Origin of the sequence: Acholeplasma laidlawii (assembly GCF_015709225.1) — a bacterium.
Taxonomy (GTDB): Bacteria; Bacillota_I; Bacilli_A; order Acholeplasmatales; family Acholeplasmataceae; genus Acholeplasma; species Acholeplasma laidlawii_A.
The window spans coordinates 1-45,248 of sequence record NZ_JADNRS010000019.1; the positions used below are offsets into that span (position 1 = coordinate 1).

The window sequence follows — 45,248 nt, forward strand, 5'->3', positions numbered from 1 at the left end:
CAATCCCCTTTTTATTTTTAAGCTATATATCGTAAGAACTTATAATTTGTGCAGGTGTTTTTCTAAGTAAGAGTCCCATTGGAAGTAGACCTATCAGTAGATTTGTTGCATATACAAAGATTACACCAAATAAGATAATGAAAAAATCAATTCTAAAACCTATAAATGTTCTTAGCGGTGAATTAGAAAATGCACCTAGTATAAATGACATCAGTCCAAATCCGATTAAAGAGGATACAGTTGTTAAAAGTATAATTTCAACAGCAAATGAACTATAAATTTCTAGTTTTCTTACACCTAAGGCTCTATATACAGATATTTCATAAATGCGAGATATCATACTAGAACGCATCACAAAGTAAAATGCTAATAAGCCACCACCAATTAAAAAGATTGTAATAAGTAAATTTGCAGCAGTTTGTTGTGCAATTGCTATATTATTTTGGTCAATGACAGCTTGACTGCTTAATTTCACCATGTAACCTGCATCTTCTAGTGCTTGTTTAAGTTCTAAATAGTTTGGTGTAAAGATATAGGCATCTAAACTAGCACCTGAGGATGCTAATATAGATTCTTCGAACTCTCTAGTTGTTGTATAACTTGGACTATTGATAGAATCAAAGTTTGTCAAAGTAAATGCTGTATTATAATCATATGCATAAATAGCAATATACTTAGCTTTAGATATACCTACAACTGTATAACGCTTTTGTGGGTCACTTAATGCACCACTAAATGCTAGTACTTCGCCAATGAAATCCTCTGGACGCCAAATACCTATATCTTGGTAGTTTTGATCACTTAATACATCTTTTGAATAAACACCATAACTTAAAACAATTTCATTAGCATTTAAAGGTAATCTGCCTGCATATATATCATTTTGTTTAAGTTGTTTACTATATTCTATTTTAATATTAGATGCTAAAGATTTAAATGCCCCATTACCTAAATTGATTCTTAACTGGTTACTAGCTGCGAGTCTTTGCATATAAATGACATAATCCCCATTGGTTTCATCGTTTACCTTGTCAAGTAAAGCTGATGCACCACCGTTTCCTTGATAAAACGAGTTCTTATTTACCTGGATATAACGTTCATCCATCGTAAGTGCATCTTTATAGTCTTTTGTAAGAATACTGTACATATTAATGGTTGCAAATGCTACTAACATACCGCTAATCATAAAGATTGCTAACATGAGTTTACCTTTGCGACCAAAGTTTATGAGTTTTCTAAAAGCAATCCAAAAACTGTTTTTGAAAGAAATTGTAAACTTCTTATGCTTATCTAAGTTTGTATGATCTAAGACACTATCATCAAATGTTGTAACTAACATTTCTTCTCTTGTCTTTTTAGTGAAATGTTCATCTTTGACAATCATATGAGATTCTTCATTTAGCAACTTAATCTTTTGAATATCTGATTGAATATCTAAATAAAGTGTCTTATTTTTAATGATTAAACGTACTTGAGTAGGTAATACATCATCACTATCTGAATAAAAGGATGCTTTTAAGTGTTTTGAATCTAAACTAGATACTTCCACTAAGTCCTTCAAGTAAATCGTATTATCATTGGAAAATGCATGGTCTAGTAACGTGGTATTTTGATCATCATTGATGATTTTACCATCTTTAATTTCAATGATTCGGTCCCCATAAAAGTTTGCAAGTTCTTTTTCATGTGTTACTAATACAACTAATTTGTTAGCAGAAATTGATTTAATGATATTCATGATTTCTAGTGTATTTTTACTGTCTAAATTACCAGTAGGTTCATCAGCAATAATCACTTTAGGGTTTTTAACAAGTGCTCTAGCTATCGCTACCCTTTGTTGTTGTCCACCAGATAATTGCGTACTACGTTTTTTTCTAAAACGGTACATACCTACCTGTTTTAAGATGTAGTTCACTCTAGTTTCTATCTCGTTTTTATCTTGAATACCGATCATCTTAAGAACAAACGCCACATTATCAAACACACTTAAATTTGGCATTAAGTAATAATTTTGGAAAATATAGCCTACTTCTTCAGTACGAATTTTATCCCATATTGCAGATTTATAATGTGATATATGATGATCAAAGAAATCAATTTGACCCTTTTGAACTTTATCAAGTCCACCAATCACATTAAGTAGTGTTGTCTTACCAGATCCAGATGGTCCTAGTAAAACAACAAGGCCCTTATTAGGGAAATCTAAAGATACATCATTTAATACATGAATACTATTTTTCTTACCACGATTAAAGTGTTTATCTAAATGTTTAACGCTTATCATAATGTATCTTCTCTACTTTCTGTAAGATTTTCAATGACTGATATTTTAAAGGTCTTCTTATTGAATCTTCTAGCTAACCATATAGATAGATAAGTAAATGTTAGGAATAAAATAACATAATCAAACGGAAGTAAACGTTGTAGGATTAAGTTCATACTGTAATTTGAGTAACTTAAGATATTTATGACAATCATAGATACAATAAATGAAATGACCATCATATATACTTGTTCAAATATAACTAATAAACCAAGTTTAGACTCATTGGTACCAATCGATCTAAAGATTGCAAAATCTTTCTTTCTAGAACTCATTACATTCTTCATGACTGAATATAGAATAAAGTATAAGAATAATGCAAATGCGTAGATTAAAGTGTAAAAGAATAGTGAAATCAGAAAGTTGATTGGTGCAAATAATGCTTGAATCGCATTTTGTTCAAGTGCTGGATAAATCACTCTATATGTTGTTTTATCAATTGCTTTAAAGAGCCTTTCAGCTGTAATTTCACTACTTGCAGAAAGTGATAAGGTTTGATTACCACTGGCATTAAGTAATTCATCATGTGAAAAGTAAAGGGCACCACGATTGGAGTCATCAAATATACCTACAACTGTATAATTAATTTCATTATATTCATAGAACTCAACTAAGACAGAAACATTTGTTACGTAATCTTTTCTAACAGGGTCTAATTGTTCTAAATCAAGTAGGTCCCAGCCATAATATGAGATTGTTTCAATATGATCATAAGTGATTAACCAAGTGATATTGTTAATATTCTTATCCGGAAAATCTTCAAATGGGAATCGATATATATAAGTATCTAGTTGTATAGGGGTTACTTCTTCTGAAGTAACAACATCTTCTCTACTATAAAGAATTGCACCAATATTCACTCTTAAAGCATTGGATACAACAACTTCAGTAGCACTAAGGTTTGTCATTTTCCCTTCAATTAGAAATTGCGGTTGTTTAGAGATGAAGTACGTTGTGTCGTATTTATAAGTTTGCGGAATATACTCTGTATATCCTTGAGGATGTGTATAATACATATAGTTCGTTTCTATTTCATCAATGAACAAGACACCTTCGTAAACAAAGTGATTTGAACCGCTTAGACTAGATAAATATTCAACATCATCTGAAGATATTGTCTGACCATCTTTTCTAACAACATTCATACGATTATCCGACATATTTGAAGTGTGAAAATCAAATATTTGAATATCAGGACCCATATCTAAATTTAAATTAAATAAATCTTGCCTTGCTGTATTCATTACATTACTATACGTCATTGTAAAGACTAAAATGATCATTACTTGTAGTGCAATAAAAAACAGTAGTAATCTAGGTCTGGATAATAGATTTCTTAAAGCAAAACGAGCAACTGATCCCACAGTCATTGGCTTAATGTACGGCTCTATTTTGGCATCATCATGTGTATTTTTCTTTAATGTCTTATCTTCTACCACTTCACCATCATGCATCTTTATATGGCGTGTAGCTATCTCTTTGACTTGATCATAGTCATGTGTAACAATGATGATTAACTTATCTTTTGATAATGCTTGAAGTAACGAAATAACTTGTTTACTGGATTCAGAGTCTAAGTTCCCTGTTGGTTCATCTGCAACAATGATTGGTGTATCTTTAGCCAAAGCACGTGCAATTACTGCACGTTGTTTTTGACCACCACTAAGTTTAGATGCTTTATGATGTTTATGACTTGTTAATCCAACTTTATCAATCAGTTCTAGTGCACGTTTTTTACGTTCTTTTCTAGGATAGTTTTGAACTTCTAGTGCTAAAAGAACGTTCTCGTAGACTGTAAATGAATCAATAATATTATAATTTTGGAAGACAAATCCTACAAATTTAGAACGGTAATTTTCCCAGTCTTTGACTAAAAAATGAGATGTTTCTTCATCTTGAATATAAAGTTCACCATCTTCATAGCTGTCAAGACCCGAAATGACGTTTAAAAGTGTAGATTTACCACTTCCTGATTCCCCTGTGACTGCAATAAATTCACCAATATTAAACTCAAGTGAGATCTTTTGCATCCCTACGGATACACCCTCACCGGACTTATAATATTTAGAAATGTTTTCTAGTTTTATAAGTGACATAAATTATTCCCCTTGTATAATTTTTTGTATTTGATCGACCTTAAGTATTAAATAATCTGGTTTTTCATGTTTTAATTCTGTGTAATCTCTAAATCCCCAACTCACTCCAACGACTTTGACATCTGCATGTTTCGCTGTTTGAATATCTACTTCTGAATCTCCTATAAATAGCACCTCATGTTTATTTAATCGAAGCTCTTTAATGGCTAGATTTAAAGGTGCAGGATCTGGTTTTTTAGGTATACCAGGACGCTCTCCGATTACCACATCAAACATACCTTTAAAATAGTAATCTATAATTTCACTTACTGCCTCTTGATGTTTATTGGATACCACTGCTAATTGATATGTTTTTTTTAATTGATGAAGTAGTTCATTCATACCTTCATAAGGCTTAGTACGTATTTTTGAATGTGTTTCTAGATAGGGTAAATAAATAGAAAGTGCTTCATCTAAATAGTTTATATTATGCTTTAATATATGCATCCATAAGGCTTTAGCCCCATTACCTAAATAGCGTCTGACATCTTCTTTTTTTACATGTGATAGTTTAAGTTGATTCAAAGTATAGTTACAACTATTTGTTATATCATCTAGTGTATCTAGTAATGTACCATCTAGATCAAATATAATTGCTTTTAAATTATTCATTTCTACCTCGTTTCTTCATCTCATTATATCACATAGTATATGTGGTCCAATAAAATATATAAATGATGGATTTAAGATAAAAATAAAGCAACTATCACCACATTTGGTCATAGTTACTTTATATTAACTCTAATAATTATTGTCTATCCATGGCGAGTAACCTTGATTTCATAAATTATATTACTAGATTTATTGAATTTAATGGACAGGATTTGAGGTCCTTCTTCTGCAAGTATAATAGCTCTGGCTTGAACTTTATTTCCGTTTGTACCATGTATTGTAACAGTAGTCTTATATGTATTGTCTAAATAAAGTGAAAACGGGATTTGAGCAAGGTTACTAGAATCACTTGATATTGTAAAGTCGATTAAATACTTACCAGCCTTATCAAGCGAAACAGGAAAACTTAATATTGCATCTTTTTTTATAATATGAAGTTCGTTATTTAAATATTCAATATCTTGAACACTATAAATTGCTTGATTAAAATCTAGTTTTAAAGAATCCCAAGCCTTATTTCCAAAAACAGGATAATCTAAGATGTTTAGTGTATCTATATTGATAATGTTTGCATCATTATTTACTGTATTTAGTGTATTAAGGTGGTATATATTCGTATCACTTTGATTATGTATTGTAAGAATACCTGAGGTTTTTTCCTTATTTAAGTATGATTTAGACGACTTTTGTCTAATATGACTTAAATTGTCTAACTTTTGGTTAAATATCAGTGGATTGATATACGACTTTTCATCACTTAACTTAAAACTATCTAGTGTAGGTATATTTAAAGGTTTTTGATTTGTTTTAAACCAATAATTTCTTTTTATCATGTTTGGTTTTGGTTTCAAATGATGCATACGATTGAATGCCGGTGTAGTCATAAGATATGTTAAGATATTCTTGGCTACTTTTTGTAGGTGCGCTAATTTTAATGAGCCATTTAAATAACTTTCTTTTGTATTATCTTGATTAGAATTGGCTTTAGCATCACTTACTACCATGTAAAGGTCATTTTGGCTTATAATCATAGCCTTCGTATTTTTAGCATCACCAGGACCATTAAAATCATTCATTTTAGCCCACCAGTCGGTGACTAAAATACCTTTTAATCCCCATTCTTTTCTTAATAGTAAGTTATTGATCTCAAAATTGGATGCTGTCCATAAGCTATTTACTGGGTTATAAGATGTCATAATTGCACGCGCTTTACCGACCTTTATAGCAATCTCAAATGCTTTTAAGTAGATTTCTCGTTGTGCACGCTCTGATATGATGGCATCCACGTTTAATCTATCAGTTTCTTGATTATTACCGTATAAATGCTTAAGTGTTCCACTCACACCTTCTTTATGTAATCCAATAATTGCACTTGATGCCATAAGACCAGTTAATAGTGGATCTTCTGAATAGTATTCAAAGTTTCTACCGTTTAATGGATGTCTTATGATATTCATGCCTGGACCTAAAATTAAATCCACTTGATAGGCCTTCATTTCAAACGCTAATAATTGGTAGAGATCTTCAACTAATTTTACATCAAATGTCGAGGCTAAGGATATACCATTAGGTAAACTAGATGCATAAAATCCCGAATCCATACGTATACCACTTGGACCATCCGCAGCACAGGCAATTGGAATACCTTTACCTAGTAATTCTTCGGTAACACCACCAAAAGCTGCCGCAGTACCTGCTGTAACTTTTGGTGAACTCATACCCTCACCTCTAGTCAACTCCACCAAATTATCAACACTAAGAGATCCAACAAATGCATCCATTGTGTATTTATTATTGTACACATCCATCAAATTCATAGGTTTAGTATGAGTTGGTAGTGTTTTAGGTATATTTTTTTGAATCAATTCATTATAGTTTGTAGTTCTTAAAGGTACATCTTCAAAGGTTATATTAAAGTTAGCGTCTGGTTTTATACGTTTAAAAGCCTTAATTGGTGCAGAAAGTTCTCTTGATAGTTTAGTGATGATATCATCTTCTAATTTGATATCTCCAAAATGTTCATGATGTCTTGATGAGTTGCCAATATAAAATTTATAGTTTCCTTTTTCAAGTACATATGTGGATTTATAAATATAACCTACATCATCATAGCTTGATAGATTATAAAAATCTATTTTAATTTCGATAATCATAGATTCTTTTGGTTCTAACTCTTTTGTTTTGCTAAAAGCTGCGAGTACTAGTTTTGGTTTACCTAGAAGTCCTTGTGGTTGTGAAACATAGACTTGTACTACTTCTTTTGCTCTAACTTTACCCGTATTAGTGACTTTAACCTTAAATAATATATGCTTATCTACCATATCAAAGCTTAATGGTTCAATTTTAAACTTTGAATAGGTTAAACCATAACCAAATGGATACCTTACTGCTTCTTTATCAAAAGTTTCAAAGTATCTATACCCAACATAGATATCTTCCTCATAAATAACCTGTCCCTTATGACCAAAATTATGGTGTGCCGGTTCTTTTTCTATACTTTTTACTAGAGAAATCGGTAGTTTGCCTGATGGAGATTTATAACCAAGTAAAATATCTTTTATTGCAAGTGCACCATATTGACCACCATGCCATGCAAACACTAAGCCATCAATGGTATATCTATCCATAAATGATAAATCAATAGCACTACCAACATTAAGTACGACTACAGTCTTTTTAAACTGATTAGTGACAAGCTTTAATAGATTATCTTCTTCATCTGTTAGGTAATAACTACCTTTAGTAGCCTTATTATCTTTATCTTCCCCTGCGGTTCTACCAATTACAACTAATGCTACATCACTTTCTTTTGAGGCATCTTGTATGATGTTAGGATGCATGGACATCTCTTCTTGATTCCAAGGTTCAGATGCCCATTGCCCATTACCAGAATCGAAAGGAAACTCACTAACCCATGATTTATAGGTTTCATAGACTAATTTATTCACCTTTACATTTGGATCACTTAAGAAGGATTCTATTAATGATGGGACATATTTGACATTAACCAGACCACCTGATCCGGTACCGGATTTATAATAATTAAATTGAATGCGTCCAAAGATAGCTATTTTTTTGTTTAATAAAGGTAATACATGGTCATTTTTAAGTAAAACCATACCTTCACCTGCAGTATACTTTGAAAAACTTGCAAGTTCTGGAAGTGGCATCATTGCTTGTGGTTCTATATGTTTGAAGCGTTTTTTCATATATGAGTACCTCATAGATTATATTTAAGAAATCGTTTTCTCGTAAGTATATTGTATGTCAAATACGCCATTTTACAAGTATATTTAACGAAAACGCATTTTCGTTTAGAAAATGCGTTCATCATTTAATTTAATCATTAAATTGCACAACCATCCGGACCACATAGATCATCATCTGATCCGATAGTTTGGAAAGGATTTGCTTCTTTATAGGCTTGTTCAATCGCTTGATTAAACATTTCTATGGGTTGTGCACCACTTACTGCATATTTTCTATCTAATACAAAGAATGGTACACCGCGTACGCCAATGCTCTGTGCTTCCTCAATTTCTTTATCAACTTCTTCCTGGAATTGATTTGATCCAAGTACTGCTTTTGCGTCATTGACATTAAGATCAAGTAATTTAACAATATCTAATAAGACTGCATCATCATGAATACTTAAGCCTTTTGTAAAATAAGCCTCAAATAGTTTTGTTGAAATCTCCGATTCTTTACCAAGAGTTCTAGCCCATTTTGCTAGTCTGTGTGCCTTGTAAGTATTAGTCATTTTCATATTGTCATAATCATAAACCAGACCTACTTGTTTTGCACGCTCTACAGTTTGCATAAACATTTGTTTTGTTTGATTTAAACTAACACCTTTCATTCTAGAAAAAATAGTATAACTATCTTCTGTTGTTTCAAAAGGTGCATCTGGACTTAACTGATAAGCTTTATAAATGACTTCAATTTTATCTTTATCTTTAAAATTATTTAGTGCTTGTTCAAATATTGTTTTTCCGATATAGCAAAACGGACATGAAAAGTCACTCCATACTTCAATTTTCATCTTCATACCTCTACTTTCTTATAGTAATCATTTTAACATACCCTATATAATAAAAAGTTGCCTAAGCCTAGGCAACTTTGATTATGTGATTTTACTTTCCTTCTAAGGCAATTAAACTCACAATTAGTAATAATAATGGTTGATAGACGGTGTTCCAAATAACTGCAACAACTGCTTGTACTTGTGTCCATAAGTCACTACTTGATTCCCATGCGTCCAAGTATGCTTGGAAGGAACCTAAAAATAATGATGCAAAAACAACACCTGCTACTACCAATCCTACTAATCCAATAAGTCTTCTCATTTATTAAACACCTCCATGTTTATTTAATTTTACAATAATATAAACTGGTTGTTCTAAAAATTACTTTATTTTTTATCAAAGGCAATGATTTCATCAATTGTATGACTAATAAACTTGATTGCTTCCTTAAGTGGCTTACTTGTTTTTAAATCTACATCAACCATAAGTGCTAGATCTAATGGCTTTTTAGTAGCTCCAGCTTTTAAGACTTCAATCCAATCTTTTGGATCTAATGTTTTTTCAAAGATTCTTTGTGAAACAACTGTTCCTAGTGTTAAACCTGCTGAGTAGGTATAAGGATATAGTCCCATAAAGTAGTGTGGTTGACGCATCCAGGTTAAACCTGCATAATCTGGAATTACGACTGCATCACCCCAGAATTGTCTTAATATATCTAATTTTACGTTATTTAAGACACTTGCAGAAATCGGTTCATAATTATCGATTTTTTCATATACTTTTCGTTGGAATGCAGCTTCTAGTAAGTGTGTAACAAAGTTATGATAATAAGTTCTAGAAATCATTACTGATTGGATCCAACGTTTTGTACGTGCATCTGTTGCTTGTTCCATTAAATGACGCGCCATGATAAGTTCATTTGTTGTAGATGGTGCCTCTATAAAATATAGTGAAGGTCTCGTATTAAAAATATTTTGATATTTATTTGCATATTGGAAATGTCCAGCATGTCCAATTTCATGAGCAAGGACCATTACTTCATCCATTTGGCCATTCCAATTAATTAATATAAATGAATTTTGACCATAAGGTGATGAACAAAAACCACCTGTAGATTTACCAATATTTTGAGGAAAATCAATCCATCTTTCATCAAAAGAACGTCTTACAATCTCTAAATAATCTTCACCTAATATAGATAGTCCATCCATTAGTAATTCCTTAGATGATTCAATTGTTACTTTAGGCTCAAAAGAATCATCTACTGCAATCTTTAAATCAGCATAGGTTACTTGGTCAAGACCATGCAATTTACCTAAGTGTTTAGCATATTTACGCATTGCAGGTGCTAAATCTTTCATAATGACATCAATTTGACGATCCATAAATGATTTGGGTACTTTTTGACTGTATAAAAGATAGTCAAAAACTGATTTAAAGCCTCTTGCATCAGCAAGTGCTTTTTCTTTTTGAAGTTGAGCATAATACTGACTAGCAAAACCGTGTTGGTATTCACTTAACTTACTATAGAATGTTTCATAAGCTTTTCTACGTACCTTAGTGTTGCCATCATATTCATATTCATTCTCAAATAATGTAAATGAATTTGGGTATTTTTGACCATCTACGTCAAAGTCACTAAACTTCATATCAACTAACTTGAAGCGGTTATAACTTCCATAAGGTGCATTCAATACAGGAGATAGTGCATTGAGTAGTTTTTCAGCATCGGGTTTTAGTGTGTGCTTTTTATAGTCTAAAACATCTTCTAAATATAATTTATTAGACGGATCTAACTTCATAGCATCCATCAACACTTTCTTAGTGACTTTATTCAGTTCACTATAAAAGAAATTGAGTTGTTTAGATACTTTTTGAAGTCTTATAGAGGTCTTACCACTTCTCATCTGATTTGCTTCATCCACACCATCAACAGAGGATTGTAGGGAAGCATAAGCACTTAAACTAGTAATCATTTCATTGATGATTTTTAAATCATTTAAACTTGTTGTAATAATATGAGCATCTGTTAATCTCTTTTCATATTTAACAACGAATTCTTTAACCAAACCTTCTAATGTATCGAATGCTGAATTAAACGCCTGGTCATCTTTATAAATTGAGTATATATCCCATGTATGTTGGATATTAATCTCAGATCTTTTAGGTAATTGTTTTTTCATATATAGCCTGCTTTCTTAACGTTTTCTTTTGTAAATTATATAAAACATAAATATTATAAACAAGTAAATTGGTAACATGATGATATATACCCAATAGTTGTATAAATCACCAATCATGAGCGTAATACTTAAAGCCATAGACCAATGACACAATGTAAAGTATAAAAATATGTACTTGACCTGTCTCCAAAAGAAGAAAAACCAAAGTAATACTAGACTAGATACTGGTATAGCATATATAAGCACATGCCAAGCAGGGTAATTTACATTTAAAATAGATAGTATACCAAAAGTTGTACCTGCAATTAACCATGCAATCGATGCATAAAAATAAGCTAAAAGGTAACGATGTTTAAATAAAGAAAAACGATGTTTTCTTTTGGATATTAACTGATCTACTGTGATACCAAAAAATACAGATAATTCTTTTATGACAAAGATATCAGGGACTCCTTCTCCTCTTTCCCATTTAGATATAGATTTATCTGAGTAGTTTAGTTTATCGGCTAACTCTAATTGAGTAAGTGCCATCTTTTTTCTGTAGTATACAATGTTATCCGCTAAATATTTAGTTATCATGTCTTTATTATTATTTTCCATACCTATATTGTAACATAAAATAGCATTCTACTCACAGTAGAATCTAGACAATTTACTCTATTATGTGAAAATAATTAGTAGGTTTACCTATTAATAAAGCGGAATTATAATATTTAGTAGTAAATAGACACTATAAAGGAGTAAACTAACATGATAAAAATAATTGTAGATTCAACTTGTGACTTAAGTGAAGCATTTATCAAAAAGTATCAGATTGATACCATACCACTTCAAGTCATCATCAATGACAAAAACTATAAAGATAAATTTGAACTAGACATCAATCAACTATATGAACACATTAGACAAAAAGATGACATCAAAACTTCACTTCCAAGTTATGAAGACATCTTTCCAATCTTTGAAAAATATGCTAAAGCTGGAGAGTCTTTCATATTCTTCTCATTTTCAAAGGCACTTTCAGGTACATTTAACTTTGCTAATTTATTAATTAAAGATTTAAATGACACCTACAAAACACAAATGCGTGTTGTAGACTTTAAAAATGGTGGACTTGCAAGTGCTTTATTGATGGAAGAAATCGTAGCATTCATGGAATTAAATGATAATATAGATGATGTAGTTAAGTTTAGTGAAAATTTAGTGAATCGCATGCATCACGCAGTCATGCTCGAAGACTTATCTCAACTAAGAAAAGGTGGTAGAATATCTGCTGTTAAATCTATCATATCAACTGCATTATCAATAAAGCCTATCTTAGAGCTTGTTGATGGTCATATTGCATCTTATAAAAATGCAATTGGATCTAAGCGAGCATTAAATGACTTGATGCATTATGTCACTTCAAAAGCACCATCCAAAGAGACTAAAATCGGTGTACTTTATTCAGCAAACGAAGACTTATTAAATCAAATGCTTACAAGACTTGATAAACATGGTTTCAAAAACATCGTTGTTGGTAGAATAGCAAGTGTAATGACAGCACACATTGGATTAGATGCCGTATCAGTATGTTTCCTAACTAATTAATTTAAATCACTTTGGCCCGCTAATTAGGGTTGAAGTGATTTTTTTTACAATTTTATCACGTCTTTTTGTATTGGAATTCATATTATTATATTAATTTAATGTATAATATTAATATATTAAGTATTTTTTGATGAAATTAGAGGGTAAGTACATATGACACATACAAATGATTCAGATTATATGAGTCTTCATCAACCATTAGATAGTTATAAAAATATCTATAAAGATTTACACAATAAACATGTCAATGATATGTTAGACAGTTTGGTCTTAGATTCGAAAATTGATATCCAAGCAAACAAATCTACTGTTAAAGATATAAGACTCAATGAAAAAAATAGAGATAACGTGGCTAAAACTATTCGTAATAACCGAAGTTTACGTTCCTTTTTAATTTTCTTAATTGTCGTATTGATTGGTCTTGTAATCTATGCTATCTATCAGCTTACTTTAGAATCTAATATACTAAGTAATATTTTGATACCAACTTCTCTTCTACTTTCAATACTGTTTATATATTTGATATCTAAAAAGATTAATCCGAAAATTAAAATACTTGTTAAAGATAAAGAAGCAATAATTAAAAAGTTAGAAGGATTATTTAAAGAAGCTTGGACACAAATGCAACCATTAAATGACTTATTTTATGAAGGCATGAGTCAAGAATTATTTCAAAAGACTGTTCCATTAATTAAGATGGATCAAATGTTTGATTCTAAGCGTTTAGATTATCTAGTCAATAAATTTGGTTTGGATGATCTTAATGTTATAGATAGGTCAACACTTTATGTTCAATCCGGTGAAATTAAAGGTAATCCTTTTTATATCGCAGAGGATTTGGTTCATAAAATGGGCACTAAAACCTATTCTGGATCAATAACTATCACCTATACTTCTACTTCTAGAGTGAATGGTCGTACAGTGACTACAACCCATACACAAGTACTTACCGCAACAGTTGAAAAACCTTACCCATTTTATATAGATCAATCTTATTTAGTTTATGGAAATGAAGCAGCACCAGATTTAATGTTTTCTAGAGTAGACTCAGATGCTGAGCATATGAGTGAAAAACAAATAGATAAACATGTTGATAAGACAATTAAAAAGTTAGAAAAGAAATCTAGAAAAAGCGTAAATCAAGGTACAAATTATACCGTATTTGGTAACTCAGAGTTTGAAGTACTCTTTGGTGCAACCAATAGAAATCACGAAGTGCAATTTAGACTGTTATTTACACCACTTGCACAAACAGAACTCCTAAAACTAATGAAGGAAAAAACTCTTGGATTTGGTGATGATTTTGACTTTATTAAACATAAAAAAATCAATATTATAGTTCCAGAACATCTAGCAACTATAAAACTTGATATGTCCCCAAGTTACTATACAAGTTATGACTTTGAGGATATTAAGAAAAAGTTTGTAGATTATCAAAATGCATATTTTAGACACATATACTTTGCTTTTTCACCAGTACTAGCAATTCCTCTTTACCAACAAACGGTTACTCAAGAATACCTTTACAAAGATTTATATACAAGTTATGTCTCCTTCTTCGAACATGAACATGTTGTAAATAGTATGGATGTAAACAAATTTAGACATGAAGAATCTGCAACAAGGAATATCTTAAAAACAAAAGTTGTTCGAAGCAATGACCATAAAGATGTCATTCAAGTCACAGCATATGGATATAAGAGTGTCCCACGCGTTGACTATGTTTCTAGATTAGGTAGAGATGGTAGAATGCATGTCATACCTATTCCATGGAATGAATATATCCCGGTAGATAAACAATCAAATGTTGAGATCAATGTAATACCCGAAGACAAACCATTAACTCCTAGACAACGTGTTGAAGAAATGGTTGAACGTCTAAGAACTAATAATATGACATCAAAAGATATGTTTATTATTAAAAACTTTGCTGCTCGTGTATTAAACCCAGAAAAAAATGATAAAATAAAGACAAACGAAAGGAAATAAGTCAATGGGAAATGAATTAAATGAATTAAATGGTCCGGTTAATCCAGACGGTCGTGACATCAATGTCATCGAAAAACAGTTACAAGTTAAAGTGGGTGTGGGTTCATTAATATTTGAAATCGCACTATGGGTATTGGGGATTATTCCAGGGTTGATTTTCTTGTTTATGAAGATTAATGCTAAAAAATATTTCAATCAACTTCAACAACGTATTCAAAGAGATGCATCCCAAATTGATAATTATCTAGAACAACGTGTTCAAGTACTACAAAACGTAGTTGGTATTGTAAAACAATCTGTTGATTTAGATAAAGATGTAATGAAATCTGTTGCAGCACTTCGTTCTGGTATTCATCCAAATGAAGAAAACAGAAATGAGATTCAAGGTACAGTAGATAGCGCAATGCGTTCAATTAATGTAGCATTTGAAGCTTATCCTGATCTAAAGGCTCATAGAGCATTAGCTGATGCTATGCAACAAAACTCATATCTACAAAAAGAGATTACCGCTGCTAGAGAGTTATATAACGACACCGTATTAAGATGGAACTCTGATATCTTTGCATGGCCAACAAAAATGATTGTTGCTGCACGTTCAAACTATACAACACGTATTCCATTCTCTGCTTCTCAAGAAACTAAAGCTCAAGCTAGATCAACATTCTTCTAATAGCTATTCATAATAAAAACCACATCCTAAAATGTGGTTTTTATTTGCTTAACTAATGGATTTACATGAACCATGCAGTGAATTACATCATAGTTCGCTTCAATATAATGGTGAACATCTTCTGCTATTTTATGTGCTGCCTCAAGTGAAAGTTTATTATCTACTGATATTTCAACATCCACATAAAATTGTGACATATGCTTTCTAACTTTCAAATCATCTACTTTTAATACACCTTGACAAACCAATATACTCTTCTTTATCGACTTAATGATTTCATGATCAGGTGCTTCATCAACTAAGAAAGAAATAGCCTCTAAAATCATTTTTAACCCAGAATAGAATATAAATATAGCAATTAATATAGATGCAACTGGTTCAAAGTATACAAATCCTATAAGCGCAAATGTAATGCTAATCAAACTAATCGATGTAGAAAATATGTCAAACATATGATTTTTACTGTCACCATATAAGGCAACAGATTGGTATTTTTTAGCTGTTTTATAATTTAGGATAAATAATCCTATTTTGATGACGAGTGAAATCATTGAAACAATCACAGTGAAAAATATAGGTTGTTCTATAAGTGTTGGGTTATTGAGTGTAGTGATTAAACTTCTTATACTGCTATAGCCTAGAACGCTTGCTAATGCCATAATAAATAGACTTAAGAATAAGTATAGTATACCCTCAAATTTTTCATGACCGTACGGATGATTTTCATCTGGTTCTTTTGCTGTAACTCTAATAACCATAAGTAGCATCAAACTTATAAAGATGTCTACAAACGAGTTTACCCCATCACTGAATAAACTTTCTGATGATCCCAAATAACCAAATATTAACTTAATAAGTGTCAACACGATATTACCTATTAAACTTATAAGTACTACGCGTCTTAAAATATTTATTCTCATATTGTCCTTTGAAAAATACTGTGAGTAAAAAACTACTCACAGTATGATTATTGATTTAACATATGATATTCTATCACAGATTTAGTTAAATGGTTCTTACAAAATATTAAGGGTATCCTTATAACTTTCAACGTCTAAAAACATATTATCAAGGACTTCTTTAACTGTTTTAACCTCTTTAACTAGCCCAGCGATTTGGCCTGCCATAAATGATCCGTTTTCAACATCACCTTCCATAACTGCTTTTCTTAAGGAGCCTAGAGTAAGGTGTTCTAACTCTTCAAAACTTGTACCTGATTTTTCTAAATCAATGTATTTAACAGCCATTTGGTTTTTAATCACTCGAACAGGTGCTTTTTCTGATCCGGTGATGACTGTGGATGTATCTGTTGCATCAACGACAAGTTGTTTGAAGTTTTCGTGTATTGGGCACTCTTTTGTAGCAAGAAGTACTGTACCAATTTGTACACCCTTCGCACCTAATGCAAATGCTGCTAATACGCCTCTTTTATCTGCTATACCACCAGCTGCAATCACCGGTATTTTTACTGCATCTACAATTTGAGGTACCATGGCCATAGTTGTCAGTTTTCCAACATGTCCACCAGCTTCCATACCTTCGGCAATAACAGCATCAGCACCTGCTTGTTCAACACGCATTGCAAGTTTAGCGGTTGGAATTACTGGTATCACAATCATGCCTGCTTTTTTCCATGCTTCCATGTAAGGAACTGGATTTCCAGCACCTGTTGTAACTACTTTAACACCCTCATCAATAAGTAATTGAGCAATATCTTTTGCATGAGGGCTCATTAACATGATGTTTACACCAAATGGATTTTTAGTTAATTGTCTGATTTTATGGATTTCTTCTTTAACCCAGGCTGCATCATTACCACCGGCACCAATCAAACCTAATCCACCTGCATTAGATACTGCAGCAGCAAGTTGAGCAGTAGCAATATTTGCCATACCACCTTGTATAACAGGATATTTAGTACCTAATAATTGATTAATGTTGTTCATGTTCATTCTCCTTTTTTGGTGGCATGACAATAGCCTCACCAATTACAACTTCTTGACCATGTTGATTGGTTGCAGTTGTCTTTAAATTAACTCTATTTCGTTTTTCATCAATACTTGCTACTTCTACTTTTATAGATACTGTATCCCCGATAAATACGGGTTTCACAAATTTAGAATCTTGTCTTAAATATATAGTTCCTAAACCCGGTAAAATTGTTCCTAAAACAGTTGAAAATAATCCTGCGATAAATCCACCATGTGCTATTCTTTGTTGAAAAATTGAACAGCTGGCATACAAATCATCTAAATGTACTGGATTCATGTCTCCAGTAACGCCTGCAAATATATGAACATCTGCATCGGTAATTGTCTTGTTGAGTAAAGCAAACTGACCAACATACATTTGATCTATTGTTTTTCCATGCATATTTGTTTCCTTCTTTCTTTATTAAATTATAATCTGAATGGTTTTTACACACTTATATTAAACCTTAAAAACCCTATTGTCAAGCAATGTTATAACAATATATGAATATTTATTCATACAACATAATTTTATATATTTAAACACAATTAAAAAATAAAAAGAGCTCGAAAGCTCTTTTACAGTTTTGCATGAATATTAGCCAAGTGCTACGTCTAGAATCATCATAATTACAAATCCTAGCATAAATCCAAAAACTGCAAAGTGTGTACCTGAAGTTGCATTTTCTTGCGCTTCAGGTATTAACTCTTCTACGACAACATAAATCATTGCACCTGCAGCAAATGCTAAAGCATAAGGTAAAATGACAGACATTGAAGTTACTAAGACAGCACCTAAAACTGCAAATACTGGTTCAACTAGTGCCGAGGCTTGACCCCACATAAATGCCTTTGTTTTACCCATTTTTTCTTGTGACAGTGGAATAGATACTGCAGCACCTTCTGGAAAGTTTTGAATACCAATACCTAAGGCAAGCACCATAGCAGCGACTGTTGCCGCTTCAATAGATCCAGTTGTGGCACCAATCGCGCCAAATGCTACACCAATAGCTAGTCCTTCAGGAATGTTGTGTAGTGTAATAGAAAAGACTAATAAGATAGATCTTTTCATTTTAGTAGTAATACCCTCTGTTACTTTTTCCTTACCAAAATGCATATGCGGTATTATTTTATCTGCAGCAAATAAGAAAATACCACCTAAACTAAACCCAATTGCTGCAACCAACCAAGCAATATTGCCTTGTTCTTCAGCTATTTCAATACCAGGTGCTAGTAAGGACCAAAAACTAGCAGAAACCATCACACCTGCTGCAACACCATACATCATGCCTAACACATTCTTACTAATATTTTTAAAAAAGAATACAAGTGCAGCACCAAGTGCTGTAACAAACCAAGTAAAAGTACCGCCAAGTAGTGCTTGTACCCAAAGTTCTAAACTCATGAACCATTCAAACATAAAATCCACCTCTTAATTTGTTGTTATATGTATATTTTATCACAACTTTATGGACATTTTAAGTATATGCATAAAATTAATTTAACCAAATGGTTAATAAAATAAAAAAAGAGTTTTCACTCTTAATTTAAAGGACAGTTCCATAAATTTTATCAGTTATGATTTCTGTTAAATCTAAATTTTTATCATCATAGTGTATGGTATAAAGTTTAGTAAATTCGTCATGTTTAATAATGGATAATTCTATTCCAAGATTGATATGATGCTTATCTAAGAATTCTAGTAAACGTCTTTGGTCAACTACTCTTTTCACTAAGAATTTATCACCAACTTTAGATTGAGATAAAGGAATTAAAGTATCATATTCTAGTGGTTGTTTCACTCCTGGTATTGGATTTCCATGGGCACATACAACAGGTTGACCTAATGAATCATATATACGACTCATCAAATCATCTGAGGATGCGTGTTCTAATCTTTCAGCTTCATCATGAACTTTAGACCATGGATAATTCAGTTTTTCCACTAAATATTTTTCCCATAGACGGTGATTCCTTACTAATCTAATTGCTTCTTTTAATCCTTTGGGTGTAAGTTTCACGCCCTTATAAGGTATAAAGGTAATTAATTTTTTAGTGGCTAATCTACGAACCATTTCATTCACAGTTTGATCCGTACTTTCCATGATGTAGGCTATTTCAATATTTTTAACAAGTTCCTTGTTTTGTTCAACAGTTAACTTATAAATGTTTTTGATATAATCTTCTTCTGCTCTGTACATAAATTTACCTCAATTCTTATATTTACTATGTTGTTATCATACATCTTTTAGAGTATATATGCAACAAATGAACTATTCAATACGCTTAACTAAATAATCCAATCCATAATCCCATGCTTTATTAAAGTATGTGTAAGCAAGTTCCCATGTTTTCGGCTCATCTTTGAACTCTTTGTTCTATATATCGGTAATAGTTATTAATCTATTTGAGTAGTTTTTTATTAAGTCTAAGCCCGATGTGTGCATAAAAATCAGTATGAAGATGAGACTAGATAGCATAAATAAACTGCCATCAAAAAATGGCAGTACATTTACTTATTATAATAAATTACTGGACTTGGTTCATAATTTTTTAAATCAACTTCAATAGTTTCTATTACTACTTTGGATAATGGTTCATCATTGTAATTTGTATTTAGTCTCTCGAGTTGGTTTAAGACACTAAAACCGCTTATGATCCCACCAAATGATGCGTATGCACCATCTAAGTGCGGTGAAGTGGATGTCATCATGAAAAATTGTGATGTAGCACTATTTTTATCACTGGTTCTAGCCATTGATAGCACACCATAAGTATGTTTTAAATTATTCGTAAACCCATTTGAACCGAATTCACCACGAATTGGTGACTTTGTATCCTTGACCATTCCACCTTGAACCATAAAATCTTTGATAATTCTATGAAAGCTACTATCACTAAACTGATCATCTAATATATAATCAATAAAATTATTGACTGTATTTGGTGCAACACTAGGAAATAATTGTGCCTTAATCACTCCAAAATCTTTAACTTTAATAGTAATGACAGGATTTTCTTCATGAATATAAGTAAAATACCCTAAATCCTCTAATTTAACATCTGTTTCTTCAATATTATCTGTTTCATCAGTTGCTTTATTTTCACAACCTATCAACATAAAAACACTAAATAATATAAGAATTGATAATACTAACTTATTCATCTATACTTTACCTCTACCAAATTTCTCTAAGAAAGATTATAACACGCACTAGTTATATTACCAAGTATAAATATTTAATAGTTTATTGATACATCACATGATGGATCATAGAAAAAATAGCGAATCCAGATATATTAAGTAATTTGTATTATACTTACCATTCAAACCATGTATTCTATGTTAATCTTTATCTGAATCGATAACAGGTGTAATTATAAATTTACAAGACCTACAATAAAAGGATACAGCCTTTTTTCTGGTCAAAAATGGAGTTTTTGTAATCATAATGCTGTCTTGAGGTCTACCAAAAATTGTAAGCGGCATCATTTTATTCTTAGGAAGCCACATGATAGGCATTCTATCAGTAAATATGTAGCCTTCTTTCATAGTACTTAAGCATTTAGGACATTCCATAGTTCATCCTCCTTTTATTATGTATTGGATTGTTTTTATGATAACGTTGTACTTTAATCTCATTATATCATGAACATTGGTTCAAATACTTCATAGTTCTAAGTAAAAGATATTATAATTAAAACATAATTAAAAAGAGGTGTAGTTATGGATAAAGAACTAAAGTATATGATAATAACTGTTGAAACTTATCCCTTTGGTTTCGATATTAAGCATTTTTATTTACCAGTCATGAGCCATGTTCAAATTGGTGATGTGATAAAAAGTGTACATGGTCATAGATATAAAATCATTGACGGTAAAACTCAATTATCTATGACAGATATTGATACAAATTTATATATACCATTTGAATAATCTATTATACATGGAGGACCCAATATGAAAAAAACGTTAATTGATATGATACCTCTAAAGTAGACACAGGAAATAATATAAATTAAAAACATTGGACTTCGCATTACTCTTCTCAGGGTTTATGTTAGGTGGGTTTGTAAGTACTATTTATTTTATACGCGCTTCAAAGCCTACTTTTAAACCTATCAAGTGGAATCAAGTAATCTTTATACTAGGTACTATCATCACAGCTATTACAATTCTAAGTGGACTAACATTTAGTAGTATAACAACTAATATTGAACTATTTAAAAATGATACCTTTATACATATTATGACTCTTGATTTTATCTTTATGACGTTAATTAGCCCGTTATTGTTAAAACCCATTTCAAAATACTATGTATTAGGATTAATACCCATTATAGGTATATTTACAACATTGATTTTAGAACAAAATAAAAAGTCTGTAAAGAATTAATATTCTTCAGAGATTTTATCGATCTTTGGGTGTTTTTTGATTTCCAATAGACTAAATACCTGCTTAAAATGGTCTTACTTAACGATCTAATGGTACTTTTATATCTATAGATAGTGGTAATTTAAACTGTTTTTAAGGTCCTATAATATTGGTCTCATTCTTTACTAAACATATTGTAATCGTGCCAAAAAAGCACCCTGGCATTCCAGAGTGCTTTTAAATTTTTTAAGACTGTATTAATTTATTTCTTTACTTTTCCTTTTTTTTAAGTATTTCTTTACCTAATTTTTCAGCTTTTGTGTGTATTGCTAAATCAGGATATGTTTCAAATAAACTCTTATTCAATATATGTTTCAACTTAATTAAATATATATCATGATGTATATGTTCAGAAACAATACTAATCATCAAATGATTTTGAGTTGAAGTTGCTTGCCATTCCTCTCTAAAGGGGTCATAATTGGCCACTAAAACACTTTTTAAATCACTTACGAGCATTAAGCGGTTGGACTCTTTATTCTCATTTTGGTGACTATATATAAACACATTAGGTTTACTGTAATTTGTTTTAGCAAAACTAAATACATGCACATCCACACCTTTTCTATTTAGAAAGTCAAATGCATCATCGAATAAATCTAAATTTAGATCCGTATTCATGTAGACTTCTTGTCTTGATTCGTAAAGTAACGTCCTTGCTTTTCCAATAATTGCATCAAATCCATTCATATTAAAATAAGGCGTCTTTATTGGCTGAATCTTTATCTGATTAAGCTGTCTTCTTAATTGATGCATATGTTCTTGATGTTTAAACTCTAAGATGCTTAAAAGCTCATTAGGATCTTGACTATAATAAAGTTCTTTACTCCCACTTTCAAGCAAGAGTACGCCTTCTTTATGCATTTTATCAATGATGCCATAAATGGAAGATCTGGATAAACGAATGTTTTTAGCAATTTCATATACAGTTTGTCCCGGATTTTCTAGTAAAAAAATATAAATCATAGACTCATTTTCAGTGAAATATACAGACTTTAGTAATTCAATGGTATCTTTCATGTAAATATCTCCTAATCGTAATAAACGTTGTCTATATTATACAACGTTTATTTTACAACCGACTTAAAAACACTAAAATATAAAAAAACTTAAGGTGTTTAGCCGTTTATGACTATTACCTTAAGTTTTTTATTAAATACTCTTTATAAGTAATTTTAGCGCTTCATCAATGCCTTCTAAATCAACATTATTAATTTCTTCTATTTTTTGAACTAAATTGGATGTTGTAATCAAACCAATAACACGGTCTACACTGGATCGTACCGCTTTGAGTTGTGTTACTATATCTTCACAACTTGCTTGATTGTCGATAAGTTTAAGTACACCATTAACTTGTCCCTGTGTTCTTTTCAGTCGATTTACAATCGTAATATCACATTTCATATAATACATCTCCATTATATGCACTCATTCCACCTAATACATTCGTAATCTTATAACCTTGTTGAGCTAAGAAATTTGATGCAACCTGACTTCTGGAACCACTCCAACAAACAACATAATAGTGGTCCTTTTTATTCAGTTTTCCTAAATGATTACCAAATTCTGATAAAGGCAAATGAATCATATTATTAATATATCCCATACTCATTTCACTTTTTTCTCTTACATCAATAACTTTAACTTGATCTTTTCTTACTAATATTTCTAACTCTTGAGCCATGATTGTTTGATACATGTTGTTTAACCTCCTTTTGAGTATTACTATAGATACTATAAGAACCATCTAGGTTATAACAATCATAACCTAATGGCCGTAAAATTTGTTCTGCATTGTAACTTCTTGTACCACTTTGACAGTATAGTACTATTTTTTTATCTTTAGGTATTTCACCTAATCTTGAACGTAATTCATCGATCGGGATGTTTAATGCACCTTTTATCTTACCTAAACTTTTTACTTCTGATGAATTTCTAACATCAACAAAGAAAGCACCTTCTTCAATGAGCGCATCAACTTGGTGCCATTGAACAGTCTTAGATAGACCTAAAATAACATTTTGACTTACATAGCCTGCTAAATTCACAATATCTTTAGCACTACCAAATGGTGGTGCATATGTAAACTCTAATTCTTGTAACTCAGTAACTTTTAAGCCGGATTTTATTGCTGTTGCAATAATATCAATACGCTTGTCCACGCCTTTTTTACCAACTGCTTGTGCCCCAAGTATCTTTTGGGTTTTCGGATTAAAGATTACTTTTAGGTTAATTGATGTAGCACCTGGATAATAGCCTGCATGATCGTTTGCTAATAAATGTATAACTTCATAATCTTTATTAACTAATTGTTTTTCATTTAAGCCGGTGGAGGCAAATGTTTGATCAAATAAGCGCACAATCGAGGTACCTAATGTACCTTGATATTTCACGTCAAGTCCATTTAATATATCAGCTAGTTGACGTCCTTGACGATTTGCAGGACTTGCTAGAGGTATTAAAGTATCTTCGTTTGTAATAAAGTTTTTTACGATGATTGCATCACCCACAGCATAAATGTCTTTAACGGAAGTTTCAAAATATTCATCAACTTTGATACCATTTCTCATACCAACTTCAATACCTGCTTGAACAGCTAGACCTGATTCGGGCACTACGCCAATGGAACTAATAATGAAATCTGCATGTAACTCTAAATCATCAAAGATTAGTTTATTATCTCTAATCTCTAATAAGTCTTTAGAGGTATAAACATCAATACCATTGTTTTCTAATTCCAACTTAGCAAATTGACTCATTTCAAAGTCAAGTGGTGTTAGTACTTGGTTAGCTCTTTCAATAATCGATACATCAAGCCCTAATTTCTTTAGGTTTTCAGCAACTTCTAACCCGATGAATCCAGCACCAATAATCGCAACTTTTTTAGGATTGTTCGTATGAATATAATTCATAATATAATCTAAATCCGGTATATTTCTAAGTGTAAAGTATGGAATTGTATCCATACCTTTTACTTGAGGAATGATTGGTTTTGCGCCTGTTGAAATAACTAGTTTATCATATGGATAAGTACTTTCTACACCATCATTTTTTACAATAACTTGTTTATTATTAGGATCAATTTTAACTACTTCATGATTTTGTTTGATTATAAGATTAAATCTATCCATCAACATTGTATCTTTAGCAACTAAAAGTTTATCTCTACTATCTATTTCACCTGAAATATAGTAAGGTAAGCCACAGTTAGCAAAGGATACAAATGGACCCTTTTCAAATATGGTGATTTCATCTGTCTGATTTAGTCTGCGATATCTTGTTGCAAAACTCATACCACCAGCCACGCCACCTATAACTACTATTTTCTTCATAAAATCACCCCCTTGTGTAATATTTAAGCATGCCGCCTTTAATGTTTACTGCATCCACACCATTTTTCTTTAAAATTCTTACTGCCATTCTACTTCTCATACCGGATTGACATGTTACATATACTTTTTTATCTGTTTTGTATTTAGATATTTGTCCTAATGGTATATTTTTAGCACCTTTATGATTAAAGGATTGAAATTCATGTGGTTCTCTTACATCGATGACAATATCTGTATCTTTAATATCACGCCATGAAACGGAATTTGATTTGAAAAAAAACACTTTTATATTCTCCTTATATGGATTAAATATCCTCATTAAAATACCCCATCGGGTATACTTACACTATTCTATTACAACCCATATGTTTAGTCAAGAATAAGAACTCACACATTTTAAATTTGCTAAATATTCACATTTTTTATATCTTTGATTTAATAATAAAAAAACAACCTAATCAACTTAGATTGTTTTTACGTATTGTATGAGATTAATTATCCTAAACTATGTTTTATGTTTGTTTATGAATTCAGCAATTTGGTCAACACTTTCTTCTATACCGCATTTTTTTGCAGCATCAATTGTATTTTGATAGTTTTGCATAGATTTTTTGCAGCAACCACCAAGTGCTTGTATTTTTATGTTTACTTCCCCCATTTACCACCTGAAAACTCTAAACCAAATAAAAATTCAAGTAATGCTCCAATTAAACGATCCGGCCATTTCATAGCCAGTATTTCATTTGTTATAAAACCCAACACATCACTCATTTGCTTAACTCTTTCCTTTTAGTTGGCATATGACAAATACAGTCTTCAGATTCAGTTACAATACCATTTATATATTCTATAAATTTATCGGTCATACTTGTGTTGACTGAATACCTCATCCAAGAACCATCTTTTACGGCTTCTACTAGTCCTGACTCTGTTAACATTTTCATATGGTAACTTAAGGTAGACTGTGTAATGTGTATATTTTCTAGAATCTCACACGCACAAAGCGATCCACAAGATAACATATCCAAGATTTTTAATCACTATAAGTAGAATCTATTAGGCTGTAATATCTTTTTTCTTGTAAAAAAACCAAGATAGTATTAAAGATATCCCGATGATGCCAATTGAAATCACTAAGTATAGTGGTTTTATCATTTGATCATTTACAATACTTACTGCATTAATAAACTCATAAGGTGAAATATATTTTAAATACTCAAATTCATTTGTTAGTTTACTTATTAGATCAATCACATACATGCCAATAACAAGACCTAATGCGATACTTAGTACTCTTCTAGACTTTGTAACAAACACACTTATTAAAAATGATATACTTGCAAAAATCATTTGAAGAATAAATGGTGCGTAACTATATAAGAACCAAATCGACATATTCACATCACCGTATATTAGAAATGCTATCATTAATACCGCAGCAACCAAGCTATTTAATATAAGTAAATTTAAAATAATGACAATAATTTTACCAAAAACTATTTGTGTTCTACTAATCGGTTTACTTAGTAAGAACTCAATCGTCTTATCATCTTCTTCTTTACTTAATATACTACCACCTAATATCGCAGCATAACTTCCACCAATTAAATTGACAAACAAGAATCCTTCAACACCAAACCAACCATAGAAAGTGCTCATATCTAGACCATCTTCACCGATGCCGAATATCTCTAAAAACTCAGGCGGATATATACTCAGAAATTCTTCTATATTAGAAAAGGCATCTTCAAATGCTGGAAATAACATAAGCATTAATGCTGCAGTACCTGCAACAATTGCTGACCATAAGATTAAACTCTTAAAATTTCTTTTAAATTCAGTCATAATGAGTTTGTTCATGATATATCCTCCTTCTCATAAAAGTGCATAAATATTTCTTCTAAGGTAGGTTCAGTAATGCTTAAATCTTCTATTTTAATCACACTTAATTTCTTAAGTAATTCATCTATAGAACCATTAAAAATAAATGAAATATTACCATTTTGATGTTCTACTTGCAGCATTTGGTCAGTAATCTTGAGTGTTTCTTTACTTTTTATCTTCACTCTTTTTGACTTTGATTTTAATATACTTTCTATAGTTTCAACCCGGACTAATCTGCCTTCTCTAATAATGCCTACTCTGTCACATATGCGTTCTACTTCACTCAAGTTATGGGATGAGAAGAAAATCGTTGTACCCTTTTTCTTTTCAGCATCTAGAATTTGAAAAAACTTATTTTGAATGAGTGGATCGAGTCCAGATGTAGGTTCATCTAGAATAAGTATCTTAGGCTTCGTTACAAGTGCAGTGACAATTGCAACCTTCTTTTTATTACCAAAAGATAAGTCCTCAATTTTTCTGTCAATATCTAAACTAAGCATTTCAACTAGATGGTCCATATATGACTCATCTACTTCCCCATTAAAGCTTGATGCATATTTAATAAACTTTTTGACTGTCATGTCACCATAAAAATTTACTTCGCTTGGTATATATCCAACTTGTTTTCTAATAGCTATGGTATCTTTTACAATATCTAACCCATCTACTTGCGCAGAACCACTTGTTGGATAAATCAGGTTTAACAAAGTTCTAACAGTTGTTGACTTACCCGCCCCATTAGGACCAATAAATCCAAAAATCTCACCTGGATGAACCTCTAGTGAGACATCAATAATACCTCTTGAATTTTTATTATAATACTTTGTTAATTGTTCTAATTTAATCATAATATCCCACATCCTTTACTATTATTATACTCCAACTGTATACCTACCCAATATTCTTTACAAAAATATAGTATTTTTTTAAAATAGCAACTTATAATCTAGGTGTAATACATGTATAATATCAGTAGTTGAGGTAGATTAAAATGATTAGATTAGCACATATTGATGATTTAAATGATATTATGAATATCATTAAAGAGGCTCAATTAAGAATGAAACAAGCATATATGACTCAGTGGCAAAATAACTACCCCAACCCTAAGGTTATTCTAAAAGATATTCTAGATAAATCACTTTATGTTTACGTGCAAGATGGACTTATAATAGGCACGATGAGTGTTTTTTCATATGATGTAGTATATGACAATATAGAAGGTACATGGCTAAATCAAAATCCTTATATGGTTATTCATAGGATTGCTTTAGCATCTAGTACTTTAGGGCAAAATAAAACAAAAGAAATGATTGATTTTGTTTTTAATCACTTTAAGACTAAGGATATAAGAATAGATACACACCCTAAAAACACACCTATGATTAAGAGTCTAGAACGTCAACGTTTTGTTTACTGTGGTATCGTCTATGTAACAACTGATAAGGATGCTTTAAGATTAGCCTATCATAAACATATTATTTAAAAGAAAAAAGTGCAATCCATTTTTGCTGGAATGCACTTTATCTATCAGTTTAATTCTATATGTTTAGCCCTTTGTCTTCTTATCATTCTATTAATATCTATGATGAACCAGACTATTAAAGTAATACTTGAAAGTGTAATGATACCTAATAATGCATTCGTGTTTTCTAAATAAATTGCACTAAATATGATCAATAAGAGTGGATAAGCATAATGGCTTATCTTTTTTAATACTTTAATAAACTTGATAAGTGGATGACCAGATCTATCTTTATTGATTACTTCTAATAGAGTCACTATCAGTTGGAATAAAATGTAAGATAAAGAAATTGTTACCAAGAACCTAGTACTATAAATAAGTGATGTGGCAACTAATGTGATTACTAGGCCTAAAAATATATAGGTTAACACAAATTTTAAACGTTTTCTAAATAAATTATCCGTATCAACTTTTTTGAAAAATAGTCCAATAATTTTTGCAATACCTGTGAATAATATTTCTCCAAATATTTCAAAAAATAGTTGGAGAATGATTTCAATTAATGCTTCCATATACTTAACCCTTATTATGTTTGACATCATTGTATCATAAAAATACTAAGCGTTTAAGGTATATAATAAACGTTTATATAGCTTATTGAAATTCTTAGTATCCTTTTCTTATTAAATGAATCTTTTTCTTATTTCCTCAGCTGTTAAATTAAGTAGATAGGATGGAGCAATATCTGCAACTGTCTTAGCCCCTGTTACACCTTCTTTATTTAGTCTATAAGCCGCTCTTGCATATGCTAGTAATACACGTGCTGTAAAATCAGGATTAGAGTCTAATTTAAGCTTGTATTCAATCATTTGGTGATGTTCATTATGTAACCCTGTTTGGCCGTATCTAATGACTAAACCACCATGTGGTAAGCCCTGATGATTTTTTTGAAGTTCTTCATGATTTATGAAATGCACTTCAGTTTCATAAGGTTCAAAATAATTGGGCATAGTCTGGATATCATGTTCTATTTTAGCTAAGTCTGCATCTGTTTCTGCCACGACATAACAAATTCTTTTATGTTTATCCTTTACAGATAGTGTTGGCATCTCTCCATTTTTAACAGCATCAATTGCTGATTTTATTGGTACTGTATATTGAACAGCATGTTTTACACCTGGTACTCTTCTAATAGCATCTGAATGCCCTTGACTAACACCTTCACCCCAAAAGGTATAAGTTGCACCGACAGGAAGTATTGCTTCAGCTAATATTCTGTTTATAGAAAACATACCAGGATCCCAACCACTTGCAACTACACTTACCTTTTGAGCCTTTTTAGATGCTTCATCCATATGGTTAAAATACTCATTTATTAAAGCATGGTTATCATACCCGTCTACAGTATTCATAAGACTTGCGATTAAAGGTCCTTGAACTGGCAAATCAGACATGCTACCACCGCATAAAATAGCTACATCTATCCTATCTTTTAAGTTTTCGACTTCATCCAAATGATAAACTGATACACCTTTAGTCGTTGTCTCTAACGTTTTAGGATCACGTCTTGTAAATACACCAAACAGTTCCATATCATCACTTTGTAACAGACCAGTTTCTATGCTTTTACCAAGATTACCATATCCAATAATTGCAATTTTAATTTTACCCATTTTCTAACCTCGCTCATCACTTCGTATATAAATTACTTTTACATTATACTTCATAATTTAGTTTTTAGTTTCGTTATTGATTATATGAATTCCTTATAATAATACTTGTTTATTCAAAAGAAACAATTACTACTAGTCATCTATTGTTTGATTAATTGTAGTGGTTTTACCACTTAAATAACTACTAAATTTCATATTTTTAGTTTCATTATAGTTGAATAAACATTCAAAATAGTCCATACCCGAAATGGTAATGTTAACCGCATTATCATAAATTTCTTTGCGTATTTGATAGACTTCATTAAACATTTCATCTTTATAAAACTTAGTACTCATGGCTTCTAATATGACTTTTTTGTAGTTTTCTAGATAAGCTTCAGGTGCACCCTTAACTACAGTTTTAAGCACTAGTGGATTGATTTGATCATCTACACCACCCATCGTAGTCATTTTTGCATACGGACTGTAAGAAGTCATACCATCTCCACTTGGGTTCCAATCTCTTGTAACACCAAAGGTTCTATCAAAATCATAAGGGATAAATATCGCTTGATCCGTATCTTTTAAAAAGTAAATGTAGTAGTTATTATAGTGATGTCTCAAATCATCAGGGTTACCTACCAAATACGAAATGGCTTCATAGACTAAATAATAGTTCATATTCACTAAACTAGAAAAATCTGTATCTTGATTCAGTGTTTGAATCAATGTTTTTAATAGTATATGTTCATTATTCTTCTTATTTGTTTTTAGATCATATACCGGAAAATACGATTCATCTTCATTTTCAACACCTATTTTATTTATTGTATCCATCGTAAGACTTCCACCTTTTTCATAGTCCCATCCTACTTTATAGAGATCTCCACCTAAGTGTTTCGAACCTAATCTTTTTTCTAAAAAAAGTTCATCAATACATTCAAGTGCAAAATACACGCCTAAGTTTTCATAATCTTGGCGATATTTTAATTGCATATTTACAGGTGTTATCTTAGGTGCTAACACACCAAAACTTGAATACATTTCATAAGTCCAGTACTCTCTTGAATATGTTTCATCAAAACTCTTATTCCACTTTAAATCTAATTTTTCCATACCAGCAAAAGTTCTATCTTTTCTTTCATCACGAGCTTCTTTACTTGCCCAAACTTTAGGGTTAGCATAGTATGCTTCATCATCAAAGGTTTGTTTAAAGGATAGTTTATAGTGAATTAGGTGATATAGACCTTGCTCTTGATTATGGAAATTAGTTCTTGAAGTATTACCCTTCATACGAATACCTACTTCTTCAAAAACATGAGTTTTACCATTGATAATGAATGTTACATTACTCATTCTGTATATCGGTGATTTGCTACCCTTGGATGCATAAGTTTCATAATCACTTTGAATGAGTGCAAGTTCACTTTCTGCAATATCTATTTTGATTTGCACATTTGAGTTTACATCAAAAAATTCATCATATAATCCAGATATATTCTTTACATAATCCATTTTAGTATCAAGAGAGACTATGTCATCATCTTCTTCTTTATCTGGAACATCCTCTGTCTTTGGTGTACAACCAACTACGAATATGCACAAGATTATTGATAAAACGAATAGAAACGTTTTTTTCATCTGAACCTCCAAAAGTAAATCAACTTTAGTTAAATTATACCACTTATGACATATTTGATGAGTTCATGCATAAAAATTATAAACTTAGAAGTTTGATAATTTGCTTCGTGATATAATGTAGTTATACTAAATATATTAAAGGAGCGCTTCATATGAAAGTTATTAATCAGCATTACACATTAAGCAATGGGGTCAAAATGCCAAAAATCGGATTAGGTACATGGCAGGTAAAAGATGGTGATGAGGCATATAACTCCGTCAAAATTGCCCTTAAAAATGGCTATCGTCATATTGATACTGCAGAAGGCTATCGGAATGAAGCATCTGTAGGAAAAGCTATTAAGGATTCAGGTATTCCAAGGGATCATATATTTGTAACATCCAAGCTAGAATCCCACATTAAAACTTATGAAGGAACACTAGAAGCATTTGACAAGACACTAAAAGCCCTTGATTTTGAATATTTAGATTTATTCTTAATTCATGCACCTTGGCCATGGGATGAAGTTGGTAAAGAATGCCACGAAGGTAATGTTCTATCGTATAAAGCCATGGAAAAACTATATAAAGATGGAAAAATTAGAGCAATCGGAATATCTAATTTTGAACCAGTTGACATAGAAAATATTATTACTCATTGTGAAATTGTGCCACACGTGAATCAAATTGCTTACTTTATTGGACTAGATCAATCAAAAACTATTGAAAGTTGTAATAAGCATAATATATTTGTTGAAGCCTACTCTCCTTTAGGTACAGGCCGTTTATTATCTAATGAAGTTATAGTTCAAATGGCAGAAAAATATCAAGTATCACCCGCACAAATCTGTATCCGTTATTGCTTACAAAAAGGTACTGCACCATTACCAAAATCAACGCATGAAGAACGTATTATAATGAATACACAAGTTGATTTTGAAATTCATGAGAAAGATATGATTATATTAGATCACGTTAAAAAGAATTTTTGACAGAACTACATATGAGGTAAATTAAAAGACTAAGTTAATTCTTAGTCTTTCTTATTTTTTATCTAAAATGCTTTTTATGTTCTACTTTCTGTTTACGATAATATGAGTCCAAAGAACCAATTGCTATAATTAGTAATTTGTAAGAATCATAAAAAAATTTGATTTTTTATAAAGACTATTTATATGTTTTTGATTTAGTTACACTAAATATGTATAAATTAATTTCAAGGTATTTTCTATGCCTTTTAAATGGGTTCTTTCCATACCATGTGATGCACTTACACCACTACCAATTAATGCACCCTTCATATCTACACCAGCTCTTCTTGCAGCACCAATATCACTACCATAATATGGGAATATATCTACTGTAAAATCAAGATGGTTGTCTTTAGCCATTTGGATTAGTTTTGATGTTAATTCATAGTCATATGGACCCCCTGAATCTTTAGCACAGATCGATACTGCATATTCGCTACCTGCTAAATCAAGACCAATACAACCCATATCAAGTGTAACAAATTCAGAGATTCTATGATCAACGATGGAAGCACCGTGGCCAACTTCTTCATAAACTACAAAATATAGCTTTGTGTCATGTTTAAATTGAATGTTATGTTCTGAAGTATATTTTAAGAGCATGAGTAAGATAACTACTGAAGCTTTATCATCAATAAATCTTGATTTTAAAAATCCTGTATCTGTAATCATAAATTTAGTATCATAACTTACAATATCTCCGTTTTGAATACCTAACTTAGTCACATCTTCTTTAGAAGACACTTCTACATCTAATCTAACTTCTAAGGATTCTATGTCCCTAGATTTAGTATTTGCATCTTTAAATACATGAACTGCAGGAGATGTAGATAATATGGTACCCGTATATTTTCTGCCATCACGTGTATAAACGGTACAGTATTCTCCATCAAGTGTAGGTGTGCTGGGTCCTCCTAATGTTGTGAGTGTTAAAGTTCCATTAGGTTTGATGGATCTAACCATTAAACCGAGTGTGTCACAATGAGCTGATGTTGCAACCATTTTTGATGAGTCTTTACCTTTGATAAATATCTCTAGTGCACCACTATTTAATATGTTAGACTCATAACCATAACTATCAACATATCGTTTAACTAGTTCTATAACATGCTTTGTGAATCCTGTTGGGGAATCACAATGAAATATATCCTGAGCTACTTGTTTAAAATACGCTATATCAAATGAAATCATATGTTTACCTCTTTTTAATTAATGTATCAATTATATCAAGAATTGCTTAATAAGCATAGATTAATTATACATAATCGATGTATTCATAATTTGCTACTTTTAGAAACATTTCAAGATATCATGTGATTTATTAAAAGTTATGTTGAATGGTTCCTATTATTATATACTTTATGATTATTGTTTGCTACAATTGTCTTTGAGGTATTTTTTATGAAAAGATTTAGTAAATATTTTGGCGATAAAGCCTTCTATAAAATGGCATTAGCCATCATAATTCCAGTAGTTATTCAACAATTAATTTTAAACCTAGCAGGTCTTATTGACACCTTTATGATTAATGGGTTTTCACAAACAGCATATACCGGTGTATCTACAGCAAACAGGTTTATGTTTATTATTAACTTCTTCTGGATTGGATTGGCAGCAGGTATTAGCGTATTTGTTTCACAATATTTTGGTGCGAAGAATAAAAAGGGTATTATAGGTACTTTTCAATTAGGTATGATACTAGCTATTATTTTTGGATTTGTATCTACATTATTAATTAATATATTAGGTCCTGAAATGATAAAAATGTTCTTACCAACAACTGACCCTGAACAAGTTGAGTCTGTATTGTTTGGTATAGAATACATTAAGATTATAGGTTATGGGGCGATTGTATTTTTATCATCTTTTATGATTGCTACCTTCTTTAGATCTGTTGGTCGTCCTAAGGCACCACTTATTGCAGGTGTTATTGGTATTATCATAAACATAAGTTTAAATATGGTTTTAATCTATGGTTTTTTAGGGGTTCCAGCTATGGGTGCAATGGGTGCAGCCTGGGCAACCGTCTTATCTAAAGTCGCAGAATTAATTGTTTTGATAGTGATTGCATTTTTCTATAGTAATGAGAATTATGCTAGAGAAATATTTAAAAAGTATTTAATAACAAAACGCTTAGTTAAAATGTATATTTTAAAAGGTGGACCAATTATTATAAATGAAATATTATGGTCTATCGCTATGGTACTATTTGCTATGTATATCACAAGTGGTATATATGATTGGGTAACTGCTTATGGCTACTCACAAAATGCAACTGACATCTTCTTTGTTTATTACTCTGGCATGGCAACAGCAACCGGTGTGATACTTGGTCAAGCACTTGGTGAGGGTGATTTTGAAAAAGCTAAAGACTACCTTATTAAATTACGTGGTATTATGATGGTTACAAATATTGTAATCATGGTGTTAATTATTGTCTTATCACCTGCAATACTCCTCATATTTACACCGGTCAACTCACTTTACTGGTTAGCATATCAACTGATTTTAATTAATGTGTTGTTTATAGCAATATACGGTTACAACGCGATGAGTTATTATGCATTAAGAGCTGGAGGCGATTCACTTAGAACATTCTTACTTGATCAACTTCCAACATATTTGGTTGGCTTACCTATTGTGATGTTATTAAGTTATTACAGAGTTGAGTTAGGAGTAAACATACTAGTTATATTCCTTGCAAGTAAAGCAACAGACATCGTAAAACTTATCTTTTCTAGACATATTATCAAAAAAGGAACTTGGTTAAATAACTTAACTCTAGATGAAGTCAAAATAAAAACAGCCTAGGCTATTTTTTTTATTATTGAATCTTATAATTTAATACATACAGATAAGAAATATATTTCTATAACTGGATAAAATAACCAATCCATAGAAATCAAATAAGAAAATAAATATATAAATTTAAAATTTGAACTGATACCAAAAAGTTGTACTTTGTTATAATACAAGTATATGCAGGAGGTATCAAATTTTAGGATAACTGCATAGTCTTTCATTATAAATCCTCCCTTTTAGAACACTTATATATTATTTATTTTTTGCATATATATAGTAGATGATTATTGCTTCCCAATAATTCTCTTTTTTCAGCAAAATTCAAATGCCATTTTATAAATGATTCGAAATCTTCATCACTGAAATTAAATTCTTTTCTTCGTTCTAAAGCTTCCATATATCCATCCATACCAGCTGTTGTTAACCACGTAGTACTTTTATTCTTAAATAAGTTTTCAAATTCATCTATTTGATCACCTGTAAATAATTGATCTTTAAAATGCCTAGTTTTATAATCCTGTGTAAAGTTTTCTTCAACACCAAACTTCCAATCCCCATAATAATAATAATAATGATTTACCATAATACCAAAAACTGATATGAATGCGAACATGATAATACCATCTTTTTTTGTTACACGTATTGCTTCATCAATTGCTTTATCAACTTCATGAGCATCATATAAATGATAGAGAGGTCCTAATACTAGTGTCATATCATAACTTTCATCTGAAATCATATTTAAGTCAGTTGCATCACCTTGAATGGCATTAATCGACTCTATACCTATACTATTTGACTTTAAGATTTCAATGTTTTTTTCAACTAATTCAACAGCTGTTACTTTATATCCTTCTTTAGCAAGTGTAATAGAATATCTACCAGTACCTGCGTCTATTTCTAATATGCTAGCATTGGGTTTAGGATATTTTTTTATATAGTGCATTGTTGATGCATATTCTAATTGTCCATTTCTACTTTTAATGAGTCTTTGATCCTCATTTACTCTATTATAAAATTTTGAAATTAGTTCGACTCTATCATCCATTATGTAACCTACTTATTATTTATTTTTATAAAGCTTATATGCCTCTTCAGTAGCAAATCTTATTTTTGTAACTTGATCTCTCTTAGTTTTAGGATAAATATAATATGTATCATCTAATGTGGATAAAACTACTGCATCAGCTAATACTTTATCTGTTCTTAAGTGATAATCATATTCAATGTGTACTGAAAATAAAGAGGATGTTTCTCTAACTAAAGTTAATGGATTTTTTTCATCATAGGTCATAAGTTTAAATCCTTCTTTAGTGTGAATAAGTTTACCATCGCCTAATGGAATAAATCTTTTTGAATTAGGTAATGATTCTACATAAACTTCATCTTCAAAATAATACGTATCATTTAAAATCTCTTTTTTAGTTTGTTCTCTTTGGAAATTATACCAATCAGGTACATGTGAAAACTTAGTATCACCATTTAATGCGTTTAATCTACCTAATTCATCTTGATAATGTTTCTTACCACAATGATCACACCATATTTCAGTCTTTTCTGAATACATTTTAAATTCAGTTAAACAACTATCACACTGATATAAAACTTTATGTAATCCTTTAGTTCTTTCTGGATGATCAATAACAATCTTGTTATCTAACTGGTATTTAAATTCATCATAATCCATAGCTTCTTTAACACGACTATTTATTTCTTCAGCTGAAAGTGTATTAATTTCATCTAAGGTAATGACCTGTGTCATATCTGCTCTTAATGGCCCCTTTCTATCTAAACGGTTCCAAATAGGTTTCATTAAGAAATTCCCGTGCATATTTAATACTACAACCGGATGCTTAAATATTTTAAGCATCTTTCCTAATGAATCTGAAACTGATGAAGGTGTACCTGCGCTAGAATAAATGGCTTCAGGATATATAACTGTAATTCTTTTTAATTTTTCTAATGAATATTTAATATGTTTAAATAATACGGTATCCTGAGGAGTAAATTTACGTTTAGCGATTGAACCTACATTTCTCATTAACCATTCTTTACCTAAAAATCCGTCAATAGCAACTACATATGATGCTCTATGAGGAAATATTGCGTGTGTAGTTACTTTAAAATCTATAAACCCATGATGTGTACAAAGTAAGATATAAGGTGGCTTTAAGCCTTCCATATTTACTTTATTAATTTTTAAACCTCTTTTTATAGTCGATGGAAAACTTAATGCATATGCTAGTGGTGTAATAAACCATTTTTCTTTAACTGGTTTTTTTAGCATATCGAAATGTTTGATTTCACTCATGATGAATCCCCTTATGTTTGAATTTTAAGTCAACTATTACATATTTTACCATAATATATTTTTAATAAATCCATTAAAAAAGAAGCATAGAAAAACATATGCCTCTTTATATCTAAAAATCTTATTTAATTCTATTTAATTTATTAGCAGAAATTTTTAAAATTGCATCTTTTGTAGCTTCTCTAAATACATTAACATGAGGCATTTGATCATGCTTTTTCCAAGCATCATAAGTCGCCCATACTTCATAAAACATAAATACTGTAGGGTCTTCTGCATCTTGATATAAATCATATGCAACACAACCATCTTCTTTTAAAGTGATTTCTACCATTTTAAGTAGTTCTTCTTTAACTAAAGACTCCATACCTTTTTTAACTTCAAACTTAACAATCATTGGTAATTGATTTGTCATTTCAAACTCCTTCTAATATCCTATAAATGTATATTATATATTATAAATATCTAAAATATTTTAAAAAGAACGGTATTTAATAATCTTCTATATATATTATACTAATATTTGTCAATATTAGCTTAATAATATTCTTCACTCCAAACAATTATTAAAGTATTAGATAAATATTTGCATATAAAGATAGAATATTAAACTAAAAAAGAACCTAGATTTTTAAAGTTATGTAAAATAGATGGTGGCTAATTAATAGCTGTCCAAATGATGGTGGCGTACCACCATGTTTTTTAAAGCGTTTTTTTGAATATAAAAAGAAGACCTCATTCTATGCTACAATTTTAGTAACTAGCTAATCCGTAGAAAGATAGGTCTTCATGAATGATGATACCATAAAATTATTAAATCTTGAACACATCGAACACTTAATTGAAAGTATAGAGACTGTTTCTTCTCATCAAATGATTGCTCTTCATCTTCGCTTATTTAAAGCACCTCAGATATGTCCAAGTTGTTCTCATATCACTGAACGTTTTCACAGCTATCGAATGCGTCAAATCACACACAGTGTACTTCTAGATAAGAAATACACCTTGATATATCACGCCAGAAGATATAAATGCTTAATGTGTGGTAAAGTCTTTTACGAACATAATCCCTTTTCACTCAAGTATGAATCCATTTCAACTTATACGAAATTCTCTATATTGGAATATTTAAAAGACTATACGCACACATTTACTTCCGCTGCTCACACTTACTTTGTTTCTAAACAAACTGTGGTTGATATTTTTGATCACTTTGTTGATGCAAAAAGAAGATCTTTACCAGAAGTTATATGTATGGATGAGTTTTATACATCTAAAGTTTCTAAATATAAGTATGCATGTGTACTTTTTGACTTTAAATATCAAAAATTAATTGATATTTATCCCACAAGACATAAAAACTATTTGATTCAAGTATTCTCACGTTTTCCTATACCTGAAAAAAGCGCGTTAAAGCTTTTGTTATCGATATGTGGCCTTCTTATAAAGAAGTTATAGAACTTACATTTCCTCATGCGCTTATCGCTGTTCATTCTTTTCATATCATTAGAAAATTAAATGATGCCATTAGACATATTAGAATTGAAGTTATGAATAGATATCGATTAAACAAAAGTGCACCTGAACATGATGATATGTATTATTACATGCTCAAGAAATTCCATTATTTTTTTCTAAAAAATTATGAAGATATACATGATGTGTAAATGTCAATATAAAAAAGAAAGAAAGTGTGCATGTAAGATTCCTTATTTAGATTTATTAGATGAATGCTTTAGTTTATCTTTAATTCTATAAGAAGGTCCTACTATGTTAAAGATATAAGAGTGATGTAAGATGCGATCAAGCACAGCCTTAGTCATCATCTCATCATTGCCTAATATTTGTGGCCATTTATCAAATGTCATATTACTTGTAAAGATTGTAGACTTCTTTGTATATCTTAAGTCTATTAACTGAAAGAAGAGCTTTGCTTCAAGTGGGCTTATTTTACTAAAGCCAACTTCATCAATTATTAAAACTTTATATTTAAAGAAATGTCTTACTCGCTTATCAAAGGTTCCCTCTTGATAAGCGTTTTTTAATATTGTTATTAGTTTATTAAATTTGATGAAATAAACACTATTACGTTTAATTGCTACTTCATATCCAATAGCTATTGCTAAATGTGTTTTACCAACACCAGGGTTACCTACAAATACGACATTAATTGCTTCTTCATAAAAGTTAGAATTAGCTATTGTTTTTATTTTTTCTTCATTAACCGTTGGTTGAAAATCAAAGTCGTATTCTTCAATTTTTCTAAGGAATGGAAATCCTGCAACTTTAACATTGTAAAGTTTATTGTTTTCTTCTTTAGCGATAACTTCTCTATTTAGAATTTTATGAATTCCTTTTAAATCACTATTTGTTATTGAATCATTTATATGTAACTCTTTTAAGTATGTATATGCTGATTTTAATTTTAAATATGTTAGTTGATCTAATACTTCATTAATCATAATTTATATTCCTCATTTCATTTATTATTACTGAATTATCTATTTCTATTTTAGTATCTTTATTGTTTCTGTTATATTTTAATTTGTGTTCTTTTTTAATATTTAATAAATTGCTTGTTATTTTGTGGATTGTTATGATTTTTTCGTTATAATAGATGTGAAGTTCTTTGTCTCTTACAATTGCTAGACCTACTTTTAATCCAATATATTTCTTTGGTACAGAATACTTATTAGATTTAAAGCTTATTAGCGATTCATTGGACACTGTAACCTCATTTAATGTTAGGTGATACTTTTTCCTTATCTCTTTGCTTGGGAGTGGTAAAAGGTCACCTTTTTCTTTTTCTAGTAAGAACCTTCTTGGAAACTTTGTTGCTTGTGATATTGAATCATTATCTTCGTTATTTATTATTTCAAAAATATCATGAACACTGTCTAAGTCTTTATATTTACCGTTATAGTTTTTTAGTTGTCCATTATTTTATTTTGTGTTTCAGTTTTACCTTTAGTTTGTGGCCTATATGGCATACATGGTTTTACTTTAAAACCATAGTCTTTAGAAAACTCACTATATGTATTTGTTAGTATTGCTGCGTCATCTTTAGTTCTAGGTTTTTCTACAAATTGTTTTAAGTTATCAATTACTAACTCTTTAGGAACTCCACCAATGTGCTCAAATGCACGAGCTAAGAATGAGAGAAGAACTTCAGTTTTCATATCGATTATTAAGTCTCTAAAATTAAATCTTGACCAGGAGAGTGTTAGTGTTGGAATATTAACGTATGTAATATTACCTGACTCATCTATTGTCTTAACTTTTTATTTTAAATCAAACTGTGCTTGCTCTCCAGGGTTAGTTTCAAACCTTTTTGTAAATTTAGCGTCTTTTTGACGCTTGAAGTATTTGCTGAGTTCACTGTCATTATGAATATAACGGGATAGCGTTGTTCTTGTACACGTTATTCCTTTTTCTCTTTTTAAGTATTTAAATAAGTGATCCATATAATCAAAACTTCTATTTTTATCTGATAAAACTTCAAGTATATAATCTCTATATTCATCTAAATATTTAATCCTATTTCTAGTTTTCTTTGGAGTTTCTCCGTTTAAATATCTTTTTACTGTTTTAAAGTCTTTATCTAATTCTCTAGCTAACTTTGATATATTTATTTTAATCAATCCTTCCTTGTAAGCTTTACTAAAATATAGTAAGTCTTCTATTTTTGTTATTTTTTCTAATATTGCTTTTGTCATTATAATCATCCTCTCCTAATATATACACAAGGACCATTATAACAAAAAAAGATGTATTAAGTGTTGTTAAGTCGGGATTCTTAACTGCACACTTTATATACATCTTATAGTATCATTTATATCTTTACAGTATTTCTTGATATTCCTAATTGTTTTGCAATCTTTAACTTTGGGACTTTTCTCTTGTGTAATTCTTGTACAGCTGCCCATTCTTTCAAATTTTTCACTTCCTTCTGACCACCTTTCGTAATGTCTACAAAAGTATGGTATATTATTGATATTAGGTGGTCAATTTTAAACGTAAAAAATTTAAGAAATTCAAAATTTTGATTGCGATTTTATTTCTTTAGGTGGTCAGTTTTACTCGTAAATTGGTGGTCAATTTTCATTGTAAATCAATAGATGTTGTTTCTATAGATACCATTCTTTTAGATCCCTTATTACTATAGCTTCTTATTTACGACCTAATTGTTCTTTGAAATTTTAACTTTTCTATTACTACCAAGGGGTTTCTATGTTCTTTTTTAATTTGATAGTTTATAGAAATGGAAAAAGAGAGATGAATTATTATATTCATCTCCCTTTTTTGTTACTGTACCAACCTTAACTAGCGAATTGTTACTTTAATGATTAATTCTATCCAATGACTATAGGTGCATTCAGGTCGATGTCATCCATCTGTTTTATCGTGTACCCGCTGTATAAGCCCCCCATTTGTAGAGCTAGAGCATCGCGTAAACCATCAGCATCGTATACCCTAATCTCTTTATTGGACTCATCAACAACATATCCTGTTGTTGGTTCATCTACAAATACTGTTAATGATTGCATATATTTTGTATCTTGAAATGGTAATAAATCTTGGTAATTTTCAAATGTAATTGATTCTCCATTGTATCTAGAATTATTAAATACAAATTTGATATCATCAGCTCTTACAGAAAAACCTAAATCTTCAACAAATTCAGTATTATCAAATGTTGTATTTGAATAAGCAGCTATAAAATGATAACCACCTTTTTCAAATCTTGAATCATTAAACTCTACTTGATAACCTTTTGAGTATGAAGTCCAACCTTTTAATGTTGTTCTATTAACAATTAATTTACCTGTTGATGAATCACCATCAATATTAATTGTATAAGCACTTGATGTAATCAGTGAATCTTCAACGATTACTGTTCCTTCGTATCCATTAAATAATAAACCGCGGAATGCACTTGCTGATGTGATTTCATTTAATCTAATGTTACTAAATGTAGTTACTGAATCAGCAGTTGTTCCTGTTACGTAAATTGTAGCACCCCAAGTAGCTGTTCCACCCATTGATAAAACTGAGTTTTTCACTGTATTATTTGAACCATTGATCATAATAGCATATTCTCCTGCAAAACGTTGTGAATCAGGTAATGTAGTTTTTGCCATTAAGCCGTCAATTGTATTATTTGAACCGTTAATTGTAAGCATTCTAATCGCTGCATTGAATACAACTTCTTCTAAGCTACTGAATGTAAATCCACTTCCTGTAACTGATAATGTTGTACTTAATCCTTGACCAATAACGATATCTTTGAAACCTAAAACAATTGCTTTATCTAATTCTGTTTGTGAACGAACAACCATTCTTGCTTTTACATTTTCAGCAAGTTTTACATCCCCATTTAATGCAAATGAACCTAAATCAAGTGTGATTGCTTTATCAATAACAAATGCTTCTGATAATGTCATGTTTTTTTCAAGATATACGATATCGCCTGATGTTGCACTTCTTAAAGCTTCTTCTGCATTAAAGTATACTTCTAAAGTATCTGACACGACTCTTGCTTCAATTGGACGATCAAATAAGATATATTCACTGAAATGTGTAGTTGTAAATTGAATGTAATATTTACCATCAATTTCAAAACTAGTTGTTGCCATTGGCTCTAATTGTGTTCCATCACTATAATAAACTACAGCACCTGGCATATCTTTATCAACTGGAATTGTAACTGTAATTAATTCTTCATTATCTTCAGCGATTCCTGGAAGTTTGATATCTAAAGTTTGTACTAATACTGGACTAGTAGCATCTTGTTTAACTACAAAATTAGTAGGAGCAGCAGGTTTAGTAATCTCTACAGTAGGAACTTGACCTGGTGCGAATATACCCTCTGGAATATCTAATTTAATTCCACCTTGATTCAATACAGCTGATCCGTTATATCTAATGATTTCTTCATCACCAGTAACTTCAGCATTACCTTGAATTGCTTCAACAACTAATACAATACTAGTTGATAGATCTTGATATTTATTACCAGCATTTTCTGGAAGTTCAATTTCAAAAGTAATATTTTCAAGTTCATCTGTTACTGCAAGATCTTGCCAATTTGATTTATATGAAATAATTCCACTAAAATCACTTTCATTAACTTTGAAACTTAAACCAGAGAATAATAGTAAACTATCATCCCTTTCAACACCCTCAGGTGCTACAGATGATATGCTTACTCTATATTTAACAGCAATATTACTTTTATTTGTAAGTTGAACTGTAAATTTAACTCCATCACCAGGAACTAATTTATTAAGTACTACTTGATTTTCATCGAATTCAACATCACCCCCGAATGTATGTTGTAATCCAGTAACATATGCTTCATCTAATTGTTTTGTTTGAATCGAAGCTTCATCTACGACAGCTTCTACACTTACCTTCCCACTGGTAATATCAATTGAATTACGACTTACGCTTGTAAATAAAGCATAAGTTGCACCTAATAATAGACTAAGCGCTAATGCAATAGTTAATATTGCACTTGTAATAACTTTCTTTTTCATATACTTCTCCCTAAGTATTTTTTGGTTTTATAACCTAAAAATATTATTTTATTCAGTTGTTCTTTGAATTGCTGTAACTATTAAGTCAAAGTCAACTGTTAAATCTTGTGCATCATTGTTATCATTTTGATTAATGAATTCAATTCTAATTGTGAATGACTTGGCGCTGTTTGAAACAGTTTTGTCCATCGTTCCACTGACTAAAATTGTTTCACCGTCTGATAACAATTTAGCATTTACTGTATCACCATCAACTGTTACTTTTAATTGCTCTGCTAATGCATTTGAGTTACTTGTTAAGACGATTTTTACTGTATAGTCAAACGCTACACTACCATTATTTGATAGTTTTAATGTAGCTTCATAGAATGAATTTGGAACAACTAAAACTTCATCTTCTAAACCAAATACATTTTCAGTTAGCGTTGATGATTTAGTAAAGTCTTTAACTTCATTGTCTGTTTGTTCAACTAAATAACCTGTGACAGGATTTAGTTCTGCCCATTTCAAACTTGTTCTTTCCAGTTTTACTTTAAGTGTTCCAGCTTGTAAATGGTTATCAATACTGATTGAATCTGAGAACAGTGCATATGTTCCCGCAACTATAAGTGCTGCAGCTCCAACAATAGCAAATGCTGATGCGATTAAGACCTTAATTTTACTCCCCATATTTAACCTC

49 protein-coding genes are annotated in these 45,248 nt (G+C 30.7%); 10 read left to right on the forward strand and 39 right to left on the reverse strand.

Going from position 1 to position 45,248, the window contains the following annotated elements:
• Positions 1–22: 22 nt before the first annotated feature.
• The 8 genes from IY230_RS01405 to IY230_RS01440 all read right to left on the reverse strand — a co-directional run bounded on the left by IY230_RS01405 (position 23) and on the right by IY230_RS01440 (position 11,878).
• On the reverse strand, positions 23–2,284 hold the full coding sequence (locus IY230_RS01405) for an ABC transporter ATP-binding protein/permease (protein WP_196369563.1): 2,262 nt from the start codon (positions 2,282–2,284) through the stop codon (positions 23–25).
• Positions 2,281–4,419, reverse strand: coding sequence for an ABC transporter ATP-binding protein/permease (locus tag IY230_RS01410; RefSeq protein ID WP_196369564.1), 2,139 nt, complete (start codon positions 4,417–4,419; stop codon positions 2,281–2,283). The genes IY230_RS01405 and IY230_RS01410 overlap by 4 nt, the downstream gene beginning before the upstream one ends.
• Positions 4,420–4,422: 3 nt before the next feature.
• Positions 4,423–5,070 (reverse strand): HAD family hydrolase, encoded by a 648-nt coding sequence (locus IY230_RS01415; RefSeq protein ID WP_196369565.1) that lies wholly within the window; start codon positions 5,068–5,070, stop codon positions 4,423–4,425.
• 143 nt (positions 5,071–5,213) lie between these two features.
• Positions 5,214–8,279 (reverse strand): glycoside hydrolase family 3 protein, encoded by a 3,066-nt coding sequence (locus IY230_RS01420; RefSeq protein WP_196369566.1) that lies wholly within the window; start codon positions 8,277–8,279, stop codon positions 5,214–5,216.
• Between the two features lie 137 nt (positions 8,280–8,416).
• Positions 8,417–9,112: a DsbA family oxidoreductase gene (locus IY230_RS01425; RefSeq protein WP_196369567.1), complete on the reverse strand. Its 696-nt coding sequence runs from the start codon at positions 9,110–9,112 to the stop codon at positions 8,417–8,419.
• A gap of 91 nt (positions 9,113–9,203) precedes the next feature.
• Positions 9,204–9,416, reverse strand: coding sequence for a hypothetical protein (locus tag IY230_RS01430; RefSeq protein WP_196369568.1), 213 nt, complete (start codon positions 9,414–9,416; stop codon positions 9,204–9,206).
• Between the two features lie 65 nt (positions 9,417–9,481).
• Positions 9,482–11,278 carry an oligoendopeptidase F gene (gene pepF / locus IY230_RS01435; protein ID WP_196369569.1) on the reverse strand — a complete coding sequence of 599 codons (1,797 nt, stop codon included), beginning with the start codon at positions 11,276–11,278 and terminating at the stop codon, positions 9,482–9,484.
• A 15-nt stretch (positions 11,279–11,293) separates the two neighbouring features.
• Positions 11,294–11,878, reverse strand: coding sequence for a helix-turn-helix domain-containing protein (locus IY230_RS01440; protein ID WP_196369570.1), 585 nt, complete (start codon positions 11,876–11,878; stop codon positions 11,294–11,296).
• Between the two features lie 150 nt (positions 11,879–12,028).
• Between IY230_RS01440 and IY230_RS01445 the strand changes: the two genes are divergently transcribed.
• The 3 genes from IY230_RS01445 to IY230_RS01455 all read left to right on the forward strand — a co-directional run bounded on the left by IY230_RS01445 (position 12,029) and on the right by IY230_RS01455 (position 15,527).
• Positions 12,029–12,868 (forward strand): DegV family protein, encoded by an 840-nt coding sequence (locus tag IY230_RS01445; RefSeq protein ID WP_196369571.1) that lies wholly within the window; start codon positions 12,029–12,031, stop codon positions 12,866–12,868.
• A 153-nt stretch (positions 12,869–13,021) separates the two neighbouring features.
• Positions 13,022–14,857: an MAG1210 family protein gene (locus tag IY230_RS01450; RefSeq protein WP_196369572.1), complete on the forward strand. Its 1,836-nt coding sequence runs from the start codon at positions 13,022–13,024 to the stop codon at positions 14,855–14,857.
• A gap of 4 nt (positions 14,858–14,861) precedes the next feature.
• Positions 14,862–15,527: a LemA family protein gene (locus IY230_RS01455; protein WP_041634008.1), complete on the forward strand. Its 666-nt coding sequence runs from the start codon at positions 14,862–14,864 to the stop codon at positions 15,525–15,527.
• Positions 15,528–15,553: 26 nt separating this feature from the next.
• Here the strand turns inward: IY230_RS01455 and IY230_RS01460 are convergent, their stop codons facing one another.
• The 7 genes from IY230_RS01460 to IY230_RS01490 form a co-directional block, all read right to left on the reverse strand.
• Positions 15,554–16,447 (reverse strand): cation diffusion facilitator family transporter, encoded by an 894-nt coding sequence (locus IY230_RS01460; protein ID WP_196369573.1) that lies wholly within the window; start codon positions 16,445–16,447, stop codon positions 15,554–15,556.
• Positions 16,448–16,543: 96 nt separating this feature from the next.
• On the reverse strand, positions 16,544–17,479 hold the full coding sequence (locus tag IY230_RS01465) for a DUF561 domain-containing protein (RefSeq protein WP_196369574.1): 936 nt from the start codon (positions 17,477–17,479) through the stop codon (positions 16,544–16,546).
• Positions 17,460–17,900, reverse strand: coding sequence for a MaoC family dehydratase (locus tag IY230_RS01470; protein WP_196369575.1), 441 nt, complete (start codon positions 17,898–17,900; stop codon positions 17,460–17,462). Before IY230_RS01470 ends, IY230_RS01465 begins: the two co-directional genes overlap by 20 nt.
• A gap of 195 nt (positions 17,901–18,095) precedes the next feature.
• Complete coding sequence (locus tag IY230_RS01475; protein WP_196369576.1) at positions 18,096–18,917, reverse strand: ZIP family metal transporter; 822 nt, start codon at positions 18,915–18,917, stop codon at positions 18,096–18,098.
• A 127-nt stretch (positions 18,918–19,044) separates the two neighbouring features.
• A complete protein-coding gene (locus tag IY230_RS01480) occupies positions 19,045–19,698 on the reverse strand; it encodes a metal-dependent transcriptional regulator (RefSeq protein ID WP_069580241.1) in 654 nt (217 codons plus the stop codon).
• A gap of 311 nt (positions 19,699–20,009) precedes the next feature.
• On the reverse strand, positions 20,010–20,663 hold the full coding sequence (locus tag IY230_RS01485; protein ID WP_196369577.1) for a peptidylprolyl isomerase: 654 nt from the start codon (positions 20,661–20,663) through the stop codon (positions 20,010–20,012).
• 180 nt (positions 20,664–20,843) lie between these two features.
• On the reverse strand, positions 20,844–21,077 hold the full coding sequence (locus IY230_RS01490) for a PF20097 family protein (protein WP_196369578.1): 234 nt from the start codon (positions 21,075–21,077) through the stop codon (positions 20,844–20,846).
• Between the two features lie 147 nt (positions 21,078–21,224).
• On the opposite strand from IY230_RS01490, the gene IY230_RS01495 reads away from it, so the two are divergent.
• Both IY230_RS01495 and IY230_RS01500 read left to right on the forward strand, forming a co-directional pair.
• Complete coding sequence (locus tag IY230_RS01495; RefSeq protein WP_069580244.1) at positions 21,225–21,434, forward strand: hypothetical protein; 210 nt, start codon at positions 21,225–21,227, stop codon at positions 21,432–21,434.
• Positions 21,435–21,555: 121 nt separating this feature from the next.
• Positions 21,556–21,894 (forward strand): hypothetical protein, encoded by a 339-nt coding sequence (locus IY230_RS01500; RefSeq protein WP_196369579.1) that lies wholly within the window; start codon positions 21,556–21,558, stop codon positions 21,892–21,894.
• Positions 21,895–22,143: 249 nt separating this feature from the next.
• Here the strand turns inward: IY230_RS01500 and IY230_RS01505 are convergent, their stop codons facing one another.
• The 10 genes from IY230_RS01505 to IY230_RS01545 form a co-directional block, all read right to left on the reverse strand.
• The gene (locus IY230_RS01505) at positions 22,144–22,953 is read right to left on the reverse strand and encodes a TrmB family transcriptional regulator (protein ID WP_196369580.1); all 810 of its coding nucleotides are present in this window, start codon (positions 22,951–22,953) and stop codon (positions 22,144–22,146) included.
• 132 nt (positions 22,954–23,085) lie between these two features.
• A complete protein-coding gene (locus IY230_RS01510) occupies positions 23,086–23,337 on the reverse strand; it encodes a metal-sensitive transcriptional regulator (protein WP_069580247.1) in 252 nt (83 codons plus the stop codon).
• Complete coding sequence (locus IY230_RS01515) at positions 23,327–23,632, reverse strand: rhodanese-like domain-containing protein (protein ID WP_196369581.1); 306 nt, start codon at positions 23,630–23,632, stop codon at positions 23,327–23,329. The genes IY230_RS01510 and IY230_RS01515 overlap by 11 nt, the downstream gene beginning before the upstream one ends.
• Positions 23,574–25,265 (reverse strand): FAD-dependent oxidoreductase, encoded by a 1,692-nt coding sequence (locus tag IY230_RS01520; RefSeq protein WP_230852568.1) that lies wholly within the window; start codon positions 25,263–25,265, stop codon positions 23,574–23,576. The genes IY230_RS01515 and IY230_RS01520 overlap by 59 nt, the downstream gene beginning before the upstream one ends.
• A 4-nt stretch (positions 25,266–25,269) precedes the next feature.
• Positions 25,270–25,548, reverse strand: coding sequence for a rhodanese-like domain-containing protein (locus tag IY230_RS01525; protein ID WP_196369582.1), 279 nt, complete (start codon positions 25,546–25,548; stop codon positions 25,270–25,272).
• Positions 25,549–25,770: 222 nt separating this feature from the next.
• Entirely contained in the window at positions 25,771–25,923 is a 153-nt protein-coding gene (locus tag IY230_RS01530; RefSeq protein WP_196369583.1) for a hypothetical protein, read from the reverse strand.
• Positions 25,911–26,036 carry a hypothetical protein gene (locus tag IY230_RS06660; protein WP_269059426.1) on the reverse strand — a complete coding sequence of 42 codons (126 nt, stop codon included), beginning with the start codon at positions 26,034–26,036 and terminating at the stop codon, positions 25,911–25,913. Before IY230_RS06660 ends, IY230_RS01530 begins: the two co-directional genes overlap by 13 nt.
• Positions 26,033–26,293 (reverse strand): helix-turn-helix domain-containing protein, encoded by a 261-nt coding sequence (locus IY230_RS01535; protein ID WP_308705586.1) that lies wholly within the window; start codon positions 26,291–26,293, stop codon positions 26,033–26,035. Before IY230_RS01535 ends, IY230_RS06660 begins: the two co-directional genes overlap by 4 nt.
• A 28-nt stretch (positions 26,294–26,321) precedes the next feature.
• On the reverse strand, positions 26,322–27,125 hold the full coding sequence (locus tag IY230_RS01540) for an ABC transporter permease subunit (RefSeq protein WP_196369584.1): 804 nt from the start codon (positions 27,123–27,125) through the stop codon (positions 26,322–26,324).
• Entirely contained in the window at positions 27,122–27,997 is an 876-nt protein-coding gene (locus tag IY230_RS01545; protein WP_230852570.1) for an ABC transporter ATP-binding protein, read from the reverse strand. The genes IY230_RS01540 and IY230_RS01545 overlap by 4 nt, the downstream gene beginning before the upstream one ends.
• A 143-nt stretch (positions 27,998–28,140) precedes the next feature.
• Here IY230_RS01545 and IY230_RS01550 point away from each other — a divergent pair, with 143 nt between their 5' ends.
• Positions 28,141–28,635 (forward strand): GNAT family N-acetyltransferase, encoded by a 495-nt coding sequence (locus IY230_RS01550; protein ID WP_196369586.1) that lies wholly within the window; start codon positions 28,141–28,143, stop codon positions 28,633–28,635.
• A gap of 44 nt (positions 28,636–28,679) precedes the next feature.
• On the opposite strand, the gene IY230_RS01555 is transcribed toward IY230_RS01550, so the two are convergent.
• The 3 genes from IY230_RS01555 to IY230_RS01565 form a co-directional block, all read right to left on the reverse strand.
• Positions 28,680–29,186 (reverse strand): hypothetical protein, encoded by a 507-nt coding sequence (locus tag IY230_RS01555; protein WP_196369587.1) that lies wholly within the window; start codon positions 29,184–29,186, stop codon positions 28,680–28,682.
• 111 nt (positions 29,187–29,297) lie between these two features.
• Positions 29,298–30,287, reverse strand: a complete 990-nt coding sequence (locus IY230_RS01560) for a diaminopimelate dehydrogenase (protein WP_196369588.1) — start codon at positions 30,285–30,287, stop codon at positions 29,298–29,300.
• A 132-nt stretch (positions 30,288–30,419) separates the two neighbouring features.
• Positions 30,420–31,907 (reverse strand): CotH kinase family protein, encoded by a 1,488-nt coding sequence (locus IY230_RS01565; RefSeq protein ID WP_196369589.1) that lies wholly within the window; start codon positions 31,905–31,907, stop codon positions 30,420–30,422.
• Positions 31,908–32,059: 152 nt separating this feature from the next.
• Here IY230_RS01565 and IY230_RS01570 point away from each other — a divergent pair, with 152 nt between their 5' ends.
• Positions 32,060–32,878: an aldo/keto reductase gene (locus IY230_RS01570; protein WP_196369590.1), complete on the forward strand. Its 819-nt coding sequence runs from the start codon at positions 32,060–32,062 to the stop codon at positions 32,876–32,878.
• A 198-nt stretch (positions 32,879–33,076) separates the two neighbouring features.
• Here the strand turns inward: IY230_RS01570 and IY230_RS01575 are convergent, their stop codons facing one another.
• Complete coding sequence (locus IY230_RS01575; RefSeq protein WP_196369591.1) at positions 33,077–34,108, reverse strand: M42 family metallopeptidase; 1,032 nt, start codon at positions 34,106–34,108, stop codon at positions 33,077–33,079.
• A gap of 210 nt (positions 34,109–34,318) precedes the next feature.
• On the opposite strand from IY230_RS01575, the gene IY230_RS01580 reads away from it, so the two are divergent.
• The gene (locus IY230_RS01580) at positions 34,319–35,728 is read left to right on the forward strand and encodes an MATE family efflux transporter (protein ID WP_196369592.1); all 1,410 of its coding nucleotides are present in this window, start codon (positions 34,319–34,321) and stop codon (positions 35,726–35,728) included.
• 247 nt (positions 35,729–35,975) lie between these two features.
• Here IY230_RS01580 and IY230_RS01585 read toward each other — a convergent pair whose 3' ends face one another.
• The 3 genes from IY230_RS01585 to IY230_RS01595 all read right to left on the reverse strand — a co-directional run bounded on the left by IY230_RS01585 (position 35,976) and on the right by IY230_RS01595 (position 38,445).
• A complete protein-coding gene (locus IY230_RS01585) occupies positions 35,976–36,767 on the reverse strand; it encodes a class I SAM-dependent methyltransferase (protein WP_196369593.1) in 792 nt (263 codons plus the stop codon).
• 15 nt (positions 36,768–36,782) lie between these two features.
• On the reverse strand, positions 36,783–38,030 hold the full coding sequence (locus IY230_RS01590) for a hypothetical protein (protein ID WP_196369594.1): 1,248 nt from the start codon (positions 38,028–38,030) through the stop codon (positions 36,783–36,785).
• Between the two features lie 121 nt (positions 38,031–38,151).
• The gene (locus IY230_RS01595) at positions 38,152–38,445 is read right to left on the reverse strand and encodes a putative quinol monooxygenase (protein ID WP_196369595.1); all 294 of its coding nucleotides are present in this window, start codon (positions 38,443–38,445) and stop codon (positions 38,152–38,154) included.
• A gap of 374 nt (positions 38,446–38,819) precedes the next feature.
• Between IY230_RS01595 and IY230_RS01600 the strand changes: the two genes are divergently transcribed.
• Positions 38,820–39,488: a transposase gene (locus IY230_RS01600; RefSeq protein ID WP_196369596.1), complete on the forward strand. Its 669-nt coding sequence runs from the start codon at positions 38,820–38,822 to the stop codon at positions 39,486–39,488.
• Positions 39,461–39,697, forward strand: coding sequence for a transposase (locus IY230_RS06735; protein ID WP_196369597.1), 237 nt, complete (start codon positions 39,461–39,463; stop codon positions 39,695–39,697). The genes IY230_RS01600 and IY230_RS06735 overlap by 28 nt, the downstream gene beginning before the upstream one ends.
• Before the next feature lie 42 nt (positions 39,698–39,739).
• Here the strand turns inward: IY230_RS06735 and istB are convergent, their stop codons facing one another.
• The 7 genes from istB to IY230_RS01640 all read right to left on the reverse strand — a co-directional run.
• Positions 39,740–40,492, reverse strand: a complete 753-nt coding sequence (gene istB, locus IY230_RS01610; protein ID WP_196369598.1) for an IS21-like element helper ATPase IstB — start codon at positions 40,490–40,492, stop codon at positions 39,740–39,742.
• Positions 40,485–40,757 carry a Mu transposase domain-containing protein gene (locus tag IY230_RS01615; RefSeq protein WP_196369599.1) on the reverse strand — a complete coding sequence of 91 codons (273 nt, stop codon included), beginning with the start codon at positions 40,755–40,757 and terminating at the stop codon, positions 40,485–40,487. The genes istB and IY230_RS01615 overlap by 8 nt, the downstream gene beginning before the upstream one ends.
• Before the next feature lie 200 nt (positions 40,758–40,957).
• Positions 40,958–41,209, reverse strand: a complete 252-nt coding sequence (locus tag IY230_RS01620; protein WP_230852571.1) for a DDE-type integrase/transposase/recombinase — start codon at positions 41,207–41,209, stop codon at positions 40,958–40,960.
• A gap of 102 nt (positions 41,210–41,311) precedes the next feature.
• Positions 41,312–41,746 (reverse strand): hypothetical protein, encoded by a 435-nt coding sequence (locus IY230_RS01625; protein ID WP_196369600.1) that lies wholly within the window; start codon positions 41,744–41,746, stop codon positions 41,312–41,314.
• Between the two features lie 116 nt (positions 41,747–41,862).
• A complete protein-coding gene (locus IY230_RS01630; RefSeq protein ID WP_196369601.1) occupies positions 41,863–41,964 on the reverse strand; it encodes a helix-turn-helix domain-containing protein in 102 nt (33 codons plus the stop codon).
• A 418-nt stretch (positions 41,965–42,382) separates the two neighbouring features.
• Positions 42,383–44,569 carry a hypothetical protein gene (locus IY230_RS01635; RefSeq protein ID WP_196369602.1) on the reverse strand — a complete coding sequence of 729 codons (2,187 nt, stop codon included), beginning with the start codon at positions 44,567–44,569 and terminating at the stop codon, positions 42,383–42,385.
• Between the two features lie 48 nt (positions 44,570–44,617).
• The coding region (locus IY230_RS01640; protein ID WP_196369603.1) for a TasA family protein at positions 44,618–45,248 on the reverse strand (631 nt) is incomplete at its 5' end.

What these genes read in the sequence shown, in the direction of transcription:
- IY230_RS01485 (WP_196369577.1), bottom strand. Translation starts at nt 20,663, where the DNA reads ATGAATAAGTTAGTATTATCAATTCTTATATTATTTAGTGTTTTTATG.
- IY230_RS06735 (WP_196369597.1), top strand. Translation starts at nt 39,461, where the DNA reads ATGTGGCCTTCTTATAAAGAAGTTATAGAACTTACATTTCCTCATGCG.
- IY230_RS01445 (WP_196369571.1), top strand. Translation starts at nt 12,029, where the DNA reads ATGATAAAAATAATTGTAGATTCAACTTGTGACTTAAGTGAAGCATTT.
- IY230_RS01575 (WP_196369591.1), bottom strand. Translation starts at nt 34,108, where the DNA reads ATGATTTCATTTGATATAGCGTATTTTAAACAAGTAGCTCAGGATATA.
- IY230_RS01625 (WP_196369600.1), bottom strand. Translation starts at nt 41,746, where the DNA reads ATGACAAAAGCAATATTAGAAAAAATAACAAAAATAGAAGACTTACTA.
- IY230_RS01550 (WP_196369586.1), top strand. Translation starts at nt 28,141, where the DNA reads ATGATTAGATTAGCACATATTGATGATTTAAATGATATTATGAATATC.
- IY230_RS01465 (WP_196369574.1), bottom strand. Translation starts at nt 17,479, where the DNA reads ATGAACATGAACAACATTAATCAATTATTAGGTACTAAATATCCTGTT.
- IY230_RS01520 (WP_230852568.1), bottom strand. Translation starts at nt 25,265, where the DNA reads ATGAAGAAAATAGTAGTTATAGGTGGCGTGGCTGGTGGTATGAGTTTT.
- IY230_RS01450 (WP_196369572.1), top strand. Translation starts at nt 13,022, where the DNA reads ATGACACATACAAATGATTCAGATTATATGAGTCTTCATCAACCATTA.
- IY230_RS01490 (WP_196369578.1), bottom strand. Translation starts at nt 21,077, where the DNA reads ATGGAATGTCCTAAATGCTTAAGTACTATGAAAGAAGGCTACATATTT.
- istB (WP_196369598.1), bottom strand. Translation starts at nt 40,492, where the DNA reads ATGATTAATGAAGTATTAGATCAACTAACATATTTAAAATTAAAATCA.
- IY230_RS01540 (WP_196369584.1), bottom strand. Translation starts at nt 27,125, where the DNA reads ATGAACAAACTCATTATGACTGAATTTAAAAGAAATTTTAAGAGTTTA.
- IY230_RS01595 (WP_196369595.1), bottom strand. Translation starts at nt 38,445, where the DNA reads ATGACAAATCAATTACCAATGATTGTTAAGTTTGAAGTTAAAAAAGGT.
- IY230_RS01515 (WP_196369581.1), bottom strand. Translation starts at nt 23,632, where the DNA reads ATGTATCAAACAATCATGGCTCAAGAGTTAGAAATATTAGTAAGAAAA.
- IY230_RS01560 (WP_196369588.1), bottom strand. Translation starts at nt 30,287, where the DNA reads ATGGGTAAAATTAAAATTGCAATTATTGGATATGGTAATCTTGGTAAA.
- IY230_RS01565 (WP_196369589.1), bottom strand. Translation starts at nt 31,907, where the DNA reads ATGAAAAAAACGTTTCTATTCGTTTTATCAATAATCTTGTGCATATTC.
- IY230_RS01590 (WP_196369594.1), bottom strand. Translation starts at nt 38,030, where the DNA reads ATGAGTGAAATCAAACATTTCGATATGCTAAAAAAACCAGTTAAAGAA.
- IY230_RS01505 (WP_196369580.1), bottom strand. Translation starts at nt 22,953, where the DNA reads ATGAAAGATACCATTGAATTACTAAAGTCTGTATATTTCACTGAAAAT.
- IY230_RS01585 (WP_196369593.1), bottom strand. Translation starts at nt 36,767, where the DNA reads ATGGATGATAGAGTCGAACTAATTTCAAAATTTTATAATAGAGTAAAT.
- pepF (WP_196369569.1), bottom strand. Translation starts at nt 11,278, where the DNA reads ATGAAAAAACAATTACCTAAAAGATCTGAGATTAATATCCAACATACA.
- IY230_RS01460 (WP_196369573.1), bottom strand. Translation starts at nt 16,447, where the DNA reads ATGAGAATAAATATTTTAAGACGCGTAGTACTTATAAGTTTAATAGGT.
- IY230_RS01495 (WP_069580244.1), top strand. Translation starts at nt 21,225, where the DNA reads ATGGATAAAGAACTAAAGTATATGATAATAACTGTTGAAACTTATCCC.
- IY230_RS01555 (WP_196369587.1), bottom strand. Translation starts at nt 29,186, where the DNA reads ATGGAAGCATTAATTGAAATCATTCTCCAACTATTTTTTGAAATATTT.
- IY230_RS01635 (WP_196369602.1), bottom strand. Translation starts at nt 44,569, where the DNA reads ATGAAAAAGAAAGTTATTACAAGTGCAATATTAACTATTGCATTAGCG.
- IY230_RS01475 (WP_196369576.1), bottom strand. Translation starts at nt 18,917, where the DNA reads ATGTTTGAATGGTTCATGAGTTTAGAACTTTGGGTACAAGCACTACTT.
- IY230_RS01545 (WP_230852570.1), bottom strand. Translation starts at nt 27,997, where the DNA reads ATGATTAAATTAGAACAATTAACAAAGTATTATAATAAAAATTCAAGA.
- IY230_RS01415 (WP_196369565.1), bottom strand. Translation starts at nt 5,070, where the DNA reads ATGAATAATTTAAAAGCAATTATATTTGATCTAGATGGTACATTACTA.
- IY230_RS01425 (WP_196369567.1), bottom strand. Translation starts at nt 9,112, where the DNA reads ATGAAAATTGAAGTATGGAGTGACTTTTCATGTCCGTTTTGCTATATC.
- IY230_RS01530 (WP_196369583.1), bottom strand. Translation starts at nt 25,923, where the DNA reads ATGGGGGAAGTAAACATAAAAATACAAGCACTTGGTGGTTGCTGCAAA.
- IY230_RS01480 (WP_069580241.1), bottom strand. Translation starts at nt 19,698, where the DNA reads ATGTACAGAGCAGAAGAAGATTATATCAAAAACATTTATAAGTTAACT.
- IY230_RS01570 (WP_196369590.1), top strand. Translation starts at nt 32,060, where the DNA reads ATGAAAGTTATTAATCAGCATTACACATTAAGCAATGGGGTCAAAATG.
- IY230_RS01410 (WP_196369564.1), bottom strand. Translation starts at nt 4,419, where the DNA reads ATGTCACTTATAAAACTAGAAAACATTTCTAAATATTATAAGTCCGGT.
- IY230_RS01420 (WP_196369566.1), bottom strand. Translation starts at nt 8,279, where the DNA reads ATGAAAAAACGCTTCAAACATATAGAACCACAAGCAATGATGCCACTT.
- IY230_RS01510 (WP_069580247.1), bottom strand. Translation starts at nt 23,337, where the DNA reads ATGAAATGTGATATTACGATTGTAAATCGACTGAAAAGAACACAGGGA.
- IY230_RS01470 (WP_196369575.1), bottom strand. Translation starts at nt 17,900, where the DNA reads ATGCATGGAAAAACAATAGATCAAATGTATGTTGGTCAGTTTGCTTTA.
- IY230_RS01620 (WP_230852571.1), bottom strand. Translation starts at nt 41,209, where the DNA reads ATGAAAACTGAAGTTCTTCTCTCATTCTTAGCTCGTGCATTTGAGCAC.
- IY230_RS06660 (WP_269059426.1), bottom strand. Translation starts at nt 26,036, where the DNA reads ATGAGTGATGTGTTGGGTTTTATAACAAATGAAATACTGGCTATGAAA.
- IY230_RS01405 (WP_196369563.1), bottom strand. Translation starts at nt 2,284, where the DNA reads ATGATAAGCGTTAAACATTTAGATAAACACTTTAATCGTGGTAAGAAA.
- IY230_RS01500 (WP_196369579.1), top strand. Translation starts at nt 21,556, where the DNA reads ATGTTAGGTGGGTTTGTAAGTACTATTTATTTTATACGCGCTTCAAAG.
- IY230_RS01455 (WP_041634008.1), top strand. Translation starts at nt 14,862, where the DNA reads ATGGGAAATGAATTAAATGAATTAAATGGTCCGGTTAATCCAGACGGT.
- IY230_RS01580 (WP_196369592.1), top strand. Translation starts at nt 34,319, where the DNA reads ATGAAAAGATTTAGTAAATATTTTGGCGATAAAGCCTTCTATAAAATG.
- IY230_RS01430 (WP_196369568.1), bottom strand. Translation starts at nt 9,416, where the DNA reads ATGAGAAGACTTATTGGATTAGTAGGATTGGTAGTAGCAGGTGTTGTT.
- IY230_RS01600 (WP_196369596.1), top strand. Translation starts at nt 38,820, where the DNA reads ATGAATGATGATACCATAAAATTATTAAATCTTGAACACATCGAACAC.
- IY230_RS01440 (WP_196369570.1), bottom strand. Translation starts at nt 11,878, where the DNA reads ATGGAAAATAATAATAAAGACATGATAACTAAATATTTAGCGGATAAC.